Source organism: Pseudomonas sp. NPDC089758, assembly GCF_044748705.1.
Lineage (GTDB): Bacteria > Pseudomonadota > Gammaproteobacteria > Pseudomonadales > Pseudomonadaceae > Aquipseudomonas > Aquipseudomonas putida_X.
Map to the genome: position 1 here is coordinate 1 of NZ_JBIVGN010000019.1, position 56,473 is coordinate 56,473.

53 protein-coding genes and 1 pseudogene (1 of these 54 cut by a window edge) are annotated in these 56,473 nt (G+C 62.8%); 21 read left to right on the forward strand and 33 right to left on the reverse strand.

Annotated elements, in window-relative coordinates; all coding sequences use genetic code 11:
• From ACIPZH_RS21840 to rpsB, 9 genes and pseudogenes are all read right to left on the reverse strand, one after another.
• Positions 1-182: pseudogene (locus ACIPZH_RS21840) on the reverse strand (outer membrane assembly protein); the annotation flags it as partial.
• A gap of 70 nt (positions 183-252) precedes the next feature.
• Positions 253-1,605, reverse strand: a complete 1,353-nt coding sequence (gene rseP / locus ACIPZH_RS21845) for an RIP metalloprotease RseP (protein ID WP_400637811.1) — start codon at positions 1,603-1,605, stop codon at positions 253-255.
• Positions 1,606-1,666: 61 nt separating this feature from the next.
• Complete coding sequence (ispC, locus tag ACIPZH_RS21850; protein ID WP_400637813.1) at positions 1,667-2,857, reverse strand: 1-deoxy-D-xylulose-5-phosphate reductoisomerase; 1,191 nt, start codon at positions 2,855-2,857, stop codon at positions 1,667-1,669.
• The gene (locus tag ACIPZH_RS21855) at positions 2,854-3,669 is read right to left on the reverse strand and encodes a phosphatidate cytidylyltransferase (protein ID WP_400626349.1); all 816 of its coding nucleotides are present in this window, start codon (positions 3,667-3,669) and stop codon (positions 2,854-2,856) included. Before ACIPZH_RS21855 ends, ispC begins: the two co-directional genes overlap by 4 nt.
• A complete protein-coding gene (gene uppS, locus ACIPZH_RS21860; protein ID WP_241804412.1) occupies positions 3,669-4,424 on the reverse strand; it encodes a polyprenyl diphosphate synthase in 756 nt (251 codons plus the stop codon). Before uppS ends, ACIPZH_RS21855 begins: the two co-directional genes overlap by 1 nt.
• Before the next feature lie 15 nt (positions 4,425-4,439).
• Positions 4,440-4,997 carry a ribosome recycling factor gene (frr, locus tag ACIPZH_RS21865; protein ID WP_241804411.1) on the reverse strand — a complete coding sequence of 186 codons (558 nt, stop codon included), beginning with the start codon at positions 4,995-4,997 and terminating at the stop codon, positions 4,440-4,442.
• Complete coding sequence (gene pyrH / locus ACIPZH_RS21870; RefSeq protein WP_400637815.1) at positions 4,994-5,737, reverse strand: UMP kinase; 744 nt, start codon at positions 5,735-5,737, stop codon at positions 4,994-4,996. Before pyrH ends, frr begins: the two co-directional genes overlap by 4 nt.
• 183 nt (positions 5,738-5,920) lie before the next feature.
• Entirely contained in the window at positions 5,921-6,784 is an 864-nt protein-coding gene (tsf, locus tag ACIPZH_RS21875; protein WP_008094914.1) for a translation elongation factor Ts, read from the reverse strand.
• 185 nt (positions 6,785-6,969) lie between these two features.
• Positions 6,970-7,707 (reverse strand): 30S ribosomal protein S2, encoded by a 738-nt coding sequence (rpsB, locus tag ACIPZH_RS21880; protein ID WP_012315900.1) that lies wholly within the window; start codon positions 7,705-7,707, stop codon positions 6,970-6,972.
• Positions 7,708-8,117: 410 nt separating this feature from the next.
• On the opposite strand from rpsB, the gene map reads away from it, so the two are divergent.
• The 3 genes from map to dapC are packed head-to-tail and all read left to right on the forward strand — an operon-like array spanning position 8,118 to position 12,866.
• Positions 8,118-8,900, forward strand: a complete 783-nt coding sequence (gene map, locus ACIPZH_RS21885) for a type I methionyl aminopeptidase (protein ID WP_004375406.1) — start codon at positions 8,118-8,120, stop codon at positions 8,898-8,900.
• A gap of 36 nt (positions 8,901-8,936) precedes the next feature.
• Positions 8,937-11,639 carry a [protein-PII] uridylyltransferase gene (locus ACIPZH_RS21890; RefSeq protein WP_267818232.1) on the forward strand — a complete coding sequence of 901 codons (2,703 nt, stop codon included), beginning with the start codon at positions 8,937-8,939 and terminating at the stop codon, positions 11,637-11,639.
• A 30-nt stretch (positions 11,640-11,669) separates the two neighbouring features.
• The gene (gene dapC, locus ACIPZH_RS21895) at positions 11,670-12,866 is read left to right on the forward strand and encodes a succinyldiaminopimelate transaminase (RefSeq protein ID WP_400637816.1); all 1,197 of its coding nucleotides are present in this window, start codon (positions 11,670-11,672) and stop codon (positions 12,864-12,866) included.
• 60 nt (positions 12,867-12,926) lie between these two features.
• Here dapC and ACIPZH_RS21900 read toward each other — a convergent pair whose 3' ends face one another.
• Complete coding sequence (locus ACIPZH_RS21900) at positions 12,927-14,573, reverse strand: Na+/H+ antiporter (RefSeq protein WP_400637817.1); 1,647 nt, start codon at positions 14,571-14,573, stop codon at positions 12,927-12,929.
• A 435-nt stretch (positions 14,574-15,008) separates the two neighbouring features.
• Between ACIPZH_RS21900 and ACIPZH_RS21905 the strand changes: the two genes are divergently transcribed.
• The 4 genes from ACIPZH_RS21905 to ACIPZH_RS21920 all read left to right on the forward strand — a co-directional run bounded on the left by ACIPZH_RS21905 (position 15,009) and on the right by ACIPZH_RS21920 (position 18,128).
• Complete coding sequence (locus tag ACIPZH_RS21905; RefSeq protein ID WP_241804440.1) at positions 15,009-15,356, forward strand: ArsC family reductase; 348 nt, start codon at positions 15,009-15,011, stop codon at positions 15,354-15,356.
• Positions 15,357-15,398: 42 nt separating this feature from the next.
• Positions 15,399-16,433 carry a 2,3,4,5-tetrahydropyridine-2,6-dicarboxylate N-succinyltransferase gene (gene dapD / locus ACIPZH_RS21910; RefSeq protein WP_241804406.1) on the forward strand — a complete coding sequence of 345 codons (1,035 nt, stop codon included), beginning with the start codon at positions 15,399-15,401 and terminating at the stop codon, positions 16,431-16,433.
• Positions 16,434-16,515: 82 nt separating this feature from the next.
• Complete coding sequence (locus tag ACIPZH_RS21915) at positions 16,516-17,721, forward strand: cysteine desulfurase (protein ID WP_241804405.1); 1,206 nt, start codon at positions 16,516-16,518, stop codon at positions 17,719-17,721.
• Positions 17,718-18,128: a SufE family protein gene (locus ACIPZH_RS21920; RefSeq protein WP_400637819.1), complete on the forward strand. Its 411-nt coding sequence runs from the start codon at positions 17,718-17,720 to the stop codon at positions 18,126-18,128. Before ACIPZH_RS21915 ends, ACIPZH_RS21920 begins: the two co-directional genes overlap by 4 nt.
• 20 nt (positions 18,129-18,148) lie before the next feature.
• On the opposite strand, the gene tcdA is transcribed toward ACIPZH_RS21920, so the two are convergent.
• On the reverse strand, positions 18,149-18,958 hold the full coding sequence (gene tcdA / locus ACIPZH_RS21925) for a tRNA cyclic N6-threonylcarbamoyladenosine(37) synthase TcdA (protein ID WP_241804403.1): 810 nt from the start codon (positions 18,956-18,958) through the stop codon (positions 18,149-18,151).
• Between the two features lie 132 nt (positions 18,959-19,090).
• On the opposite strand from tcdA, the gene ACIPZH_RS21930 reads away from it, so the two are divergent.
• From ACIPZH_RS21930 to ACIPZH_RS21945, 4 genes are all read left to right on the forward strand, one after another.
• Positions 19,091-21,682, forward strand: coding sequence for a glycosyltransferase (locus ACIPZH_RS21930; protein ID WP_400637821.1), 2,592 nt, complete (start codon positions 19,091-19,093; stop codon positions 21,680-21,682).
• 105 nt (positions 21,683-21,787) lie between these two features.
• Positions 21,788-22,939: a succinyl-diaminopimelate desuccinylase gene (gene dapE, locus ACIPZH_RS21935; protein WP_400637822.1), complete on the forward strand. Its 1,152-nt coding sequence runs from the start codon at positions 21,788-21,790 to the stop codon at positions 22,937-22,939.
• The gene (locus tag ACIPZH_RS21940) at positions 22,939-23,751 is read left to right on the forward strand and encodes a putative RNA methyltransferase (protein ID WP_400626330.1); all 813 of its coding nucleotides are present in this window, start codon (positions 22,939-22,941) and stop codon (positions 23,749-23,751) included. The genes dapE and ACIPZH_RS21940 overlap by 1 nt, the downstream gene beginning before the upstream one ends.
• Positions 23,752-23,768: 17 nt before the next feature.
• Positions 23,769-24,146 carry a hypothetical protein gene (locus ACIPZH_RS21945; RefSeq protein WP_241804399.1) on the forward strand — a complete coding sequence of 126 codons (378 nt, stop codon included), beginning with the start codon at positions 23,769-23,771 and terminating at the stop codon, positions 24,144-24,146.
• Between the two features lie 92 nt (positions 24,147-24,238).
• Here the strand turns inward: ACIPZH_RS21945 and ACIPZH_RS21950 are convergent, their stop codons facing one another.
• Complete coding sequence (locus ACIPZH_RS21950; protein WP_012315914.1) at positions 24,239-24,448, reverse strand: cold-shock protein; 210 nt, start codon at positions 24,446-24,448, stop codon at positions 24,239-24,241.
• Between the two features lie 231 nt (positions 24,449-24,679).
• Between ACIPZH_RS21950 and plsB the strand changes: the two genes are divergently transcribed.
• From plsB to ACIPZH_RS21970, 4 genes are all read left to right on the forward strand, one after another.
• The gene (gene plsB / locus ACIPZH_RS21955) at positions 24,680-27,166 is read left to right on the forward strand and encodes a glycerol-3-phosphate 1-O-acyltransferase PlsB (protein ID WP_400637823.1); all 2,487 of its coding nucleotides are present in this window, start codon (positions 24,680-24,682) and stop codon (positions 27,164-27,166) included.
• Positions 27,167-27,245: 79 nt separating this feature from the next.
• Positions 27,246-27,614 carry a YbaY family lipoprotein gene (locus ACIPZH_RS21960; RefSeq protein WP_400637825.1) on the forward strand — a complete coding sequence of 123 codons (369 nt, stop codon included), beginning with the start codon at positions 27,246-27,248 and terminating at the stop codon, positions 27,612-27,614.
• A gap of 73 nt (positions 27,615-27,687) precedes the next feature.
• The gene (locus ACIPZH_RS21965; protein ID WP_400637826.1) at positions 27,688-28,086 is read left to right on the forward strand and encodes a YbaY family lipoprotein; all 399 of its coding nucleotides are present in this window, start codon (positions 27,688-27,690) and stop codon (positions 28,084-28,086) included.
• Positions 28,087-28,119: 33 nt separating this feature from the next.
• Entirely contained in the window at positions 28,120-28,809 is a 690-nt protein-coding gene (locus ACIPZH_RS21970) for a DUF4197 domain-containing protein (RefSeq protein ID WP_267818257.1), read from the forward strand.
• Positions 28,810-28,845: 36 nt separating this feature from the next.
• On the opposite strand, the gene ACIPZH_RS21975 is transcribed toward ACIPZH_RS21970, so the two are convergent.
• Together ACIPZH_RS21975 and ACIPZH_RS21980 are read right to left on the reverse strand one after the other, a co-directional pair.
• Positions 28,846-31,911: an efflux RND transporter permease subunit gene (locus ACIPZH_RS21975; RefSeq protein ID WP_400637827.1), complete on the reverse strand. Its 3,066-nt coding sequence runs from the start codon at positions 31,909-31,911 to the stop codon at positions 28,846-28,848.
• Positions 31,912-31,917: 6 nt separating this feature from the next.
• Positions 31,918-33,018 carry an efflux RND transporter periplasmic adaptor subunit gene (locus ACIPZH_RS21980; protein WP_400637828.1) on the reverse strand — a complete coding sequence of 367 codons (1,101 nt, stop codon included), beginning with the start codon at positions 33,016-33,018 and terminating at the stop codon, positions 31,918-31,920.
• A gap of 181 nt (positions 33,019-33,199) precedes the next feature.
• Here ACIPZH_RS21980 and ACIPZH_RS21985 point away from each other — a divergent pair, with 181 nt between their 5' ends.
• On the forward strand, positions 33,200-33,829 hold the full coding sequence (locus tag ACIPZH_RS21985) for a TetR/AcrR family transcriptional regulator (protein ID WP_400637829.1): 630 nt from the start codon (positions 33,200-33,202) through the stop codon (positions 33,827-33,829).
• Positions 33,830-33,957: 128 nt separating this feature from the next.
• Here the strand turns inward: ACIPZH_RS21985 and ACIPZH_RS21990 are convergent, their stop codons facing one another.
• Entirely contained in the window at positions 33,958-34,896 is a 939-nt protein-coding gene (locus ACIPZH_RS21990) for an RHS repeat-associated core domain-containing protein (protein WP_400637831.1), read from the reverse strand.
• 147 nt (positions 34,897-35,043) lie between these two features.
• Positions 35,044-35,820, reverse strand: a complete 777-nt coding sequence (locus ACIPZH_RS21995) for a class I SAM-dependent methyltransferase (protein ID WP_400637833.1) — start codon at positions 35,818-35,820, stop codon at positions 35,044-35,046.
• Between the two features lie 104 nt (positions 35,821-35,924).
• On the opposite strand from ACIPZH_RS21995, the gene ACIPZH_RS22000 reads away from it, so the two are divergent.
• Positions 35,925-36,545 carry an energy transducer TonB gene (locus ACIPZH_RS22000; protein WP_400637834.1) on the forward strand — a complete coding sequence of 207 codons (621 nt, stop codon included), beginning with the start codon at positions 35,925-35,927 and terminating at the stop codon, positions 36,543-36,545.
• A 2-nt stretch (positions 36,546-36,547) separates the two neighbouring features.
• Here ACIPZH_RS22000 and ACIPZH_RS22005 read toward each other — a convergent pair whose 3' ends face one another.
• The 7 genes from ACIPZH_RS22005 to ppc all read right to left on the reverse strand — a co-directional run bounded on the left by ACIPZH_RS22005 (position 36,548) and on the right by ppc (position 43,688).
• The gene (locus tag ACIPZH_RS22005; RefSeq protein WP_400637835.1) at positions 36,548-37,234 is read right to left on the reverse strand and encodes an extensin family protein; all 687 of its coding nucleotides are present in this window, start codon (positions 37,232-37,234) and stop codon (positions 36,548-36,550) included.
• 6 nt (positions 37,235-37,240) lie between these two features.
• On the reverse strand, positions 37,241-38,071 hold the full coding sequence (locus ACIPZH_RS22010; RefSeq protein WP_400637837.1) for an oxaloacetate decarboxylase: 831 nt from the start codon (positions 38,069-38,071) through the stop codon (positions 37,241-37,243).
• A gap of 29 nt (positions 38,072-38,100) precedes the next feature.
• A complete protein-coding gene (locus ACIPZH_RS22015) occupies positions 38,101-38,970 on the reverse strand; it encodes a DUF72 domain-containing protein (protein ID WP_267818272.1) in 870 nt (289 codons plus the stop codon).
• A 3-nt stretch (positions 38,971-38,973) separates the two neighbouring features.
• Positions 38,974-39,261 carry a hypothetical protein gene (locus tag ACIPZH_RS22020; RefSeq protein ID WP_400637839.1) on the reverse strand — a complete coding sequence of 96 codons (288 nt, stop codon included), beginning with the start codon at positions 39,259-39,261 and terminating at the stop codon, positions 38,974-38,976.
• A 129-nt stretch (positions 39,262-39,390) separates the two neighbouring features.
• Positions 39,391-40,065, reverse strand: coding sequence for a tRNA (adenosine(37)-N6)-threonylcarbamoyltransferase complex dimerization subunit type 1 TsaB (gene tsaB / locus ACIPZH_RS22025; protein WP_400637840.1), 675 nt, complete (start codon positions 40,063-40,065; stop codon positions 39,391-39,393).
• A gap of 87 nt (positions 40,066-40,152) precedes the next feature.
• Positions 40,153-40,803 (reverse strand): adenylate kinase, encoded by a 651-nt coding sequence (gene adk / locus ACIPZH_RS22030; protein WP_400637842.1) that lies wholly within the window; start codon positions 40,801-40,803, stop codon positions 40,153-40,155.
• A gap of 257 nt (positions 40,804-41,060) precedes the next feature.
• Positions 41,061-43,688 carry a phosphoenolpyruvate carboxylase gene (gene ppc, locus ACIPZH_RS22035; RefSeq protein ID WP_400637844.1) on the reverse strand — a complete coding sequence of 876 codons (2,628 nt, stop codon included), beginning with the start codon at positions 43,686-43,688 and terminating at the stop codon, positions 41,061-41,063.
• Between the two features lie 170 nt (positions 43,689-43,858).
• Here ppc and ACIPZH_RS22040 point away from each other — a divergent pair, with 170 nt between their 5' ends.
• From ACIPZH_RS22040 to ACIPZH_RS22050, 3 genes are all read left to right on the forward strand, one after another.
• A complete protein-coding gene (locus ACIPZH_RS22040) occupies positions 43,859-44,203 on the forward strand; it encodes a pilin assembly protein (protein WP_400637845.1) in 345 nt (114 codons plus the stop codon).
• A 270-nt stretch (positions 44,204-44,473) separates the two neighbouring features.
• A complete protein-coding gene (locus tag ACIPZH_RS22045; protein WP_400626297.1) occupies positions 44,474-44,887 on the forward strand; it encodes a DUF4398 domain-containing protein in 414 nt (137 codons plus the stop codon).
• Between the two features lie 50 nt (positions 44,888-44,937).
• Positions 44,938-45,726: an OmpA family protein gene (locus ACIPZH_RS22050; protein ID WP_400637847.1), complete on the forward strand. Its 789-nt coding sequence runs from the start codon at positions 44,938-44,940 to the stop codon at positions 45,724-45,726.
• Between the two features lie 73 nt (positions 45,727-45,799).
• Here the strand turns inward: ACIPZH_RS22050 and ACIPZH_RS22055 are convergent, their stop codons facing one another.
• The 7 genes from ACIPZH_RS22055 to prfB form a co-directional block, all read right to left on the reverse strand.
• The gene (locus ACIPZH_RS22055; RefSeq protein WP_267818286.1) at positions 45,800-46,126 is read right to left on the reverse strand and encodes a hypothetical protein; all 327 of its coding nucleotides are present in this window, start codon (positions 46,124-46,126) and stop codon (positions 45,800-45,802) included.
• The gene (locus ACIPZH_RS22060) at positions 46,123-47,046 is read right to left on the reverse strand and encodes an alpha/beta hydrolase (RefSeq protein WP_400637848.1); all 924 of its coding nucleotides are present in this window, start codon (positions 47,044-47,046) and stop codon (positions 46,123-46,125) included. The genes ACIPZH_RS22055 and ACIPZH_RS22060 overlap by 4 nt, the downstream gene beginning before the upstream one ends.
• On the reverse strand, positions 47,018-48,295 hold the full coding sequence (locus tag ACIPZH_RS22065; protein ID WP_241804367.1) for a flavohemoglobin expression-modulating QEGLA motif protein: 1,278 nt from the start codon (positions 48,293-48,295) through the stop codon (positions 47,018-47,020). Before ACIPZH_RS22065 ends, ACIPZH_RS22060 begins: the two co-directional genes overlap by 29 nt.
• A 74-nt stretch (positions 48,296-48,369) precedes the next feature.
• Positions 48,370-48,918 carry a hypothetical protein gene (locus ACIPZH_RS22070; RefSeq protein WP_267818291.1) on the reverse strand — a complete coding sequence of 183 codons (549 nt, stop codon included), beginning with the start codon at positions 48,916-48,918 and terminating at the stop codon, positions 48,370-48,372.
• 29 nt (positions 48,919-48,947) lie between these two features.
• Complete coding sequence (locus ACIPZH_RS22075) at positions 48,948-49,652, reverse strand: TetR/AcrR family transcriptional regulator (protein WP_241804437.1); 705 nt, start codon at positions 49,650-49,652, stop codon at positions 48,948-48,950.
• A 259-nt stretch (positions 49,653-49,911) separates the two neighbouring features.
• A complete protein-coding gene (gene lysS, locus ACIPZH_RS22080; protein WP_267818293.1) occupies positions 49,912-51,414 on the reverse strand; it encodes a lysine--tRNA ligase in 1,503 nt (500 codons plus the stop codon).
• Between the two features lie 89 nt (positions 51,415-51,503).
• Positions 51,504-52,599 (reverse strand): peptide chain release factor 2 gene (gene prfB, locus ACIPZH_RS22085; protein ID WP_241804364.1). Its coding sequence is split into 2 segments (ribosomal slippage): positions 51,504-52,526 and positions 52,528-52,599, totalling 1,095 coding nucleotides; the frame shifts between segments, so codons are not numbered across the junction.
• Between the two features lie 211 nt (positions 52,600-52,810).
• Here prfB and ACIPZH_RS22090 point away from each other — a divergent pair.
• Positions 52,811-53,206, forward strand: a complete 396-nt coding sequence (locus ACIPZH_RS22090; RefSeq protein ID WP_400637849.1) for a hypothetical protein — start codon at positions 52,811-52,813, stop codon at positions 53,204-53,206.
• Positions 53,207-53,245: 39 nt separating this feature from the next.
• Here the strand turns inward: ACIPZH_RS22090 and wspR are convergent, their stop codons facing one another.
• The 3 genes in view from wspR to ACIPZH_RS22105 are tightly spaced (at most 51 nt apart) and all read right to left on the reverse strand, a layout consistent with a single transcriptional unit that may run on beyond the window.
• The gene (gene wspR, locus ACIPZH_RS22095) at positions 53,246-54,250 is read right to left on the reverse strand and encodes a Wsp signal transduction system regulator diguanylate cyclase WspR (RefSeq protein WP_241804362.1); all 1,005 of its coding nucleotides are present in this window, start codon (positions 54,248-54,250) and stop codon (positions 53,246-53,248) included.
• A 51-nt stretch (positions 54,251-54,301) separates the two neighbouring features.
• Positions 54,302-55,315 (reverse strand): chemotaxis response regulator protein-glutamate methylesterase, encoded by a 1,014-nt coding sequence (locus tag ACIPZH_RS22100; RefSeq protein ID WP_241804361.1) that lies wholly within the window; start codon positions 55,313-55,315, stop codon positions 54,302-54,304.
• On the reverse strand, positions 55,312-56,473 hold the 3' portion of the coding sequence (locus ACIPZH_RS22105) for a hybrid sensor histidine kinase/response regulator (protein WP_267818301.1). Its footprint extends 1,106 nt past the window's final position; only the last 1,162 of its 2,268 coding nucleotides appear in the window; the start codon falls outside the window, past its right edge; it ends in the stop codon at positions 55,312-55,314. Before ACIPZH_RS22105 ends, ACIPZH_RS22100 begins: the two co-directional genes overlap by 4 nt.

A 56,473-nucleotide genomic window follows, 5' to 3' on the forward strand; every position in this document is an offset into this window, starting at 1 on the left:
GACTCCACCAGGCGCCGGTCATCGGCCTGATCGCCCACGTTCAGGGGCAAGGCACCGAAAACGCTGCCGGCGGATACCCGCTGCAGGCCGTTGACACGAATATCAGAGATGGTGAAGGACTCGGCGTGAACTTCAGCGATCATCAATGCGGAGAGGACCGCAGTTAGCAGCAGACGTTTCATGAAGTCCTTTTATTCCAACTGGCAATAAACAACCTGCCGCAATTGGCGGCAGGTTTGCAATGCGAAGCTTTTATAGTCGACCCAGATCGTTGATCAGGGCGAGCAACATCACCCCTATGACCAAACTGATACCGATCTGGACCCCCCAACCTTGAACCCGATCCGACAATGGACGACCGCGCGCCCACTCGACCAGGTAAAACAGCAAATGCCCCCCATCCAGCACTGGAATGGGCAGCAGGTTAAGAACCCCCAGGCTAATGCTCAGGTAGGCGAGGAAATTCAAGAAATCCCCCACGCCGGACTGGGCTGAAGCGCCCGCCACTTTAGCAATGGTTATCGGTCCGCTCAAGTTTTTTACCGAGAGCTCACCGAACAGCATTTTCTTCAGGGATTCGAGGGTCAGGACGCTCATGTTCCACGTCCGGGAAAGGCCCTCGCCTACCGCGTCCAGCGGACCGTAGCTGACCTCACGAAGCATGCCGGCTGGCCATTCGCCGCCTTTCACCCCGGCGCCCAGGTACCCTGCGGCAGCGGCGCCCTCACCTTTTCGAGCCAAGGTTACCGGCACATCCAGCGCCGCACCGTCGCGCTCGACACGCACCACGACCTTGGCTTCAGGGCGGGCGCGTACGCTATCGACAACCTGCTGCCAGTCACTCAAGGCCACCCCATCGAGACTCAGCAGCCTGTCGCCGGTTTTCAGCCCGGCAGCTGCCGCTGGCCCTTTTGGATCGATCTCGGCCAGCACGGGCGCCACGACCGGCCGCCAAGGCCGCAGCCCGAGCGACTGAATCGGGTCAGGCTCGTCTGCACCCTTGAGCCAGCTATCGAGCTTGACCTGCAACTGACGCTCGGCGCTGGAACCCTCATCGCGTACGCCAACATGCAATGTTCCGCTTTCGCCCAGGCGACGCACCAGCTGCAGGTTGACGGCCGACCAGCCACTGGTCGCCTTGCCATCGATGGAAACAATTTCCTGGCCGGCAACCAGGCCAGCCGATGCAGCCAGGCTGCCAGGCTCTACCGCACCGATGACCGGGCGGATCTGCTGGGTGCCGAGCATCGCCAGCAACCAGAAGAAAACGATGGCCAGCAGGAAGTTGGCAATGGGGCCTGCGGCAACGATGGCGATGCGCTGGCGAACCGATTTGCGATTGAAGGACTGGTCGGCCAGCGCTGGCGGCACTTCGCCTTCACGCTCGTCGAGCATCTTGACGTAACCGCCCAAAGGAATGGCCGCCACCACGAACTCGGTACCGTGGCGGTCATGCCAGCGCAATAGCCCGGGGCCGAAGCCCACGGAAAAGCGCAGCACCTTGACCCCGCAACGCCGAGCCACCCAGAAGTGGCCGAATTCGTGGAAAGTGACCAGTACACCCAAGGCCACCAGGGTGCCGATAATCATGTACAGCGCAGTCATGTCTTTCTCCGAATGACGTTCAGCGGAACGACTTCTCGCACATCCTCTGGGCCGGGCAGCATCAGCGACCGTGGCGCCTCAACCACTCGCGGGACAACTCTCGGGCGCGCTGATCGGCTGCAAACACCGCCTCCAGCGAAGGCACAGGCACCACGGGTTCCTGGGCCAGCACCTGTTCGATCATACTCGCGATCTCCGGGAAGCGGATACGCCGCTCAAGAAATGCATCCACGGCAACTTCGTTGGCCGCATTGAGCACCGCGGGCGCGCTATTGCCCGCCTCCGCAGCCTGCCTTGCCAGGCGCAGGCAGGGAAAGCGCAGCTCGTCGGGAGCCTGGAAATCAAGGCGAGCGATGGCGAACAGGTCCAGCGGGGCCACACCAGAATCGATCCGCTCTGGCCAGGCCAGGGCATTGGCAATGGGCGTGCGCATGTCCGGGTTACCCAACTGGGCCAGCACCGAACCGTCTACGTAGTCCACCAGGGAATGGATCACGCTCTGCGGGTGCACCACCACTTCGACCTTGCTTGGCGCCGCATCGAACAGCCAGCAGGCCTCGATCAGCTCCAGGCCCTTGTTCATCATGCTCGCCGAGTCCACGGAAATCTTGCGCCCCATGGACCAGTTCGGGTGGGCACAAGCCTGCTCTGGCGTGACATCGGCCAGCTCGGCCTGAGGGGTCTGGCGAAACGGCCCGCCCGAGGCAGTCAGTAGGATTCGGCGCACCCCCACCTGGCTCAGACCCCGGTCATAGTCACCCGGCAGGCACTGGAAGATGGCATTGTGCTCGCTGTCGATCGGCAGCAGCACTGCACCACTGCGCCGCACAGCTTCCATGAACAGCGCGCCGGACATCACCAGCGCCTCTTTGTTGGCCAACAGCACCTTCTTGCCCGCCTCGACCGCGGCCAGCGTCGGGCGCAGGCCCGCAGCGCCGACGATGGCGGCCATCACCGCATCGACTTCCGGGGCGGCAGCGACCTCGCACAGGCCCGCCTCCCCTTCCAGCACCTCGGTGGCGCAGCCCGCAGCTGCCAGGCCTTCGCGCAAGCGCACAGCGGCTTCGCCGTTCGGCACCACGGCATAGGCCGGGCGATGCAGCACGCACAGGGCCAGCAGTTGATCGATGCGCGAATAGCCGCTCAATGCAAATATCTGGTAGCGCTCGGGATGGCGGGCGATCACATCCAGGGTACTGAGGCCGATGGAGCCGGTGGCGCCCAGCACGGTAATACGCTGTAGCGCTGTCACATCACACCCCATTCGGCAGCCCACAGCAACACTGCGAACAACGGGATGGCTGCAGTCAGGCTGTCGATGCGGTCTAGCACCCCGCCATGGCCGGGCAGCAGGTTGCTGCTGTCCTTGATACCCGCGCGGCGCTTGAACATGCTCTCGGTCAGGTCACCAATCACCGATGCCATGACCACCAGCGCAGCCCCCAGGAGCCCCAGCAGAATCTGGCCGACACCCCAATCGCGAGTTATGCCGACCGCCAGCGTAATCACCAGGCTGACCGCCAGGCCGCCATAGACGCCTTCCCAGCTTTTGCCCGGGCTGACTTGCGCGGCCAGCTTGCGCTTGCCGAAAGCACGGCCCGAGAAGTAAGCGCCGATATCGGCCGCCCACACCAGCACCATGACCGAGAGAATAAGCCAGTTACCCAGCGGCCAATGCTTGAGCAACACCAGCCCTTGCCAGGCAGGTAGCAGGATCAGCAGACCGATCAGCAGACGACAGGCAGCACTGACCCACAGCTCACTGCTTCGCGGATAGGTCAGTACCAACCAGGTGGCCATGCCCCACCAGATGACCGACGCACCCAGCACCCAGGGCGCCAGGTCAGGCATCAGGTAGAGCAGCATCAGTGCACCAGCGACGACAGCGGCATAGGCAATGCGCAGGGGCTGGGCCATCAACCCGGCCAGGCGCGCCCATTCCCAGGCCGCCAGGGTCACCACGAAGCCGATGAACAGAGCGAAATCCCCGCCGTTGAGCAGGAAGAAACCACCCAGCGCGACCGGCAGCAGGATCAGCGCGGTAATGATGCGTTGTTTAAGCATTAAGCACGAGCTCCAGCCTCGACCTGCTCGCTGGTCTTACCGAAGCGGCGCTGGCGCGAAGCGAAATCGGCCAGGGCATTGCGCATGGCCTCGTGTTTGAAGTCCGGCCAGTACAGGTCGGAGAAATACAGTTCGGCGTAAGCCAACTGCCACAGCAGGAAGTTGCTGATGCGGTGCTCGCCACCCGTGCGGATGCACAGGTCCGGCAACGGCAAGTCGCCCGTCGCCAGGCAGGTTTGCAAAAGCCCGGGCGTAATGTCATCCGGACGCAGATGGCCAGCCTGAACCTCACGCGCCAGCCGCTGGGCGGCCTGGGCGATATCCCACTGCCCGCCGTAGTTGGCGGCGATCTGCAGGATGAAACGGTTATTGCCGGCGGTCTGCGCCTCGGCCTCGCGCATGGCAGCCTGCAGCTCTGGATGGAACCGCGAACGGTCGCCGATGATGCGCAGGCTGATATTGTTCTCGTTCAGGCGTTTGGCCTCGCGGCGCAGCGCCGAGAAGAACAGCTCCATCAACGCCCCCACTTCCTCGGCAGGGCGCTGCCAGTTCTCACTGGAGAAGGCGAACAGCGTCAGCACCTCGACACCGGACTTGGCGCAGACCTCGATAACCGCACGTACGGCATCGACGCCGGCCTTGTGCCCGGCTACGCCGGGCAACAGGCGCTTCTTCGCCCAGCGATTATTGCCATCCATGATGATCGCGACGTGTCGCGGCACCGAAGACGGTGCCGCCAGCTTGGTCTTTTCCATTAAAAAACCTCGGCCTTAGACGGCCAACAGGTCCTTTTCCTTGGCTTTGAACGCAGCGTCGATTTCGGCGACGAACTTGTCGGTCAGCTTCTGGATCTCGTCAGCGGCACGACGCTCTTCGTCTTCGCTGATTTCCTTGTCCTTGGTCAGCTTCTTCAGGTCGGCCAGGGCATCACGACGCACGTTGCGCACCGCAACCTTGGCATCTTCGGCAACGGCGCTGGCCTGCTTGGTGTAACCCTTGCGGGTTTCCTCGGTCAGGGCCGGCATCGGTACACGGATGGTGGTGCCGGCGCTGGACGGGTTCAGGCCCAGGTCGGAAGTCAGGATGGCCTTCTCGATGGCAGCGCTGAGGTTTTTGTCGTGGGCGACGATTTTCAGGGTGCGCGCATCTTCAACAGTGATTGCAGCGACCTGGTTCAGCGGCATTTCGCTGCCCCACGCCGTGACCTTGACGCTGTCCAGGATGCTTGGGTGGGCGCGACCGGTGCGGATGGACGCCAGGTGGCGGCCCAAGGCCTCGATAGACTTGCCCATGCGGTCCTGAGCGTCTTTCTTGATGTCGTTGATCATTTTTGAACTTCCTCGATCAGAGTTCCTTCCGCGCCGCCATGCACGATGTTCAGCAAGGCGCCGGGTTTGTTCATGTTGAAGACGCGCAGCGGCATCTTGTAGTCGCGGCAAAGGCAGATTGCCGTGAGATCCATTACACCCAGCTTGCGATCCAGCACTTCATCGTAGGTCAGATGATCGAACTTCTCGGCATGCGGGTCCTTGAATGGATCTGCAGTGTATACACCATCGACCTTGGTTGCCTTCAATACCACGTCGGCATCGATTTCGATGGCACGCAGGCACGCGGCGGAGTCGGTGGTGAAGAACGGGTTGCCGGTACCGGCAGCGAAGATTACGACTTCTTTGGCGTTCAGGTGGCGCATGGCTTTGCGGCGGTCATAGTGATCGGTCACACCCACCATGGAAATGGCCGACATGACGATAGCGGTAATGTTCGCCCGCTCCAGCGCGTCGCGCATGGCCAGGCCGTTCATTACCGTAGCCAGCATACCCATGTGGTCACCGGTAACACGGTCCATGCCGGCTGCACTGAGCGCCGCACCACGGAACAGGTTGCCACCGCCGATCACCAGGCCGACCTGGACACCGATGCCGACCAACTGGCCGACTTCCAGGGCCATACGATCCAGGACCTTGGGGTCGATCCCGAACTCTTCCGAGCCCATCAGGGCCTCGCCGCTAAGTTTGAGTAGAATGCGTTTATAGCGAGCCTGATAACCACTGCCCTGCTGAGCCATTGCGAATCTCTCCTGCGGCGTTTGTAAAATTCTGGCGGGCTGCTTGCGCTTGAGCCTGCCTGTAACTCTAACGTGACGCAGCGACTGCGTCAGCGAGCAACGGCCTTGAAAACCGCTCCCGCTTTGACAAAGAGGCTGCGCGCGTGAGCGGGCAGCCTCTTTGGGGCGACAGACGAGCCTGTCTTACTGCTTGGCGGCAGCTACCTGAGCGGCAACTTCAGCAGCGAAGTCGTCGACCGGCTTCTCGATGCCTTCGCCTACTTTGAAGTAGGTGAAGGAAACGATTTCAGCACCGGCCTTCTTGGCCAGCTCGCCGACTTTGACTTCCGGGTTCATGACGAAGGCTTGCTCTTTCAGCGAGGCTTCTGCCTTGAACTTGGTGATACGGCCGTTGATCATGTTCTCAACGATGTTTTCCGGCTTGCCAGCGATCTTGTCAGCGTTCAGCTGCAGGAAGACGTTCTTCTCGCGCTCGATGGCCTCGGCGGAGATTTCCGACGCATCCAGGAACTCTGGGTTCGAAGCTGCAACGTGCATGGCAATGTTCTTGGCCAGCTCGACGTCGCCGCCTTTGAGGACGACAACAGCACCGATCTTGTTACCGTGCAGGTAAGCACCGACAACGTCACCCTCAACGCGCACCAGGCGACGGATGTTGACGTTCTCGCCGCACTTGGCGACCAGGGCTTCACGAGCGGCTTCGCGCGAGGCGATCAGCGGAGCGGCGTCGGTCAGCTTCTGGGCGAAAGCTTCTTCAAGGCTTTCAGCGACGAAGTTCTTGAAGTCATCTTGCAGGGCCAGGAAGTCGGTCTGCGAGTTGACTTCCAGCAGGACGGCGGATTTACCGTCGGTCTTGACGGCGATCGCGCCTTCAGCAGCGACGTTGCCAGCCTTTTTGGCGGCCTTGATGGCGCCCGAGGCACGCATGTCGTCAATGGCTTTTTCGATGTCGCCGCCGGCCTTTTCCAGGGCCTTTTTGCAATCCATCATGCCTTCGCCGGTACGCTCGCGCAGTTCTTTGACCAGCGCTGCAGTAATTGCTGCCATTTCAAAATCCTCTTGGAAAGTTTTTCAACCATTCCACCCGCTCATCACGGGCGTTCAATTCTGCAAATCCGCTGTTTCAACCTCAGCCGGCCCATAATGCGGGGCGCTTGCTGACAGCAGGATTTCAAGGTGGCAAAAAGGGGGCAAAGCCCCCTTTTTGCGTGCCAAGCAGACGCTAGCGTCTATTACTCGGCAGCAGGTGCAGCCGCTTCTTCAGCGTAGACTTCGGTGCCGCCAGCAACGTTGTTGCGGCCGCGGATGACGGCGTCAGCCATCGAAGTCATGTACAGCTCGATAGCGCGAATGGCGTCATCGTTACCTGGGATGATGTAGTCAACACCTTCCGGGCTGCTGTTGGTATCGACAACGCCGATAACCGGGATGCCCAGCTTGTTGGCTTCGGTGATAGCAATGCGCTCGTGGTCAACGTCGATCACGAACAGGGCATCAGGCAGGCCGCCCATGTCCTTGATACCACCCAGGCTGCGGTCCAGCTTTTCCAGATCGCGCGAACGCATCAGGGCTTCTTTCTTGGTCAGCTTGGCAAAGGTGCCGTCTTCGGCCTGGGTTTCCAGGTCGCGCAGACGCTTGATCGAAGCGCGGATGGTTTTGTAGTTGGTCAGCATGCCGCCCAACCAGCGGTGGTCAACGTATGGCGAACCGCAACGAGCAGCTTGCTCGGCGACGATCTTGCCGGCGGAACGCTTGGTGCCGACGAACATGATCTTGTTCTTGCCCTGGGCCAGGCGCTCTACGAACGACAGAGCGTCGTTGAACATTGGCAGGGTTTTTTCCAGGTTGATGATGTGGATCTTGTTACGCGCGCCGAAAATGTACTTGCCCATTTTCGGGTTCCAGTAACGGGTCTGGTGGCCGAAGTGCACACCGGCCTTCAGCATATCGCGCATGTTGACTTGGGACATGATAGTTCCTTGATAAGTCGGGTTGGGCCTCCACGTATCCCAATGACCAACCCACGCAGCTGAACGAGAAGTTCGAGAATGCGGGGCACCCAGGTCATCGTGTCGACACGTGTGTGGGTTTGAGCTGACGGGGTCGTCCCCGAAAGCGGCGCATGTTATACCACAGACCGCCAACGAACGGAACCCGCAGCTTTAAGCTTCAAGCTGCAAGCTCCAAGCTGCAAGAGAAAGCCGACCGCAGCCCCCCCCCAAGCCACGCCGCTCAGCTTGCAGCTTGCAGCTTGCAGCTTGCAGCTTGAGGCTTGCAGCTTGAAGCTCGAAGCTTGATGCTGGGTTCACAGCCGCCCTCTGATAGAATGAGGGCCTTTTCCGTTTGTTCGCGCCACCTGCGGCGCCGTAGAGAGCCTGTAATGACCGTTACCATCAAGACCGCAGAAGACATCGAGAAGATGCGCATCGCCGGCCGCCTGGCCGCCGAAGTGCTGGAAATGATCGAAGAACACGTCAAGCCCGGTGTCACCACCGAAGAGCTCGACCGCCTGTGCCACGACTACATCGTCAACGTGCAGCAGGCCATTCCGGCACCGCTCAACTACAAGGGCTACCCGAAGTCGATCTGCACCTCGATCAACCACGTGGTCTGCCACGGCATCCCCAACGACAAGCCACTCAAGGACGGCGACACGCTGAACATCGATGTCACCGTGATCAAGGATGGCTACCACGGCGACACCAGCCGCATGTTCCACGTCGGCACCGTGCCGGTCTGGGCCGAACGCCTGTCCAAGGTCACCCAGGAATGCATGTACAAGGCCATCGAACTGGTCAAGCCAGGCTGCCGCCTGGGCGATATCGGTGAAGTGATCCAGAAGCACGCCGAAAAGAACGGTTTTTCGGTGGTGCGTGAATTCTGCGGCCACGGCATCGGCAAGGTGTTCCACGAAGAGCCGCAGATCCTCCACTACGGCCGTGCCGGCACCGGCATGGAGCTCAAAGAGGGCATGACCTTCACCATCGAACCGATGATCAACCAGGGCAAGGCCGACACCAAGGTACTGGGCGACGGCTGGACTGCCATCACCAAGGACCGCAAGCTCTCGGCGCAGTGGGAACACACCCTGGTGGTGACTGCCACCGGCTACGAGATCTTCACCCTGCGCAAGGACGACACCATCCCGCGCACTTCGGCCTGAATTCACGCCAAAGCCCCTACGACAGGAACGCGATGCATGCCCCAGGTGGATCCCGAGCTGTTCGACCGCGGCCAGTTCCAGGCGGAACTGGCCCTCAAGGCGAGCCCCATCGCCGCTTTCAAGAAGGCCATCCGCCAGGCTGGCGAGGTGCTCGACAAGCGTTTCCGTGACGGCCGTGAAATCCGTCAGCTGATCGAGGACCGTGCCTGGCTCGTCGACAACATCCTGCAACAGGCCTGGAAGCAGTTCGACTGGGGCGACGCTGACGGCATCGCGCTGGTTGCTGTAGGGGGCTATGGGCGCGGTGAACTGCACCCGCACTCGGACATCGACCTGCTGATCCTGCTGCGCGACGTCGAACACGAGCAGTACCGCGATGCCATCGAACGCTTCCTTACGCTGCTGTGGGACATCGGCCTGGAAGTGGGCCAAAGCGTGCGCACCATCGACGAGTGTGCCGAACAGGCCCGTGCCGACCTGACGGTCATCACCAACATGATGGAAAGCCGTACCATCGCCGGCCCCGAAGCCCTGCGCCAGCGCATGCTCGAGGTCACCAGCACCGCGCACATGTGGCCGAGCAAGGAGTTCTTCCTGGCCAAGCGCGCAGAGCTCAAGGCCCGCCACCATAAGTACAACGACACCGAGTACAACCTCGAGCCCAATGTAAAAGGCTCGCCCGGTGGCCTTCGCGACATCCAGACAGTCCTTTGGGTAGCCCGTCGCCAGTACGGCACCCTGAACCTGCACGCCCTCGCTGGCGAAGGCTTCCTGCTGGAAAGCGAAAACGAACTGCTGGCCTCCTCCCAGGACTTCTTGTGGAAGGTGCGCTACGCCCTGCACATGCTCGCCGGCCGCGCCGAAGACCGCCTGCTGTTCGACCACCAGCGCAGCATCGCCGCACTGCTGGGTTACAGCGACGAAAACCCCAAGCGCGCCATCGAACAGTTCATGCAGCAGTACTACCGGGTGGTGATGAGCATCAGCCAGTTGTGCGACCTGATCATCCAGCACTTCGAGGAAGTCATCCTCGCCGACGATGACAGTGGCACCACCCAGCCGCTCAATACACGCTTCCGCCTGCACGACGGCTATATCGAAGCGGTCAACGCCAACGTGTTCAAGCGCACGCCGTTCGCCATGATGGAAATCTTCGTGCTGATGGCGCAGCACCCGGAAATCAAGGGTGTGCGCGCTGACACCGTGCGCCTGCTGCGTGAGCACCGCCACCTGATCGACGACACCTTCCGCAACGATATCCGCAACACCAGCCTGTTCATCGAGCTGTTCAAGTGCGAAATCGGCATCCATCGCAACCTGCGGCGGATGAACCGCTACGGCATCCTCGGCCGCTACCTGCCAGAGTTCGGCCTGATCGTCGGGCAGATGCAGCACGACCTGTTCCACATCTATACGGTCGACGCGCACACCCTCAACCTCATCAAGCACCTGCGCAAGCTGCAATACACGCCCGTATCCGAAAAATTCCCGCTGGCCAGCAAGCTCATGGGCCGCCTGCCCAAACCTGAGCTCATCTACCTGGCCGGGCTGTACCACGACATCGGCAAAGGGCGCCAGGGCGACCACTCCGAGCTGGGCGCTGTGGATGCGAAGAAATTTTGTGAGCGCCATCAGTTGCCCGCCTGGGACAGCCGGCTGATCGTCTGGCTGGTGCAGAACCACCTGGTGATGTCCACCACCGCGCAACGCAAGGACCTGTCCGACCCGCAGGTGATCAACGACTTCGCCCTGCATGTCGGCGACGAGACGCGCCTGGACTACCTGTATGTGCTAACCGTGGCCGACATCAATGCCACCAACCCCAGCCTGTGGAACTCCTGGCGCGCCAGCCTGCTGCGCCAGCTGTACAGCGAGACCAAACGGGCCCTGCGTCGCGGCCTGGAAAACCCGCTGGACCGCGAGGAGCAGATCCGCCAGACACAAAGCGCTGCGCTGGACATCCTCGTCAGAGAGGGCACCGACCCAGACGACGTCGAGCAACTCTGGTCGCAACTGGGTGACGACTATTTCCTCAAGCACAACGCCGCTGATGTGGCCTGGCACAGTGATGCGATCCTGCAGCAGCCTGCCGACGGCGGGCCGCTGGTACTGATCAAGGAAACCACCCAGCGTGAGTTCGAGGGCGGTACGCAGATTTTCATCTATGCCCCCGACCAGCACGACTTCTTTGCCGTGACCGTAGCGGCCATGTCGCAGCTCAACCTGAACATCCATGACGCGCGCATCATCACCTCGAGCAGCCAGTTCACGCTCGACACCTACATCGTGCTCGACAATGACGGCGGCTCCATCGGTGACAACCCGCAACGGGTCAAGCAGATCCGCGACGGCCTGACCGAGGCGCTGCGCAACCCCGAGGATTACCCGACCATCATCCAGCGTCGGGTACCCCGCCAGCTCAAGCATTTCAACTTCCCGCCGCAGGTGACCATCCTCAACGATGCCCAGCGGGCGGTGACCATCCTCGAGATCACCGCGCCGGACCGCCCCGGGCTGCTGGCGCGGATCGGGCGGATCTTCCTGGAGTTCGACCTGTCACTGCAGAACGCCAAGATCGCCACCCTCGGCGAACGCGTGGAAGACGTATTCTTCATTACCGACGCCGACAACCAGCCGCTGTCCGACCCGCAGTTGTGCAGCCGCCTGCAGGAAGCGATCGTGCAACAGCTGCAGGCCGGCCAGGCCAGCGATGCCAGCCCGGCCCGCGTGACCTTTTAACGATTAGACGATTGACGAGACCTTGCGCCGATGAACCATGCCTTGACCCAGCTTCAGCCCTACCCGTTCGAGAAACTCCGCGCCCTGCTGGGCAGCGTGAAGCCTGCGGTGGACAAGCGCGCCATCGCCCTGTCGATCGGTGAGCCGAAGCACGAATCGCCGGCGTTCGTAGCCCAGGCCATGGCCGACAACCTCGACAAGCTGGCGGTCTACCCCAGCACCATCGGCCTGCCAGCGCTGCGCCAAGCCATTGGCCAGTGGTGCGAGCGCCGCTTCGGCGTACCAGCCGGCTGGCTGGACGCAGACCGCCATGTGCTGCCGGTCAACGGCACCCGTGAAGCGCTGTTCGCCTTCACCCAGGCTGTGGTCAACCGCGCCGATGATGGCCTGGTGGTCAGCCCCAACCCGTTCTACCAGATCTACGAAGGCGCGGCCCTGCTCGCCGGCGCCACGCCGCATTACCTGCCGTGCCTGGAAAACAACGGTTTCAACCCGGACTTCGATGCAGTGCCCGCCGAGGTCTGGAAGCGCTGCCAGATCCTGTTCCTGTGCTCACCGGGAAACCCCACCGGCGCACTGGTACCGATGGACACCCTGAAGAAGCTGATTGCACTGGCCGACGAGCACGATTTCGTCATCGCCGCCGACGAGTGCTACAGCGAGCTCTACTTTGACGAAGACGCCCCACCACCGGGCCTTCTCAGTGCCTGTGCCGAACTGGGCCGCAGTGATTTCAAGCGTTGCGTGGTATTCCACAGCCTGTCCAAGCGCTCCAACCTGCCGGGCCTGCGTTCGGGCTTCGTTGCCGGCGATGCGGAAATCATCAAGCCGTTCCTGCTCTACCGCACCTACCATGGCTGCGCCATGCCAGTGCAGACCCAACTGGCCAGCATCGCCGCCTGGCAGGATGAAGCGCATGTGCGCGAGAATCGCGACCAGTACCGCGCCAAATACGATGCCGTGCTGGATATCCTGCAGCCCGTGCTGGACGTACAGCGGCCCGATGGCAGCTTCTACCTGTGGGCCAAGGTGCCGGGGTGCGATGCTGACTTCACCCGCGACCTGTTCGAAGCCCAGCATGTGACGGTGGTGCCTGGTTCGTACCTGTCGCGCGAAGTGGACGGCGTCAATCCCGGGGCCGGGCGGGTACGCATGGCACTGGTCGCACCGTTGGCCGAGTGCATCGAAGCGGCTGAGCGGATTCGTGCGTTCGTGCAAAACCGTTGATCGAATGAGTACCGCACTGTAGCTCGAACGCCGGCTTACCGGCGCTTGAGCTACAGCGGTCTATTTGACTGCCCCCAGGTTCGCCTCGCTCAAGTCCAGCTCACCCAACACCTGCCGTACCACCTCGTCGCCTACCAGGTGCTGGCGATGCAGGTTATACAACTCCAGGCGCTGCGCCCTGAGCGCCCGCAGGCGCAGGCGGCGCTCCAGCAAGTCCATCTGCTCTGCCAAGGCCCTCGCCTCGGCCGTGTCGTTGTAACTGTCCAGTTCGTCGCGGTACTCGGCCATCAATCGTGCCTTGAGCTCCGTGGCCAGGGTCGCCTGCGCCGCATCCTGAGGCGCGCTGGCATCAATCACTTCCTCGGCCTCCAGGGCATGAATGGCAGCCTCGGCCGTGCGCCGCCAGGCTTCCTGCACCTCCTGATGCAGCCGCTCGTCCGGGCTGCGGGTGACGCCTTTCAAGAGAAACGGCAGCGCCACGCAGGCGCTGACCAGCGAAAGCAAGATGACGCCAGCCGCGATGAAAATCAGCAGGTCGCGCTCTGGGAAATCCTGGCCAGGCCCAATCAGCAGCGGTATCGACATCACACCCGCCAGGGTCACGGCCCCGCGCACCCCACCTAGGGTCAGCAGCCAGCATGAGCGCGCGGTGGGCATCAGTACCAGTGCCGGTTTGCCACGCCAGCGACGCACGACCCCAACCGCCCGCCAGATGCTTTGCACCCAGATGAAACGCAGCAGGATCAGCGCCGCGAAGATCGCCAGCACATCCAGGCAACGCCAGGCCAGTGTCGGCCAGAGGGTAGGCTCATGGCTGACCACTGCCTTGATGATGTCCGGCAATTGCAGGCCCAAGAGGAGGAAGATCAGGCCATTGAAGGCGAATTCCAGCAGCGACCAGACACTACGGTTGAGCAGGCGGGTGCTGGTCTGGCGCGGCAGCAGATCGAGCCAGCTCTGCATCATGCCGGCGGCGACCGCCGAGAGGATGCCCGATACCCCAAGGCGCTCGGCCAATACATAGGCGGCAAACGGCAGCAGCAGCATGAATACCACGTGAGTGGCCGGGTCATCCCAGCCACGGGCGATCATCCAGGCGCGCAGCCTGCCAATCAGCCAGCTCAGGGCCACACCCACCGCCAGCCCGCCGATGGCGACCAAGACAAAACTGAAACTGGCATCGGCCAGTGAAAATACGCCGGTGATCGCCGCTGCCAGCGCAAACTTGAAGGTCACCAGGCCAGAGGCGTCATTCATCAGCGCCTCCCCCTGAAGCATGTGCATCAGGGGAGTGGGGAGGCGGTCCTGGGTGATGGCAGAGACGGCCACGGCGTCGGTCGGCGACAAGACGGCCGCCAGGGCAAAGGCGACCGCCAGCGGGATACTCGGCAGCAGCCAATGGATGAAGTAGCCGGCACCGACCACGGTGAACAGCACCAGCCCTACAGCCAGCGCCACCACCGGCCCGCGGATGCGCCACAGTTCGCGTTTGGGGATGCGCCAGCCGTCGGCAAACAGCAACGGCGGCAGGAACAGGAAGAGGAACAGTTCAGGGTCCAGGGCCACATGCAGCCCCAGGCTCGGCCAGGCCAACAGCGCACCGGCAGCGATCTGCACCAGCGGCAGCGGCAACGGGATCACCCGCCCGACCAGTTTCGACACGCTTACCAGCGTCAGCAGGATGAGGACGGTATAGGCGGACTGCATCCGTTAAAGCTTCCTTTGTGAACCGAAATCAATCCAGGCGAAAGACCGCCATGGAAACAACATGTTAGCGCTGTGTGGCAACCCTGGGCCGCTGCACGAAAGTCGGAGGCGGCGCATGAATATGTAACATGATGATACCCGCCTAACGTGCAGATGCTGACGTTTGCCTCCACAGGTGCAATGAAATCCTGCACTTGCATACGCCCACCCCCGAGTGCTGGCTCAACTTGCAGAGCACCTACCCGCTGCGCACAGCCAGGCAGCAACAGGGCAATGAAACCATCCAGGCGGTTCACCGTTTGGTCGCTCAAGACACATCCTGACCAGTCAACAGGGCGCCTCGGGCGTGGCGCACCGAGGATCGTTCCCGCATAATCGCGTGACTGACATTCGGAAATGGAGAGATTGGGGCGGCCTGTGACCCCAATGCACACAATGACCTACACGCTCTACGGCATCAAAGCCTGCGATACCATGAAAAAAGCGCGCACCTGGCTCGAAGATCAAGCCATCGCCTACGAATTCCATGACTACAAGACTCAAGGCATCGACCGTGACAGCCTGAACCGCTGGTGCGACGAGCACGGCTGGGAAGTGATCCTCAACCGTGCCGGCACCACGTTCCGCAAGCTCGACGATACCAGCAAGGCCGACCTCGACCAGGCCAAGGCCGTCGAGCTGATGCTGGCCCAGCCGTCGATGATCAAGCGGCCGGTGCTCGACCTTGGCGCGCGCACCCTGGTCGGTTTCAAACCTGACCTGTACGCCGCTGCGCTGGCCTGAGTCCATCTACGCATCGCCCCCTATTTCGCACGAGGTAATCATATGTCCACTACCCTGTTCAGCCTGGCCTTCGGTGTCGGCTCCCAGAACCGCCAGGGCACCTGGCTGGAAGTCTTCTACGCACAGCCGCTGCTCAAGCCGAGCGCCGAGCTGGTCGCCGCTGTTGCGCCGATCCTCGGCTATGAAGGCGGCAACCACGCCATCACCTTCAGCAATGCCCAGGCCGCGCAACTGGCCGAAGCCGTCAAAGGCATCGATGCCGCCCAGGCAGCCCTGCTGACCCGCCTGGCCGAAAGCCACAAGCCGCTGGTCGCCACCCTGCTGGCCGAAGACGCTGCCCTGGCGTCGACCCCAGAGGCCTACCTGAAGCTGCACCTGCTGTCGCACCGCCTGGTCAAGCCGCACGGCGTGAGCCTGGCAGGCATCTTCCCGCTGCTGCCGAACGTCGCCTGGACCAACCAGGGCGCCGTCGACCTGGCAGAGCTGGCCGAACTGCAACTGGAGGCGCGCCTCAAAGGCGAGCTGCTGGAAGTGTTCTCGGTGGACAAGTTCCCGAAGATGACCGACTACGTGGTCCCGGCCGGCGTGCGTATCGCCGACACCGCCCGTGTGCGCCTGGGCGCCTACATCGGCGAAGGCACCACGATCATGCACGAAGGCTTCGTCAACTTTAATGCCGGCACCGAAGGCCCGGGCATGATCGAAGGCCGTGTATCGGCCGGTGTATTCGTCGGCAAGGGTTCGGACCTGGGCGGCGGCTGCTCGACCATGGGCACCCTGTCCGGTGGTGGCAATATCGTCATCAAGGTCGGTGAAGGTTGCCTGATCGGCGCCAACGCCGGCATCGGCATCCCGCTGGGCGACCGCAACACCGTCGAAGCTGGCCTGTACATCACAGCCGGCACCAAGGTAAACCTGCTCGACGAAAACAATGAGCTGGTCAAAGTGGTCAAGGCGCGCGACCTGGCTGGCCAGACCGACCTGCTGTTCCGCCGCAACTCGCTCAACGGCGCCGTCGAGTGCAAGACGCACAAATCGGCGATCGAGCTGAACGAGGCGCTGCACGCCCACAACTGAGAACTCCCCAAGGGTTCGAAGTGTTAAGATCGGGTCTGGCGCACTCACGCCAGACCCGATTTTCATTCCAGGCCCCGTGATCATGTTCCAGCCCTCCCCCTGGCGTGCCGATTTCCCCGCCATCGACGCCCTGCAACGCCAGCACCAGACCTACCTGGACAGCGCTGCCACCACCCAGAAGCCCCAGGCCCTGCTCGATGCCCTTAGCCACTATTACGGCCACGGCGCAGCCAATGTGCACCGTGCCCAGCACCTGCCGGGCGCACTGGCGACCCAGGCGTTCGAAACCAGCCGCGACAAGGTCGCCGCCTGGCTCAACGCTGCCCAATCGCGGCAGGTCATCTTCACCCACGGCGCCACGTCGGCCCTGAACCTGTTGGCCTATGGCCTGGAACACCGTTTCGAGGCAGGCGACGAAATCGCGGTGAGCGCGCTGGAGCACCATGCCAACCTGCTGCCCTGGCAGCAACTGGCGCGGCGGCGCAACCTGCGCCTGGTGGTGCTGCCACTGGATGAGCATGGCCGCATCGACCTTGAGCAGGCGCTGCAGTTGATTGGCCCGCGTACTCGCGTGCTTGCGGTCAGCCAGTTGTCCAACGTGCTCGGCACTTGGCAGCCGCTGCCAGCGTTACTCGCCCATGCCCGGGCCCAAGGGGCGCTGACGGTGGTCGATGGCGCCCAGGGTGTGGTGCATGGCCGCCACGATGTTCAGCAACTGGGCTGTGATTTCTACGTATTCTCCAGCCACAAACTGTATGGCCCGGAAGGGGTCGGCGTACTTTATGGCCGTGCGCAGGCGCTGGAACTGCTGCGCCACTGGCAGTTCGGCGGTGAAATGGTACAGCTGGCTGACTACCAGAGTGCCAGCTTCCGCCCCGCACCGCTGGGCTTCGAGGCTGGCACCCCGCCGATCGCCGGGGTGATCGGCCTGGGGGCGACGCTCGATTACCTGGCCAGCCTCGATGGCCAGGCCGTCGAGAACCACGAGACCCACCTTCATCATCACCTGCTGCGCGGGCTGGCCGACCGTGACGGGGTGCGGGTGTTGGGCGCGCCACAGGCTGCCTTGGCCAGCTTTGTCATCGAAGGCGTGCACAATGCCGACATCGCCCACCTGCTGACAGAGCAAGGCATTGCCGTACGTGCCGGCCATCACTGCGCCATGCCACTGCTCAAGGGGCTGGGGCTCGAAGGCGCGATTCGGGTATCGCTGGGCATGTACAACGACAGCGATGACCTGCAACGTTTCTTCGATGCCCTCGATCAAGGCCTGGAGCTGTTGCGATGAGCCTGCCAGTACGCGCCCAAGCAGTATTGGAGCGTTTCGAGCAGGCCCGCGGCTGGGAGCAGCGTGCCCGGCTTCTGATGCAGATGGGTGAGCAACTGGAACCGCTGAGCGATACGCAAAAAGCCGAGGACAACCGCGTGCACGGCTGTGAAAGCCTGGTATGGCTGGTAGCTGAACAGCACGACGGCCAGTGGCAGTTCAAGGCGAGCAGCGATGCGCGACTGTTACGTGGCCTGCTGGCAGTGCTGCTGGTGCGGGTGCAAGGGCTGGACAGCCGCGAACTGGCGGCGCTTGATCTGCGCGAGTGGTTTACCCAGTTGGGGTTGGAGCGGCAGTTGTCGCCATCGCGCAGCAATGGCCTGCATGCAGTGTTGCTGCGCATGGCCGAGCTGGTTTCAGACCACTGAACCCAGCTCGGCCGTGCGCCTCACTCGGCCTTGACCCGCTCTGACGGGCGCCGGGCGCCAGCCACCAGCTTTTCCACGGCCTTGCTCGCCGCCACCATGCCAAAGGTCGCCGTCACCATCATCACCGCGCCAAAGCCCCCGGCGCAGTCAAGGCGCACACCCTCGCCCACGAAGCTCTTCTGCAGGCACACGCTGCCATCGCCCTTGGGGTAGCGCAGCTGTTCGCTGGAGAACACACACGGCACCCCGTAATTGCGGCTGACGTTGCGCGAAAAGTTGTAGTCACGCCGCAGGGTCGAACGTACCCGCGATGCCAGCGGGTCGTTGAAGGTCTTGTTGAGGTCGCCGATCTGAATCTGTGTGGGGTCGATCTGCCCCCCTGCGCCGCCGGTGGTGACGATCGCGATCTTGCGCCGCCGGCACCAGGCAATGAGCGCGGCCTTGGCCATCACGCTGTCAATGCAGTCGACGACGCAATCGAGCTGCTCGGTGATGTACTCAGCCATGGTGTCGCGGGTGACGAAGTCAGCCACCGCATGCACCGTGCAGGCCGGGTTGATCGCACGCAGACGCTCGGCCATCACCTCGACCTTGGGGCGCCCCACCTGCCCTTCCAGGGCATGGGCCTGGCGGTTGGTGTTGCTGACACAGACATCATCCAGATCGAACAAGGTGATCTCACCCACGCCACTGCGCGCCAGCGCCTCGGCCACCCAGGAGCCCACCCCGCCGATACCGACGACCGCCACGTGGGCCTGGTTCAGGCGTTGCAGCCCCTCGTCGCCGTACAGCCGGCCAACGCCGGCAAAGCGTGGATCTTCTGTGCTCATGTTCGTACCCCGAAGCTCATACCGCCAAAACGGCGCGCATTATAGGCCAGCAGCGCCGATGACCTCCATCGTTAGGAAAACACCTACTGATCCTGCTTTAATGTCCTACTACCTCGACAGATATGGACGACAATGTCATCTCGCAAATTCGGCTTGAACCTGGTGATTGTCCTGGCCATCGCCGCACTGTTCACCGGGTTCTGGGCGCTGGTCAATCGGCCGGTTTCTGCGCCGGCCTGGCCTGAGCAGATATCAGGTTTCTCGTACTCGCCATTTCGTCTGGGGGAAAGCCCGCAAAAAGGCCAATACCCAACCGACGCCGAGCTGCGCCAAGACCTGGAGCAGATGAGCAAGCTGACCGACAGCATCCGTATCTATACCGTCGAAGGCACCCAGGCCGATATCCCGCGCCTGGCTGAGGAGCTTGGGCTGCGCGTCACCCTGGGCATCTGGATCAGCCCGGACCTGGAGCGCAACGAGCGTGAGATCGCCACCGCCATCGAACTGGCCAACACCTCGCGCAGTGTGGTTCGCGTGGTGGTCGGCAACGAAGCGCTGTTTCGCGAAGAAGTCACGCCCGAAGCCTTGATCCAGTACCTCGACCGGGTGCGAGCCGCAGTCAAGGTGCCGGTAACCACCAGTGAACAGTGGCACATCTGGAAGGAACACCCGGAACTGGCCAAGCATGTCGACCTGATCGCCGCGCACATCCTGCCCTACTGGGAATTCGTGCCCATGAAGGATTCCGTGGAGTTCGTCCTGGATCGGGCCCGTGAGCTGAAACAACAGTTTCCGCGCAAGCCATTGCTGCTCTCGGAAGTCGGCTGGCCGAGCAACGGCCGCATGCGCGGCGGCGCCGACGCGACCCAGGCCGACCAAGCCATCTACCTGCGCACGCTGGTCAACACCCTCAACCGCCGCGGCTACAACTATTTCGTCATCGAAGCCTACGACCAACCCTGGAAAGCCAGTGACGAGGGCTCGGTGGGCGCCTACTGGGGCGTATTCAATGCCCAACGCCAGCAAAAATTCAATTTTGAAGGGCCGGTGGTGGCGATACCGCAATGGCGTGCGCTGGCGGTCGCCTCGGTGGTGTTGGCGATGATCGCCCTGACCGTATTGCTGATCGACGGCTCGGCCTTGCGCCAACGCGGGCGAACGTTCCTCACCTTCATCACCTTCCTCTGTGGGTCAGTGCTGGTGTGGATCGGTTACGACTACAGCCAGCAGTACAGCACCTGGTTCAGCCTGACTGTCGGCGTGCTGCTGGCGCTCGGCGCGCTCGGCGTATTCATCGTGCTATTGACCGAGGCGCACGAGTTGGCCGAGGCGGTGTGGATTCACAAACGCCGCCGGGAGTTTCTGCCGGTGCAGGGCGACAGCGCCTACCGGCCCAAGGTCTCGGTACATGTACCGTGCTACAACGAACCGCCCGAGATGGTCAAACAGACACTCGACGCCCTGGCCGCCCTGGATTACCCGGACTACGAAGTGCTGGTGATCGATAACAACACCAAGGATCCAGCCGTTTGGGAGCCGCTCAAGGCCCATTGCGAAAAGCTCGGCGAGCGCTTCAAGTTCTTCCACGTCGCGCCGTTGGCCGGGTTCAAGGGCGGTGCGCTGAACTACCTGCTGCCGCACACCGCCAAGGATGCCGAAGTGATCGCAGTGATCGACTCGGACTACTGCGTGGACCGCAACTGGCTCAAGCACATGGTGCCGCATTTCGCCGACCCGAAGATCGCCGTAGTGCAGTCGCCCCAGGACTACCGCGACCAGCATGAGAGCGCCTTCAAGAAGCTTTGCTACAGCGAGTACAAAGGCTTCTTCCACATCGGCATGGTCACCCGGAACGACCGTGACGCGATCATTCAGCACGGCACCATGACCATGACCCGGCGCACCGTGCTGGAAGAACTGGGCTGGGCCGAATGGTGCATCTGCGAAGACGCCGAACTGGGCCTGCGGGTGTTCGAGAAAGGCCTGTCGGCTGCCTACGCCCACAACAGCTATGGCAAGGGCCTGATGCCCGACACCTTCATCGACTTCAAGAAGCAGCGTTTCCGCTGGGCCTATGGCGCCATCCAGATCATCAAGCACCACGCCGCCGCCCTGCTGCGCGGCAAGGGCAGCGAGCTGACCCGTGGCCAGCGCTATCATTTCCTGGCCGGCTGGCTACCCTGGGTCGCCGATGGCATGAACATCTTCTTCACGGTCGGTGCCCTGCTCTGGTCGGCGGCGATGATCATCGTGCCGCACCGGGTCGATCCCCCCCTGATGATCTTCGCCATCCCGCCACTGGCGCTGTTCTTCTTCAAGGTCGCCAAAATCATCTTCCTTTACCGCCGGGCGGTCGGGGTCAACCTCAAGGACGCATTCGCAGCGGCCCTGGCGGGGCTGGCACTGTCGCACACCATCGCCAAGGCGGTGCTGTACGGGTTCTTCACCAGCAGCATGCCGTTCTTCCGCACGCCGAAAAATGCCGACAGCCATGGGCTGCTGGTCGCGATTTCCGAAGCGCGCGAAGAACTGTTCATCATGCTGCTGCTGTGGGGAGCGGCAGCCGGGATCTACCTGGTGCAAGGGTTGCCGAGCTCGGACATGCGCTTCTGGGTCGCGATGCTGCTGGTGCAGTCACTGCCTTACCTGGCGGCGCTGGTAATGGCACTGCTGTCGTCGCTGCCCAAGCCCGAGCACAAAATGGCCGAGCCTCAGGAGGCTTGAGCATCGCGGGGCCGCGCAGCGGCCCAAAGCACCGTGCCGACAAACCTTGTTTGATATAAGATAACGCCCCTCGTTTTTCCGCCTTGCCTTGCCCCGGAGTTCCCCATGACGGCCCCAGCCGAGCTCTCGCCCACCCTCCAACTGGCCTGCGACCTGATCCGTCGCCCCTCGGTCACCCCTGTCGACGCCGACTGCCAGGCGCAGATGATGAACCGCTTGGGCGCCGTGGGCTTCCAGCTCGAACCGATGCGCATCGAAGACGTCGACAACTTCTGGGCCACCCATGGTAACCAGGACGGGCCGGTGCTGTGCTTCGCCGGCCACACCGATGTGGTCCCTACCGGCCCGGTACAGCAGTGGCAGCATGAGCCGTTCGAGGCACTGATCGATGCCGATGGCATGCTCTGCGGGCGTGGCGCTGCCGACATGAAGGGCAGCCTGGCCTCCATGGTGGTCGCCAGCGAGCGGTTCGTGCAGGACTACCCGAACCACCGCGGCAGGGTCGCGTTCCTGATCACCAGCGATGAAGAGGGCCCGGCACACCATGGCACCAAGGCTGTGGTCGAGCGCCTGATCGCGCGCAACGAGCGTCTGGACTGGTGCATCGTCGGCGAGCCGTCGAGCACCAGCCTGCTCGGTGACGTGGTCAAGAACGGCCGCCGTGGCTCGCTTGGCGCCAAACTGACCGTGCGCGGCAAACAAGGCCATGTGGCCTACCCGCACCTGGCACGCAACCCGATCCACCTGGCCGCACCAGCACTGGCGGAGCTGGCCGCCGAACACTGGGATGAAGGCAACGCGTTCTTCCCACCGACCAGTTTCCAGATCTCCAACCTCAATTCCGGTACCGGCGCCACCAATGTGGTGCCGGGTGATCTGACCGCGCTGTTCAATTTCCGCTTCTCCACCGAGTCGACGGTCGAAGGCCTGCAGGCGCGAGTCTCGGCAATCCTCGACAAGCATGAACTGGACTGGTCGATCGACTGGGCGCTTTCGGGCCTGCCATTCCTCACCGAGCCCGGTGAACTGCTCGATGCCGTTTCGGCCAGCATCAAGGGGGTCACCGGCCGTGATACTCAGCCGTCCACCAGCGGGGGCACGTCCGATGGCCGGTTCATCGCCACCATGGGCACCCAGGTCGTCGAACTGGGCCCGGTCAATGCAACCATCCACCAGGTCGACGAACGCATCCTGGCCAGCGACCTCGACCTGCTGACCGAGATCTACTACCAGACCCTGGTGCGGTTGCTCGCCTGATGCTCGCCTGCCCTATTTGCCAGGCGTCACTGACGCGGCTCGACAACGGTGTGGTGTGCCCGGCCGGCCACCGCTTCGACCGTGCCCGCCAGGGTTACCTGAACCTGCTGCCTGTGCAGCACAAGAACAGCCGTGACCCTGGCGACAATCAGGCCATGGTCGAAGCGCGCCGGGACTTCCTCGATGCCGGCCATTACGCGCCCGTGGCCCGTCGCCTGGCTGAACTGGCCGCCGAGCGCCAGCCTGGCGCCTGGCTGGACATTGGCTGCGGCGAAGGCTATTACACCGCGCAACTCGCCCAGGCCCTGCCACAGGCCGACGGCTACGCCCTGGACATCTCGCGGGAGGCCGTCAAACGTGCCTGCCGCCGCGACCCTTCGGTCACCTGGATGGTCGCCAGCATGGCCCGCGTACCCATGGCCGATGCCAGTTGCCAGTTCATCGCCAGCGTGTTCAGCCCGCTGGACTGGGCCGAGGCCCAGCGCCTGCTGAGCCCGGGTGGCGGCCTGATGCGGGTGGGCCCGACCAGCGGCCACCTGATGGAATTGCGCGAAGTGCTCTACGATGAAGTACGCCCTTATGCCGACGACAAACACCTGGCCCTGGCCCCCCAGGGCATGGCCCATACCCACAGCGAAACCCTTGAGTTCCGGCTGAGCCTGGCGGCCCCCAAAGCCCGTGCCGACCTGCTGGCCATGACCCCACACGGCTGGCGCGCCAGTGCCGAGAAACGTGCGCGGGTGATAGACCAGCCCGAGCCCTTCGACGTCACGGTTTCGATGCGTTATGACTATTTCGTGCGCCAAGACTGAGCACACCTGGAGCCCTTATGCGCCAACCTGATATCGAGATCTACCTGAAGGACGCTGACGTCGACCACAAGCAGATTGCCCAATGGCTCGGCGAAGCCATTGGCCCCTGCAGCGAATGGCAGCAGAAAGGCCAGACCTTCAAATGCAAGGCCGGTAACATTCCGGTCACCTGGTTACCCAAGGCTGTAGGGAAATGGAACAGCCTGTACCTGGAAAGCGACCAGACGCCATGGGACGATGACGTCGCCTGCGCCCGCGCCGCATTCGCCGCACTGGGCGTGGAAGTGCGCTGCGCGCCAGGTGGCTGGGTCGAGGAAGATGGCGAGGAAGATGCCGATCGCTGGATCCGCATCAGCGCTGACGGTGAAGAGGAGATCACCTGGCGTACCTCGTGAGCAGCACGCTACAAAAGAGTTCGCATCAGGCTGCAAGTTACACGGTCAACTTGCAGCTTGAAGCTTGAAGCTTGAGGCTCGAAGCGCAGGACTCAGAGCCCTACGACGTCCTCGGCTTGCAGGCCTTTCTGGCCCTGCACGCAGGAGTACTCGACCCGCTGCCCTTCGACCAGGGTACGATGCCCCTCACCGCGGATCGCCCGATAATGGACGAATACATCCGCACCACCTTCGCGCTGAATGAAGCCAAAGCCCTTGGCATCGTTGAACCACTTTACATTCCCAGTCTCACGAGACGACATCTGAACTACTCCGGATTTTTATTGTGAAGATCGCCTTGTAGACACAGGGTTTCCTCCCCGTGCCGACGCCGCTTGCCGAAATATCCTGCAAGTGGCAGGCCGAGTATATGCCACAGAACAAATAATTTTCATGACCGCCGCGCCCTTTGCAGGATTTTGCTGAACTTACGCAGATACGGCAGACTAACCGTTTGCACATTCACTGAACATCACACCCAGGGCACACACCCCATGACCCGTTCTCCCCTGCGCCGCCTGATCTTCGGCGCTCTGCGTCGCCTGTTGTACCTGTGGGTGCGCTCCGAGACCATCAACCAGTCCGCCATGAGCCTGCAGCTCGACCGCAGCCGCCCGGTGTTCTATGCCCTGCCCTCGCCATCGCTCACCGACCTGGCCGTACTCGACCATGAGTGCACCAAGGCGGGGCTGCCGCGCCCGGTACTGCCGGTAGCGGTGGGCACGCTGCACGAGCCGGCCGGGTTCTTCTACCTCACGCCCGACCCGGACTGGCTCGGCCGCCACGACAAGCGCGGCGCGCCCCCCACCCTTGAGCGGGTGATTGCAGCAGTCAGCCAGCATGCCGAAGAAGACGCACAGATCATCCCGGTCAGTGTGTTCTGGGGCCAGACGCCTGCCAGCGAATCGAGCCCGTGGAAATTGCTCTTCGCTGACAGTTGGGCGGTAACCGGGCGCCTGCGCCGGCTGCTGACCATCCTGATACTGGGGCGCAAGACCCGCGTGCAGTTCTCGGCGCCTATCCAGGTGCGTGAACTGGTGCAGCACAACAAAGGCCATGAACGCACCGTGCGCATGGCCCAACGCCTGATGCGCGTGCACTTTCGCAACCTCAAGACCGCAGTGATCGGCCCGGACATCTCGCACCGGCGCAATCTGGTCAAAGGCCTGGTCCACGCGCCACTGGTACGCCAGGCCATCAGCGAACAAGCCCAACGGGAAAACATTCCCCAGGCCAAGGCTGAAGCTCAGGCCCTGCGCTACGGCAACGAGATCGCCTCGGACTACACCTACACCGCGATCCGCTTTCTGGAAGTGGTGCTCAGCTGGTTCTGGAACAAGATCTACGACGGTATCAAGGTCAACCACATCGAGCAGGTGCAGGGCATCGCACCGGGCCACGAAGTCATCTATGTACCGTGCCATCGCAGCCACATCGACTACCTGCTGCTGTCGTACCTGCTGTTTCGCAACGGCCTGACGCCACCGCACATCGCGGCCGGCATCAACCTCAACATGCCAGTGATCGGCGGCCTGCTGCGCCGCGGCGGCGCCTTCTTCATGCGCCGCACCTTCAAGGGCAACCCGCTGTACACCGCAGTGTTCAACGAATACCTGCACACCCTGTTCACCAAGGGGTTCCCGGTCGAGTACTTCGTCGAGGGCGGGCGCTCGCGCACCGGGCGCATGCTGCAACCACGCACGGGGATGCTGGCGATCACCTTACGCAGCTTCCTGCGCTCATCGCGCACACCGATCGTCTTCGTGCCGGTGTACATCGGCTACGAACGGGTCCTGGAAGGCCGCACCTACCTGGGTGAGCTGCGTGGCGCCAGCAAGAAGAAGGAGTCGATCTTCGACATCTTCAAGGTCATCGGCGCGCTGAAGCAGCGTTTCGGTCAGGTCTACGTCAACTTCGGCGAACCCATTCGCCTGGCAGGCTTTCTCGACCAACAGCAACCCGGCTGGCGTGAGCAGGCACTTGGCCCGCAGTTCCGTCCCGCCTGGCTGAACGAGACCACCACCCGCCTGGGTGAAACCGTGGCCCGCCACCTCAACGAGGCTGCAGCGGTCAACCCGGTCAACCTGGTGGCCCTGGCGTTGCTCTCCACCAGCCGCCTGGCACTGGACGAAAGTGCCCTGACCCGGGTGCTGGACCTGTACCTGGCCCTGTTGCGCAAGGTCCCCTATTCGCAGCACACCACCCTGCCCGAGGGTGACGGCCAGGCGCTGATCGAGCACGTCAGGGGCATGAACCTGCTGGCGGAGCAGAAAGACGCCCTGGGCCGCATCCTCTACCTGGATGAGGCCAATGCGGTGCTGATGACTTATTACCGCAACAACGTCCTGCACATCTTTGCCTTGCCGGCGTTACTGGCAAGCTTCTTCCACAGCAGCTCACGGATGAACCGTGACCTGCTCGGGCAGTATGTACACGCGTTGTATCCGTACCTGCAGGCCGAGCTGTTCCTGCGCTGGTCACCCGAGCAACTGGACGAGGTGATCGACCAGTGGCTAGCCGCGTTGGTCGAACAGGGGCTGCTACGCCAGGAGCAAGACAGCTACATTCGCCCTGCTCCGAGTTCGCGCCAATTCGTCCTGCTGACCCTGCTGGCCCGCTCCATCACCCAGACCTTGCAACGTTTCTACATGGCCACTTCGCTGCTGCTCAACAGTGGGCAGAACACCCTCAGCGCGGAAGAACTCGAAGACCTGTGCGTGATGATGGCTCAACGCCTGTCGATCCTGCACGGTCTCAATGCCCCGGAGTTCTTCGACAAGACCCTGTTCCGCCACTTCATCCAGACCCTGGTCGAGCAGGGCGTGTTGCGCCCGGACGGCAATGGCAAGCTGGGCTATCACGACAAGCTGGGAGAGCTGGCCGAGGGCGTGGCCAAGCGCGTGCTGTCAGCCGAGCTGCGCCTGTCGATCCGCCAGGTGGCGCTGCACCGTGATGAGCCGGCGGACATCGTGCAGGGGTAGATTTTCAGCCTGCGCCCGGTCCTTGAAAGGGATCAACATCGATTCGCTGCACCCCACATCCCTTTCAAGGACTATCAATATGCCTCAGATCAAATCGGTGACCGTCGAAATCACCTGCTCGGACTCCACCACCCCGCCGGCGGCAGCCCTCGTCAGATTGAGCTTGGCTGATGTTTCGCTAGCCGATGCCCCGTCCACCCCTGTTACCGAACTCGCTCTGCGCTGGGGAAGCGGCTTTCCGATCACCCTGCCGCTGCCCTTTGACTGGAGCCAGATCAACCAGAAACACGAATATGCCATCGGTGCGCGCATCGAGAATGATGGGCAACTGGTGTACATCAACACCACGAACTACACGCTGAAACCAGGCGTAGGCACCTATCAGGTTGAGGTCGAGAAGGTCCATTCGGTCACTGAAGGTCTCCACGGCGGCAACCTCATGGGTTGACCACCTGCCCTGGAAAATCCGTTAAAGTCCTTGGGGCTGGCCACAAGCCAACCCCAAGGACTACGGAGATTCCATGAAAAAGCTCGTAATGCTGTGGTGCGCATCCCTGCTCGCAGCCTGTTCCACCCACACCCCGCCGCCCCAGGCCAGCCTGGATGGCGAAGTCTTCTACCTTCAGCGCATCGCCCTGCCGCCCGCGGCCACCTTGAGCGTGGAACTGCAGGACGTATCGCTGATGGACGCCCCCGCCGTCACCCTGGCGCGCCAGGCCGGCCCGGTCAAAGGCAACGTGCCGCTGCCGTTCCACCTCACCTACGACCCCGCCCAAGTCAAGCCCGGCCACCGCTACGCGATCAGCGCGCGCATCGAACTGGGCGGCAAGCTGCTGTTCATCAACACCGAACACCACGGCGTCGAGCTCGATGGCAGCGACGCCCAGCCGGTACGGATCAAAGTCGATCCCGTACGCTGACATCCGCCTACTTCTGTTGAAAGGAACCCTTTCATGATTCGCTCCTCCCTGCGCTTCACCGCCCTGTGCGCCGGCCTGCTGCTGTCCGCCAGCGCCCTGGCCCTGTCACTGGGCGACCTGACCCAGAAGGACGCCACCGGCGGCCTGAAAGATGCGCTCACCCAAGGTGCACAGGTCGCCGTCAAGCAATTGAGTACCCCCGGTGGTTTCAGCAACAACCCGGATGTACGCATCGAACTGCCAGGCAACCTCGGCAAGGCCGCCAAGGCCATGAAGATGTTCGGCAAAGGTGACCAGGTCACGGCCCTGGAAGACAGCATGAACAAGGCCGCGGAAGCGGCGGTGCCGCAAGCCCAGGCGATCCTGGTCGATGCGGTGAAGAACATGAGCGTGACCGATGCCAAGGGCATCCTCAGCGGGGGCGATGATTCGGCCACCCAGTATCTGAACAAGAGCAGCCGCGAGAAGATCCGCGCCAAGTTCCTGCCCATCGTCAAGGCGGCGACCGACAAGGTGGGCGTGGTTCAACAGTACAACGCCTTTGCCGGCCAGGCGTCAGCCCTGGGCCTGGGCGATGCCAAGAGTGCCAATGTCGAGAGCTATGTGACCGAAAAAGCCCTAGACGGCCTGTTCGAAATGATCGCTAAACAAGAACAGAGCATTCGCCAGAACCCCGCACAGGCAGCTACCAGCCTGGCCAAGAAGGTATTTGGCGCCCTGTGACCCGCGAAGGGAGGGCTATGCCCTCCCCCGCAGCCTTCAGCCCTTCTTCACCCTGAACCACGCCGCATACAGGGCCGGCAGGAACAACAGGGTCAGCACCGTGGCAACGATCAACCCGCCCATGATCGCCACCGCCATCGGCCCGTAGAACACGCTGCGCGACAGCGGGATCATCGCCAGCACTGCCGCCAGCGCCGTCAGCACGATCGGCCGGAAGCGCCGCACCGTGGCCTCGATGATGGCCTGCCAACGGTCCAGCCCCGAAGCGATGTCCTGTTCGATCTGGTCAACCAGGATCACCGAGTTGCGCATGATCATGCCCGCCAGGGCAATGGTGCCAAGCATGGCGACGAAGCCGAACGGCTGGCGGAACACCAGCAGGAACAAGGTCACGCCGATCAGCCCCAGTGGCGCCGTGAGGAACACCATCACCGTGCGCGAGAAGCTGCGCAGCTGGATCATCAACAAGCTGAGCACCACGACGATGAACAGCGGCATGCCGGCGTTCACCGACTTCTGCCCGCGCTCGGAGTCCTCGACGGTGCCGCCCACTTCCAGCAGGTAGCCATCCGGCAGCTTGTCTTTGATTGCCTGCAAGGTCGGGGCAATCTGCTTGACCAGGGTCGCCGGCTGCTCCTTGTCATAGATGTCGCCGCGTACCGTCACCGTCGGCAAGCGGTTACGGTGCCAGATGATGCCTTCCTCGAAGCCATAGTCCAGGGTCGCTACCTGCGACAGCGCCACGCTCTGGCCGTTGTCGGTGGGCAACGCCAGGCTGCCGAGGTTGCCCAGTTCGCCACGCTCCTTCTGCGTGCCACGCAGGAGAATTTCGATCAGCTCGTTGTCCTCCCGGTACTGGCTCACCGTGGTGCCGGTGAGCGAGCTGCGCAGGAAGCTCGACAGGTGCGCGGTACTTACGCCAAGTGCACGCGCACGGTCCTGGTCGATCGCCAGGAACACCGCCTTGCTTGGCTCTTCCCAGTCCAGGTGCACGTTCACCACATGGGGGTTTTCACGCACCTTGTCCGCCACCTCACGGGCCAGGGCGCGCACCTTCTCGATATGCTCGCCCGTGACCCTGAACTGCACCGGGTAGCCCACGGGCGGGCCGTTTTCCAGGCGGGTGACGCGGGCGCGCAGGTCGGGGAACTGCTGGTCCACCGTGTCGATCAGCCAACTGCGCAAGCGCTCGCGCTCCTCCAGGGACGTGGCCAGCACGACGAACTGGGCAAAGCTGGCGGCGGGCAGTTGCTGGTCCAATGGCAGATAAAAACGCGGCGACCCGGTGCCTACGTAGGCCACATAGTTGTCGATACCATCCTGCTGTTTGAGCAGGGCCTCAAGCTGCTTGACCCGCTCGGCGGTATTGCCCAGCGACGCGCCCTCGGCCAGTTTGAGGTCGACCATCAGTTCTGGGCGACCGGACGCCGGGAAGAACTGCTGCGGCACGAAGCGGAACAACGCAATGCTGCCGACAAAGGCTGCGATGGTCAGCAGGATCACCGTCTTGCGCCGCCGCACGCACCACTCCACTACACGTCGCACACGCTGGTAGAACGCTGTGGCATAGGGGTCCGGCGCTTGCCCGTTACCGTCATGACGGGCGGCATGCAGCTTGGCCAGGTCCGGCAGCAACCGCTCGCCCAGGTAAGGCACGAACACCACGGCCACCACCCACGAGGTGAGCAGCGCAATGGTCACCACCTGGAAGATAGAGCGGGTGTACTCACCCGTACTGGACGCTGCGGTGGCAATCGGCAGAAAGCCGGCAGCGGTAATCAGCGTACCGGTCAGCATCGGAAAAGCCGTGCTGGTCCAGGCATAACTGGCAGCCTTGAACCGGTCGAAGCCCTGCTCCATCTTGATCGCCATCATTTCCACGGCAATGATCGCGTCGTCCACCAGCAGGCCCAGGGCCAGCACCAGCGCCCCCAGCGAGATCTTGTGCAGGCCGATACCGAAATAGTGCATGGCGGCAAACGTCATCGCCAGCACCAGGGGTATAGCCAGGGCCACCACCAAGCCGGTACGCAGCCCAAGCGAGAAGAAGCTCACCAACAGCACGATGACCAGCGCCTCGACCAGCACCTGGACGAACTCGCCCACGCCCGCCTTGACCGCAGCCGGCTGATCGGAGACTTTGCGCAGCTGCATCCCGGCCGGCAGGTTGCGCGCCAAGCGTTCGAACTCACCTTCCAGTGCCTTGCCCAGCACCAGGATGTCGCCGCCATCCTTCATCGACACGGCCAGGCCGATCGCGTCTTCACCCATGAAGCGCATGCGCGGCGCGGGAGGGTCATTGAAGCCCCGGTACACCTCGGCGACATCGCCGATACGGAAGGTACGATCCCCTACCCGGATGGGGAACTGGCGAATCAGCTCGACGCTGTCGAACTGGCCACTGACGCGCAGTTGCAGACGCTCGCTGGGGGTTTCGAAAAAGCCCGCGGTGCTCACCGCGTTCTGCTCTCGCAGCGCTTGCTGCACGGCCTCCAGCGGCACGCCCAGGGTGGCCAGCTTGAGGTTGGACAGCTCGATCCAGATTTTCTCGTCCTGCAGGCCGATCAGTTCGACCTTGCCCACGTCCTTGACACGTTGCAACTGGATCTGGATGCGATCTGCATAGTCCTTGAGCACGGCGTAGTCAATGCCGCTACCGGTGAGCGCATAAATATTGCCGAAGGTGGTACCGAACTCGTCATTGAAGAACGGCCCCTGGATTTCCGGGGGCAGGGTGTGGCGGATATCCGCGACCTTCTTGCGGATCTGGTACCACAGCTCGGGAATGTCCTTGGAATGCAGCGAGTCCCGGGCCATGAAGGTCACCTGCGATTCGCCGGGGCGCGAGAACGAGACGATCCTCTCGTACTCGCCGGTTTCCATCAGCTTCTTCTCGATGCGCTCGGTCACCTGGCGCGACACTTCCTCGGCCGTTGCCCCCGGCCACAGGGTACGGATGACCATGGCCTTGAACGTAAAGGGCGGATCCTCGCTCTGCCCCAGCTTGGTGTAAGACATGGCGCCAATGGCAGCCAGCAGGATCATCAGGAACAGTACGATCTGGCGATTGCGCAGCGCCCAGGCGGAAAGGTTGAAACCCATCGGGACTTACTCCTTGGCCGTCAGGTTCACCACACGGTTGGTACGGTCCACCGGCCGCACCTCCTGCCCCTCGCGCAGCACGTGGCCGCCGGCGGCCACCACCCAGTCGCCAGGGTTCAGGCCTTCGAGTACGGGAACAGTGTCACTGCCATAAGGCCCCAGGCGCACGGCGGCACGCTCCAGGCGACGGTCCTGGTTGACCCGCCAGACGTATGCCTGACCGTTTTCCGCGGTGACCGCCGAGAGAGGTACAGCCAGTGGGATCAGCCCGTCATGGGCAATGTATACCCGTGCGCTCTGCCCAAGGTCGGCAGGCACCTTGGCCGAGTTGAAGGCGATGCGTGCGGCGAAGGTACGTGAACGGGGGTCGGCTGCAGGCGACAACTCCCGGATACGGCCCTCAAAGCGCTCATTGCCCCGCGACCACAGCTCGACACTGACCTGCTGGCCAACGGCGAAGCGGGCGAACTGCTGCTCCGGCACGCCGATGACGACTTCGCGCTCACCGTCGGCCGCCAGTGTGAATACCGTCTGCCCGGCAGCCACCACCTGGCCGACCTCGACCTGACGCTTGGCGATCACGCCGGCCTGGGGCGCCCGCAACACGGCGTAGCCGGCCTGGTTGCCAGCCACGTCGAATTCGGCTTTGGCCTGCTTGAGGCGCGCGAGCCCGGCCCGGTAGAGGTTCTCGGCGTTGTCGTACAGGGAATGGCTGACCATCTGCCGGTCCAGCAACTTGCGGTAGCGGTCACGCTCGGCGCGGACCAGCGCCAGGTTTGCCTCGGCGGCCGCCAACTGGGCACGGTTGGCCTCAAGTTGCAGGCGCACATCCTGGGGGTCGAGCTCTGCCAGTGGCTGATCGGCCTTTACCCGCTGCCCCTCCTCGACCAGGCGTTTGCTGACCTTGCCAGCGATGCGGAACGCCAGCTCCGGCTCGAAACGCGCTCGCACCTCGCCAGGGTAGCTGTCGGCTGAGGCTTGGGCTGGCTGCGGCTGGACCACCAGCGCTGGGCGAGGGGCAGTGGGCGGGGCGGCTTGCTGCCCGCAGGCGGCCAGCAACAACGCGGCAGCGGCAGGCAGAGCGAGGCACAAGGCATGACGCAACATGATGAATCCTTTCGCGACGAGCGCATCGAATATTTATACTGTCGAGTATATTAAATCAGGGAACCGAAGCCGGGAAGCCAGCGTCGGAAAGAAAATCAGCGCTAAGGATGGGCCATTCCCTGAAGCCGGAAGGCAACCGAGCCGGTAAGATGGGGGCCCTTTCAACCAGACACGGACTCCAATGCCCAACGACGCACCCATCGGCCCAGGTCGCCCCAAGGACCTTGCCAAGCGCGAGGCGATCCTCGAAGCGGCCAAGACGCTGTTCCTCAGCCTCGGCTATGCCAACACCAGCATGGATGCGGTCGCTGCGGCGGCAGGTGTTTCAAAGCTCACCGTGTACAGCCACTTCACCGACAAGCAGACCCTGTTCTGCTCGGCGGTCATGGCCACCTGCCAGATCCAGTTGCCTGATCTGCTGTTCGAGTACCCCGATGGCGTCGCGCTGGAAGAAGTGCTACTGACCATTGCCCGCGGCTTCCAGGCGTTGATCAGCAGTGATGAAGCGGTAAAACTCAGCCGCCTGATCATGGCCCAGGGCAGCCAGGACCCCGGTTTTGGCGAGTACTTCTACGAAGCTGGCCCGAAACGGGTGCTGGCGGGCATGGAGGGGTTGCTGCGCGAGGTCGCCGAGCGCGACCTGTTGCGCATAGACAATCCGTTGCGCGCGGCCGAGCACTTCTTCTGCCTGGTCAAAGGTGCGCCCGATTACCGGCTGCTGCTGGGGTGTGCGGGACCATTGGAGGGAGGTGAGGCCGAGGCGCATGTGCGCGAGGTGGTGGGGGTGTTTATGCGGGCGTTTCGGCCCTGAGAAGCTCAACGCCTATACAGGCAGGTACGCCAGGAGGCCAGCGACTTTCGTAAACAGTCACGAAATTAGCCGACCTACTGGATACCTGAAAACTTCGACAATTCAATCGATTCTAACTTTTAGTGAGCTTAACCCACTAAAGATCTGATTTTATCCCGCAATCTGTCTGCCAAGCGCATATCCGTGGTTGAACCGCCGTGGGCCGTTTGCTCATGAAGCATATCCAATTCTCTGATAAGGACTTCAAGTGAGGCCTTTTGGCCAACGCTATTCTGCCCCGCCAAGCTCTGGGGCTGCACAGAGTCGTCTACCTTCGCGACGGTCGGGAAAGACACACGACTCCTTAAGTCCCGACCCTGGCTAGGCAAGACTCTGGCCGCTTCGAAATTGCGGCGCAACTTAGCCAACTGAGCAACATATTTGGCATCAACTACAACATCCCAGATTCGCTCCTCCGATTTAGGCGTAACACCTACGCGCTGGCCTTTTTCTATCGCACCACGGGCACTCGCCGCACCAGGTCTTATAACCGTTGGTACTTTCGGTTTAACGCCGAACACTCTCCTGAAGAACTTCCCGATCCCCCAAAAATGCCCAGTCGGATCAGAACGGTTAACGGGGTCTCCTGCACAATAGGCATATGCATTCAGCCCCCCGGCCCCAAACGGACTCCAACTGTCCGGACTACAGAACCGCATCATTCCGATGCTAAACTGCCTGTAGCCATTTCCCAGAAGATAATTGCCAGTCACGGGTTCCACACGCTCACCGTTAAAAGCGAGTAAAGAGGGTACACCAGCGCCTCGCCTGAGCTGCCCGTAGGGCGAGTAGGTCTGCTGCACCCGGCGACCCACTTCATGTAGTGAAAACACTGAGTGCTTTTGATCGCACATCACCAACGCGCTGGAGCCGCTGGAGCCGGTCGTATTCACGTTCTTTAACGCCAGTAAACGCCCCTCGGCCTGAGAGACACGCCAATGCCGCTGATTATTGATCTCGGTAGACAGGAGGTCTTTGCAGTAGAAAATCCTGGTGCCCTGCTGCCGGGAATTAGGTACTGAGATCATGAGCTTCAACCGTGGTCTGAAAGGCGTGTTGAATATGGTCAGCCCCGTGACGCTTCTTCACAACTGTTAGATCTGATAGGGCAGCTCTGGATCGGTGTCTGGTTTTCGGACAAACGTGCGAGGAGGGCCATATAAGCGATTAAGAACTCAGGCCTTCAACGCCTTCTTCGGATAAATGTCATACCGGCTCGACTTGCCTTCGAGGCTATGACTCGGCTTGGGCCCGTCGATGATCGGTGCCTTGCGCGGCCGCTTCACCACCACCCGGTGGCTGGCCAACGCCAGCGCGGCTTCGAGCAAAGCCGGGGCGTCCAGGTCATCGCCCACCAATGGCCGAAACACGCGCATTTCCTTTTTCACCAAGGCGCTCTTGTCCCGGTGCGGGAACATGGGGTCAAGGTAGATCACCTGCGGCGCCTCCCCTTCCCAGTCGCGCATACGCTCGATGGCGTTGCCCGTCAGCAAGCGCATGCGGCCGACGATGGGCCCCACCTCGTCATCCGACCGGGCTCGCGTCAGGCCGTCTTCCAGCAAGGCCGCGATCAGCGGCTGGCGCTCGATCAGGGTCATCTGGCAACCCAGGCTGGCCAGCACGAACGCGTCCTTGCCCAAACCTGCCGTGGCATCGAGCACTTGCGGCCGCACGCCCTGCGCGATGCCCACGGCCTTGGCGATCATCTGCCCGTTACCACCGCCGAACTGGCGCCGATGCGCTGCCTGGCCTTCGACGAAGTCCACCCGCACCGGCCCGGGCGCCTGCGGGCCCAACTGCTGGATCTGCAAGCCATCGGCGCCTACCTGCACAGCGAAACCGGCCGCATCGTCCTGCAGCGGCAGGCCCAGGCGCTCGGCCCATGCCGTCGCCTGGTGCGCATACTCAGCCGACATCGCTTCGACTCTGATACCCGTGCCTTGCTCTTCCATCATCCACACCTGAAAATTCAACCCAAGCCCTTAATGAATCGGCACCCTCGGCCGATACAGGCAATATCCCGCTATTCTGCCAGAGCACAACGCGCACGACTGCCATGACAGATACTCTTCCCATCGGCTTGACCTACCTGTCGCCCGTCGGCAACTACGGTCGGCAGAATACCCAGGCACTGGGAGGCGTCAGCCACCTGTGGCAGGATTTCTTTGCCCGCGCCATGGCCGAACAGCAAGGGGATGAGGCAGACAGCAGCCATCAGGCGCTGGTGCAGTATGACACCGTCAGCGGCGAGCCGATTGGCGGAGCCAGGGCCCTGGCCCTGATCGATGCCCAACGCGCCTGCCCCGTGCACGACACCATCGTTGCGCCACCCGAGCCCCTGTTCCTGCCCAAGGCCGAACTCGAAGCCAGCCTGCTGGAGCCAGCGCCGGAGCCATTCAGCGCCGCCGAGATGATTCAGCAGCAGCGCCAACTGGACATCACCAACAGCTGGCTACGCCCGGTCGTCATCAGCCAGGGGCAGCCGCTTGCCGAGCCAGGCCCTGCACCCTCCCCGCGCCCGCTGCACTTGCCTATCGCCGAGTTCGAGACTGCCCTGCTCGACCCCGCGCCGGAGCCTTTCGACGCCGCGACCATGGCCAAGCAGCAGAACGACCTGGAGTTCGACATCCATTGGGCACGGCCGGTCGTGCTGAACAACGTTCGCGTTCACGCCTGATGTCAACGGCAGACCTGCCACACGCCCATGTCCAGGTGAAAGTGATTGCGGTGAGCGGCATTGTATTCCGGCCCCAGCACCGTGCTGAAACTCTTGCAGGCCGCTTGCTGTACCTGCCGCAGGAAGGCCGCCTTTTGTCCACCTGCCTGCCAGTCCCGCGCCAGCACGATCCGCTGCCCATCTTGTAGACGAAAGCCGCTGATATCCAGCGCATTGGCCGTGGCGTGCTGACTGAGCCGGCCTTGCTTGCGGTGATAGACATTGCGGCAGGCAAAGCTGCCCAGATGATCGACCTGCGCCACCGGCTGGCCGAACACCTGCTGCGCGGCAGGTTGCAAGCCATGCTTCTCGAACAGCGCATAGGCCACCGCCAACGGGCAACTGGCCAGAAAACTGCTGCTCAACCGCGCCTGGCCTCTTTCTATCCGCCAGACGTTTTGCAATGGGCAATTGGCCGATGCCGGGCTATCGGCCTGCGCCCGATAGCGCAGGCTGGTGGTGGCCAACGCTTGGCGGCACAGCTGAGGGTCATCGCGCAGACGCGAAAGCTTGTAAGGCGTCAGCAAGTTCGGCGGCTGACCAACGTCCAGTGCTGCCCACGGATCCCAAGCCTGGGGCAGGCGCCAACCCAGCTGCCATAAAACGCCAGCTACCAGCAGCAGCCCGCACAGCAGCACCAATGCGCGCACCGCGCTTCAGCGCCGGAACAGGTCGTTGAGCTGGGCGAACGGCAGCGCCTGCTCACCGTAGCTGAACGTGCCCTGGTCACGAATTTCCAATGCCGCGCGGTGGACCGCACCGAGCGCTGCACGCGCCAGTGAAGAGCCCACGCTGATGCGGCGTACGCCCAAGTCCTGCAGCTGATTGACGCTCAATGGCACACCCGCCAGCCCCATCAGCACATTGACAGGTTTCGGCGCTACGGCCTGCACCACCGCGCGAATTTCTTCGGCAGTGCGCAAACCCGGCGCATAGAGCACGTCGGCGCCCGCTTCGGCGTAAGCCTGCAGGCGCAGGATGGTGTCATCCAGATCCATACGCCCGTGCAGCAGGTTTTCCGCGCGAGCGCAAAGCATGAAGGGGAATGGCAGGCTGCGCGCCGCCTGCACTGCAGCCCTCACCCGCTCCACCGCCAGGCCCAGGTCATAGATCGGCGCGTCGCGGCGCCCACTGGCATCCTCGATCGAGCCGCCGACCAACCCTGCTTCGGCGGCTCGCAAGATGGCGTGGGCACAGTCGTCCGGCAGGTCACCAAAACCATTTTCCAGGTCGGCGGCAACTGGCAAGGCAGTGGCATCGACGATCATCCCGGCGTTGCCAAGGGTTTCCTCCAGGCTCAGCGCCGCCTCGGCATCCGCTCGGCCAAGGCTGAAGGCAAGGCCTGCACTGGTGGTAGCCAGGGCCTCGAAACCGAGGTCTGCCAGTAGCTTGGCGGAGCCGGCATCCCAAGGGTTGGGGATGACGAACGCCCCATCGCGCTCGTGCAGGGCTTTGAAGGCTTCGGCACGCAGGGTTTGTACATCCATGGTCACAACCTCCTACTGGTCGGTGAGGGTCAAAGTAGCCCCAGTTGTTCGACCTCCGGGGCCCGTGGCAATTCCCACAACGCCGCCAGCCCCGGCAGCCGCGCCATCAGCCGCTGATGAAAACGCTGGGCCAGCGCGGCGGCCAGGCGGTTGTCTGAGGTGTGCAGGAAGATGTAAGGGCTACGGCCTTCCTCGATCCAGCTGGCGACCTTTTCAACCCATGGCGAAAGGAACGCTTCATTGGCCTCGAGCACAGGGTGACCGATAAAACGGACCTGTGGGTGCTGGCTGAACGCGGCGGGGCGCGGCGGAACCTTGGGCTTCTTGGCTTGCGCATCGAGCACGGCGGCTTCACGCGAGGTACAGCTGAACAATGCACGCGGGTCCAGGCAGATACGCTCAACACCGCGCTCGTTAAGCAAACGGTTGAGCAGGCGCTCCTCTTCACCCTTGGCGAAAAAAGCCTGATTACGCACTTCCACCGCCACAGGCACACCGATCTGATCGAGAAACTGCCCCAGCTCAGCCAGCCGGGCCGGGCCGAACTGCGCCGGCAATTGCAACCAGTACGGTGACACCCGCTGGCCGAGGGGCGCCAGCAGCCGGGTGAAGTCCAATGCTGCTTCCAGTCGCTCGCGCAGGTCGCCTTCATGGCTGACATCGCGGGGGAATTTGGCAGTGAAACGAAAGTGCGCGGGCATGACCTGCGCCCAACGCTCGACAGTGCTCGGCGCTGGGCGGGCATAGAACGTGGTGTTGCCCTCGACCGCATTGAGCACCTGGCTGTAAAGGCCAAGAAACTCGCCGGTGCGGGCGTCAGCGGGATACAGGTAGTCGCGCCAGGCGCTTTCGCTCCAAGACGGGCAACCCAGGAAATAAGGCAGGTGGGATGAACTCATCCCTCAAATGTACAGGTCCAGCCCCAGCACTTCCATGTCCCAATCGGTATAGCCGGCAGTACTGAGGTAGCTGGCCAGCGCGGTCGCCGTGCGGCGGTCCCGCGCCCGTGGGAACACCATGTCCTGCTGGCGGGCCGGCAGGCCAGCGGGGCGACGGCGCGGCGCCGCTTCCTGAGCGGCATCGCCCTCTTCGATGAGTTCGGCATCGTCGATGCTCTCATCGCGCACCGGCGCTTTACGCGGCGCGCGTTTTACCGGATAGGACTGCGATGAGAAACCGTCGATACGCATGATGAGCACTCAGGACCAATGATGGCAATTTAGCAGCATCAGTGTTCCGTCGCTAATGCCCTAGTGATAACTGGACCACAGTTTGCACCAAAGGTTTTATCGACAAGCGCGATAACCGACGGACAGCTTTCAGCGGGCTTTGGGCGTAGCGACATTATCGCGCAGGTAAACCGGTTGCGCCTGATCGGCGACGATTGCCTCGCCCCGTGCCCAGGCGAAGCTGGCCAGGCTGAGGATGTCCAGCGCATTGGGCAATGCCGCCGGGTTGCTGGCACTGGCCTGCACGGCCAGACGCTCGGCATAGCCCCAGCCGGTACCGGCACCGTACCAATCGCCGCTGCTGCCCTCTGGCAACGCCACACGCTCCGGTGGCAGCACCGCTTCCAGGCCTTGCAGGCGCATCTCGCCACCCACCGCCTGATAGCAACCCCAGTACACCTCATCCATGCGCGCATCGATGGCCGCCGCTACCTGCTGCGCGCCATGCTCGCGCAAGGCCCCCTGAGCCAGCGCGGCCAGGTTGGACACTGGCAGGACTGGGCGCTCCAGCGCGAAAGCCAGGCCTTGCACCACGCCGATGGCGATCCGCACGCCGGTGAAGGCGCCGGGGCCACGGCCGAAGGCAATGGCATCGAGGGCATTGAGCGCCACGCCGGAATCATTCAGCAGCTGCTTGATCATCGGCAGGAGCTTCTGCGCGTGCATGCGCGGGATCACCTCGTAATGGCTGGTTACCTTGCCGTCATGCAGCAGCGCGACGGAACAGGCTTCAGTGGCGGTATCCAGGGCCAGCAGGGTGGTCATCGAACGGGTATCCAGGAGCAAGTGAAAAGAGCGGCAGTATAGACGACAACGGCCCGCAAGCGGGCCGTCGTGACGCACGGTGATGGATCAGCTCAGGGCTGCCAGCACTTTGGCGGTAATGTCCTCTACCGAACCCACGCCTTCGATGTGGATGTACTTGGGCTTGCCAGCGTTGGCGGCCGACAGCTTCTGGTAGAAGTCCACCAGCGGTTTGGTCTGGTTGTGGTAGACCGACAGGCGATGACGCACGGTTTCTTCCTTGTCATCGGCGCGCTGAATCAAGTCTTCGCCGGTGTCGTCGTCCTTGCCTTCCACTTTCGGCGGGTTGTACCGAACGTGGTAGGTACGGCCCGAGGCCAGGTGCACGCGGCGGCCCGCCATGCGGCCGACGATCTCTTCGTCGTCGACGGCGATCTCGACCACTGCATCGATGTCGACACCGGCAGCGACCATGGCTTCAGCCTGTGGAATGGTGCGTGGGAAACCGTCGAACAGGCAGCCGTTGGCGCAGTCTGGCTGGGCGATGCGCTCCTTGACCAGGCTGATGATCAGCTCGTCGGAGACCAGCTGGCCGGCGTCCATGACTTTCTTGAGCTCCAGACCCAGCGGGGTACCGGCCTTGACGGCAGCACGCAGCATGTCACCGGTGGAGATCTGTGGGATATCGAACTTTTTGGTGATGAACTTTGCCTGAGTACCTTTACCGGCCCCGGGAGCTCCCAGCAGAATTACGCGCATCTCGTGCTCCTCAAATTTTTTTATGAAATTCAATGGATTCGGCAACCAGGGCCAAGTCCGGAAAATCGGGTATGACCATAAATCGGTCAGAAGGCTGCTCAAGATACACAGCGCCCGTCAGCCAGACAAGCGTGCAAAAGTTGCAGGAATGGGTCCTCTGTAGCCAAGGCGGCGGATGGTTGCGCCAAGCGCAACCACCTGCCCTGCCCTGGCCTGGTCCCCACCAAGGCCCTGTGGGCGAGCCCCCAGGCAGGGCCTCAGCCCGTGTTGCGCAGGCCTGCGGCGATCCCTGCAACGGTCACCAGCAGGGCCTGCTCCAACGGGCTGTCCAGAGCGGCTTCGCGGCTGCGCGAGCGCGCCAGCAGCTCGGCCTGGAGCCGGTGCAGCGGGTCCAGGTAGGTGTTGCGCAGGCTGATGAATTCCAGGGTTTCCGGGCTGTGCGCCAGTAGCACCTGTTGGCCGGTGAGGGCCAGTACCACCTGACAGGACTGCGACAATAGGTCGCGCAGGTGTGCACCTAAAGGAAGCAATTCCGGTTGCACCAGACGTTCGTCGTAGGCCTCGGCAATTTGTGCATCCGCTTTGGCCAGGACCATCTCCAGCATGTCGATGCGGGTACGAAAGAACGGCCACTGTTCACGCATCTGCGCCAGCAACTCACCCTGCCCCCGTGCCAGTGCATTGCCCAATGCGGTCTCCCAGCCCAACCAGGCCGGCAGCATCAGACGCGTCTGCGTCCAGCCGAAGATCCATGGAATGGCCCGCAGGCTTTCGATTCCACCGGCACGGCGCTTGGCCGGGCGGCTGCCCAGCGGCAGACGCCCCAGTTCCTGTTCGGGTGTGGACTGGCGGAAATACTCGACGAAGTCCGGGTTCTCCCGCACCACACCGCGGTAAGCCTTGACCCCATCGGCAGCCAGTTGGCCCATCAAGGCGCGCCAGGCCGGCTCCGGGGGTGGCGGCGGCAGCAAGGTGGCTTCCAGCACCGCCGCCAGGTACAGGTTTAGGTTCTGCTCGGCGATGCCTGGCAAACCAAACTTGAAGCGGATCATCTCGCCTTGCTCGGTAGTGCGGAACCGCCCCGCCACCGACCCCGGTGGTTGCGACAGGATCGCCGCATGCGCCGGGCCACCGCCGCGGCCGACTGTGCCACCGCGGCCATGGAACAGCAGCAGTTCGACCTGATGCTCACGGCAGATGCGCACCAGGTTTTCCTGCGCCCGGTATTGGGCCCAGGCCGCGGCAGTGGTCCCGGCGTCCTTGGCCGAATCGGAGTAGCCGATCATCACTTCCTGCGGCCCGCGCAAGCCCGCGCGGTAGCCCGGCAGGCCGAGCAGCCGCTCCATCACAGGGCCCGCGTTGTCCAGGTCGGCGAGGGTTTCGAACAGCGGCACGACCCGCATCGGCCGGGTCAGGCCCGCTTCCTTGAGCAGCAATTGCACCGCCAGCACGTCCGATGCCGCGCCGGCCATGGAGATCACATAAGAACCGAGCGACGCACCCGGCGCCGCAGCGATTTCGCGACAGGTGGCAAGCACTTCGGCAGTGTCCGCCTGGGGCATGAAGTGGGCCGGCAGCAAAGGCCGGCGGTTTTTCAGTTCGGCCTGCAGGAAGGCGATACGCTTGTCTTCATCCCAGTCCGCATAGCTGCCCATGCCCAGATAGTCGGTGATCTCCGACAGTGCGTCGCGGTGTCGGGCGGCATCCTGGCGCACGTCCAGCCGCCCCAGGAACAGGCCGAATGTCACGGCACGTCGCAGGCTGTCGAGCAATGGCCCATCGGCGATCACGCCCATGCCGCATTCGTGCAGGGACTGGTAGCACAGCTCCAGCGGCGCGATCAGGTCACGGTTGTCCACCAGCACCTCGGCACTGGCCGGCTGGGTTGCGGTGAGCGACGCATGGGCCCAGGCGCGCGTCGCCCGCAAGCGGTCACGCAAGCGCTTGAGAACGGCGCGGTACGGTTCAGGGGTGTCCCCTACCCGCTCGCGCACAGCGCTGCTGGCTTGCTGCATGGACAGCTCCGCGGCCAGCGCGTCGACATCGCGCAGGAACAGGTCGGCCGCCATCCAGCGCGCCAGCAGCAACACTTCGCGGGTCACGGCGGCGGTCACATTGGGGTTGCCATCACGGTCGCCACCCATCCAGGAGGCAAAGCGCACAGGGGCCGCTTCCAGTGGCAGGCGCAGGCCAGTGGCGTCGAACAGCGCCTTGTCCACCTTGCGCAAGTGGCTGGGAATGGCATGCCACAGGGAGTGTTCGATCACCGCGAAGCCCCATTTGGCTTCGTCTACCGGCGTTGGCCGGGTGCGGCGGATTTCTTCAGTGTGCCAGGCCTCAGCGATCAACCGGCGCAGGCGCTCGCGTACCTGCTGGCGCTCGACCGGGGTCAGGTCGCGATGGTCCTGCGCGGCCAGCTGGCCGGCAATGGCATCGTACTTCTGGATCAGCGTGCGGCGTGCCACTTCGGTCGGGTGCGCGGTGAGCACCAACTGGATGTCGAGCTTGGCCAACTGCCTGGCCAGGGCATCGTCCTTGTGCCCGGCCTGCTTGAGACGCGTCAGCAGCTCAGGCAGCACCCGCGCCTCGAAAGGTTCTGGCTGCTCGGCGTCGCGGCGGCGGATCAACTGGTACTGCTCAGCCATGTTGGCCAGGTTGAGAAACTGGTTGAAGGCACGCGCCACCGGCAGCAAGTCGTCCTCGCCCAGGTTCGCCAACGTAGAGCTCAGCTGTTCGCCGGCGCTACGCCGGTCCGCCTTGGCGCTATGACGAATGTCCTCGATCTTCTGCACGAACGCGTCACCGTGCTGCTGGCGTATGGTTTCGCCCAGCAAATCCCCCAACACATGGACATCTTCACGCAAGCGCACATCGATATCAGTCATTGGCCCTCTCTTCGGCACGGCTCGCCCGCGCTCTGCTCCGGAAACAGCACTGGCCCAAGAGTGCCCATAGCAGGGCAGCCATGGCAAGCCATGACCGGTAAAGCAAACTAAAGTAAACACGTAGCAGTCCGATGCAGTGCAGCCTTTTCAAGGCGTTGACAGAGGTCATCATGAAAATCCGCGAACTCGCCCAGCACTGGGAACAGAATGCCGCCGGCGCCCTGAGCCCGACCGGCCATACCTTGCACCTTGACCTGGAATCGGAGGCGCGCCTGGCGGCGCTCATCGACATGTACCCCAAGCGCACCGCCGAGGAGTTGCTCGGTGAACTGGTCGCAGCGGCGCTTGAGGAGCTTGAGGCCAGCTTCCCCTACGTGCAGGGCAACAAGGTCATTTCCACCGACGAAGAAGGCGACCCGTTGTACGAGGACATAGGCTCCACCCCGCGCTTTCTGGCGCTTTCACGGCGCCATCTGCACACGCTCAGCCACCCCGGCGAGAACAGCGGAAACTGACGTGCCAGCCCCCGTTCCGGGCTGCCCTCCAGCCCGGAATACCGCTTCTGACAGTGGAAGTTCCGCCCCCATACCACTGACCGATCAGTCAGAAATAGTTGGCATTTTTTTCTGAACTATTCAAAAAACGACTCAGTCACAGCCAATAGCCATCACGCTAAAACCCTGCACACAGTCGTTGTGCACCCTTGAGCTGACACACACGGCGATGCCAGGGATTGAGCGATGGGATGGACTGCTACGGACATCGTCGTTATCAGGAGTGATCCAATGGAGCTGACCACCATGAAGACCCGCACTTCGAAACTCTCCTCAACTCATGTGCGCGGGCTCAAGCTGGCCGCGCTGGCCCTGGGCAGTAGCCTGGTCCTGGCCGGCTGTGCAGGTAACCCGCCCACCGAGCAATATGCCGTCACCGAATCCGCCGTGAACTCCGCCGTCAGCGCTGGCGGTACCGAGTTTGCCGCCGTTGAAATGAAAGCGGCGCAGGACAAGTTCAAGCAGGCCGAAATCGCCATGCACGACAAGAACTACGAGCAAGCCAAGCGTCTGGCCGAGCAGGCCGAATGGGATGCTCGCCTCGCCGAACGCAAAGCCCAGGCAGCCAAAGCCCAGAAGGCCGTGCAGGACGCCCGCCAAGGCGTTCAAGACGTACGTCAGGAAGGCCTGCGTAGCGTTCAGTGAACGCTGCCCAACCTGCCTTAGCCTTCGCACTCGATCAAAGGATGAACACTATGCGCAAACACGTCATGATTCCCGCCCTGCTGGCCCTGAGCGTCGGTCTCGCTGCCTGCTCGCACGACCCGAATGCCAACCTGGAGTCGGCCCGCACCAACTTCTCCTCGCTGCAGAGCGACCCGCAGGCGAGCAAGGTCGCAGCCCTTGAAACCAAGGACGCACAGGACTGGCTGAACAAGGCCGACAAGGCCTACATGGAGCGGGAAGACAGCGAGAAAGTCGACCAGCTGGCCTACCTGACCAACCAGCGCGTTGAAGTGGCCAAGCAGACCATTGCCCTGCGCACGGCCGAAAACGAGCTGAAAAACGCGGCGGCCCAACGTGCCCAAGCCAAGCTCGATGCCCGCGACGCGCAGATCGCCAAGCTTCAGGACAGCCTGAACGCCAAACAGACCGACCGCGGTACGCTGGTGACCTTCGGCGATGTTCTGTTCGACTTCAACAAAGCCGAACTCAAGAGCAGCGCCTACCCTAACGTGACCAAGCTGGCCCAGTTCCTTCAGCAAAACCCTGAGCGCAAGGTCATCGTAGAGGGCTACACCGACAGCGTCGGTTCGGCCAGCTACAACCAGTCCCTGTCCGAACGTCGCGCCGGTGCTGTACGCATGGCGCTGGTACGTGCAGGCGTGGACCCTGCGCGCATCGTCGCCCAGGGCTACGGCAAGGAGTACCCGGTTGCTGACAACTCCAGCAACTCGGGCCGTGCGCAGAACCGCCGGGTGGAGGTGACCATCTCCAACGACAACCAGCCGGTAGCGCCGCGCTCGGTGAGCCAAGTGCAGTAACGCTCACAGGCCGCTAAAAAGAACCCCGCCTTCATGGCGGGGTTCTTCATTTTTGATCATTGGCTGGAACGGGTCATTGCACGCGTTGCGGGGTTTGTTCACCCATGCAGCGCACCGCACGCTTGCGGTTGTCGACCAGTACCCCGGTAAGGCCCTTCTGCGCTGTGTCGAACAGTACCAGCACACCATCTACACACTGCGCCACCTGCGGCGCAGGGTCGAGGGACACCTTGTAATCCTCGCCGGGAACGGTCTTGAGCATGGTGAAATCCTGCAGCAACAGCGCGTCTTCCGGCTTGGCGAAATGCAGGTAGCCGTAGTACCACAGAGCCCCCACCGTCACGATGATGCTGCCGACACCGGTCAGGATCAGCGGGATGGCGTTGCGTTCTTCACTCATTGCTTACTCTTCTCGTCGGGGTAGTTGGGCACTTCGGCCAGCCGCCGCAGGCCGTTGAAATGGCTGGGATCATCAAGAAAACGCAGCATCACCTGGCGCCAGACCGGGTCGGCAAAGGTCTGCACGTGGCCGCCACGGGTCAACTGCAGCACCCTTGGAGGCGGTGCGTGCTGGTAGAGGCGGATGCCGTTGTCCATGGGTACCAGGTTGTCGTCGATGCTATGGAAGAACAGTTTGGGTGGGCTGCTCAGGCGCTCGACGGAACGGATCGCGCTGTCGCCATCGGGTACCAGCCAGGACAACGGCACCTGCAAGGGCCAGGTCAACCATGATGTGCTCAGCGCAAAGCGCCCGACGTCACGGTAACTGGCCGGTACGCCATCGAACACCAGTGCGCTGAAGCGCTGGCGCTGCTCGGGGTGGGCTGCCAGATAATGGATGGCCATTGCCCCACCGAGGCTCTGCCCCAGCAGTACCAGGGGTTTACCCTTGACCTCGGGGGCCTGGTCGAGCCATGCCATGGCCGCTGCGATGTCGTTGTAGACCTGCGGCAAACCGGGCTTACCCTCAGACAGGCCATAGCCCCGGTAATCGATCATCAGCACCTGATAACCCTGCTCCGGCAGCCAGTAGCTACCGCCCAGGTGCCCCGCCAGGTTGCCGCCATTGCCGTGCAAGTGCAGCACCGTGCCCTTGACCTCGACACCGGCCTTGGCCGGCAGCCACCAGCCATGCAGGCGAACGCCGTCGGCGGTGGTCAGGGTGACATCGCGGTACTGCAGCTTGGCACGCTCGGGCGTGAACGGCTGGCCCGGCTCCGGGTAGAACAACAGGCTGCTGCAGCCGCCCAGGCCCAGCAGCGCCAAGCCCAGGACCAGGCAGCGGCAGCGCTCAAAGAATGTTCGCGTAGTCGGCTTCAATGCGATCCAGGCTCAGGTGGTTGAGGAAGTTGGAGAAGCACATCCAGGCCGACAGGGCATTGAGGTCGCGGAACTGCTCCGGCAGGTACTTGGGCGGTTCCACCAGGCCTTCTTCGACCAATTGACGCAAGGTGCGCATGTCCTCGAGGGTAGTCTTGCCGCAGAACAGCAGCGGAATCTGCTCTAGCTTGCCCTTTCTCACGGCCAACTGAATGTAGTTGTAAACCATGATGAAACCCTTGAGGTAGGACAAGTCCTTGGTAAATGGCAGACCATCGGGCACCGACCCGCGGAATACCCGGCTTGCATTGCTGTAGCTTTGCGCCATTTCGAAACCCTGGGCGCGGAAGAACTCGAAGACCTGAAGAAAATCGGCGCCCTCTTCGACCATGTGGATGGCGCGCGTGCGGTTGGTGAGTTTGCGCAGGCGGCTGGGGTACGAGGCGAAGGCGATCACCTCCATGAGAATCGCCAAGCCCTCCTGCGTCACCGTCGATGAAGGCGGGCCCTTGGCCAGGAAGGTGCAGATCGGCTGGTTCAGGCCGTTGAGCGTGGTGCCCACATGCACCAGCCCCTCGTGCACTTCCAGCGCGCGCACATCACGGCTGTTGAACATGGCGTCGGCGCGCACCTTGATATAGTCGGCACCGGCCGCTGCATCGGCGACGATTCCGTCCGACTCAAACACCCGGATGGTCTCTTCAGCCTCGCCGAACACCTTGTTCAGGCGATGCTGGAGGATATCCACGGTCTCTTTGGCAGTGATGTTCTTCGGCTCGTCCTTGAGGTCACCACGGCCGTCGATGTTGTTCAGGTAATCGGAAAGCATCAGGCCGAGGTCGGCCAGGGTCGGGTCGCCAGCGTGGAAGGCATCGGACGCCGCGCCATAGAGTTCCTGGGAGATCAGGCCGAAATCCTCGGTGCCGCGTGCCTCGAGCATGCGCACCACCATGCGGTACTCCTTGCACATGCGCCGCATGATCTGCCCCACCGGGTTGAACTGCCCCAATTGCCGGGTGATGTCGCGCTCGATGCTCTGGAACTCGGCCTTGACCGCACTTGAATCGAACGACAGCGGCCGCGACTGGTAATAGGCGCGGTCCACGGCCGGGGGCTCTTTGCCCTTGGCCTTCAGAAAGCCTTGGCGGATGCTGTCGTCCCATTTGACCGCGTCGAGCACTCGGATCGGGGTCTGCGCGGTGACGATGCGATCGGACAGTGCGCGAATGGTCTGCTGGTACTCGTCCAACGGGGAACTCCTTTCTAGAACAAGGCACCTGTACTGGCCCTAGCCTCGGCACGCCGGCGCTAGGGCCTGCACGGTCATTTGCCGACTCGCTGGAAGCGTGCCACCTCGACGAACAGGTCGGAGTTGGCCGGGTCATCCAGGTAGGCCAGCACCCGCGCTGAAGGGCTGTCGATCAACACGCCCTCGCCATTGTCCTCCGGCACCTCGGTACTACGCCCGCTCAGCTCTTTTTTCTCCAGCGCCTGCTGCACCTGTTCTACATCAAGGTTGTAGATGACCAGCTCCTTGCCATCGACGATATCGAAACCGCCAATCAGGAAATGGCCGCCCAGGCGTTTGGGGACACCAGCAGACAGGTACCAGCGGTTGCCGTGGCGTGACACGGTGAATACGTACTCTTCGGGCTTCTTGCCTTTGGCAGTGGCCACGGCCTTGTAGGCATCGGCGCCACTGCGGCTGATGACCATCTTGAGTGGCTCGCCCCAGGCGTCCTTGCTGCTCCACGTGCCGAGCAGGGTTTTGGGCGCCGCCTGATTGCTCGGCAATGGCTCATGGAAGGTCACCAGACAACCGCCCAGCACGAGGAATGACAACGTCAACAACACCACACGCCAGGCTTTCATCAAGTTCTCCTTGAAAGTTCGTTCTCGGCTCAGCCCGATGCCAGCACCAGGTGCAGGTAACGGGTAAGCATAGCGAGCATCTGCCCATCGGCTTGCGCATCGGCATCCTTGAGCAGGCCCTGATATTCCATCTGCTCGATGATCGCCGTCAACATCTGGGCATCCTGTTCCGGTTGCTGCGAACCGACCACCTGCAACAGCTGGCGCGTGCCATGCAGCAGGATCTGTTCGTGGGCACACACCAACTCGGCCAGGCGCGGGCACAGCAGCGCCTCCTGACGGAAGGCCTGCTCCGCCATCAGGAAGTCGCGGCGGGTGACCAACTGACGGGAAACGTAGTCGGCAGTCATCTGCGCCACTTCGTCAGCCAGGCGCGCCCTTGATTGCGCACTGCCATCCCCCTGGGCAAGCAGCTGGCGCAGCACCACTTCGGTATTGGCCCACAGCTTGGCCATGTAGGCGGCACTGCGTTCGACGTATTGGGCGAAGGTATCGGTGAGCAGGTCCTCGATATCCTTGAAATAGTAGGTGGTGGCCGACAGCGGCACACCGGCTTCGGCGGCAACGGCACGGTGGCGCACGCCACGCACACCATCACGCACGACAATGCGCATGGCGGCGTCGAGGATCAACTGGCGGCGCTGTTCGCTGCCTTGGCGGGCGGTCTTGCGACCCTGGTATTGCACGCTTTCGGCGACGGCGGTGGCAATGCCGGCGGCGCCTTGCTGGGCCATTGCGGGGGTCACGGGTGTACCTCATCGATCTTGGGGGTGACTGCACCGGCCCTATCGCCGGCAAGCCGGCTTCCACAACGTGCACTGCCCAACGACATTGGATGGGTGTCCAACGTCCGGGGGCCGCCCAAACACCCCGCGCTGTTCAAGCGCAGTGCGGTTTCTGTGGGAGCCGGCTTGCCAGCGAAGGGGCTCTGACAAACAAAATAAGGCTTCAGGCAATAAAAAGCCGCCCCGAAAGGCGGCTTGTTCAATCCACTCAGGCCTGTGGGCGCATGTGCGGGAACAGGATCACGTCGCGAATCGACGGCGAGTTGGTCAGCAGCATCACCAGGCGATCGATGCCGATACCTTCACCGGCAGTCGGTGGCATGCCGTACTCCAGGGCGCGAACGAAGTCGGCATCGTAGTGCATGGCTTCGTCATCACCGGCGTCCTTCTCGGCCACCTGGGCCAGGAAACGCTCTGCCTGGTCCTCGGCGTCATTGAGCTCGGAGTAGGCGTTGGCGATCTCGCGGCCACCGATGAACAGCTCGAAGCGGTCGGTCACGGCCGGGTTGTCGTCGTTGCGACGGGCCAGCGGCGACACTTCGAACGGGTATTCGGTGATGAAGTGCGGCTGCTCCAGCTTGTGCTCGACCAGCTCTTCGAAAATCATCACCTGCAGCTTGCCCAGGCCTTCGTGGCCCAGCACCTTGGCACCGGCTTTCTTGGCGATGTCGCGGGCCCGCTCGACATCCTGAAGGTCCGCTGCGGTCAGCTCCGGGTTGTACTTGAGGATCGAATCGAACACCGACAAGCGCACGAACGGCTCACCAAAGTGGAAGACCTTGTCGCCATACGGCACATCGGTGCTGCCCAACACCAGCTGGGCAAGCTCGCGGAACAGCTCCTCGGTGAGGTCCATGTTGTCGCGGTAGTCAGCGTAGGCCTGGTAGAACTCGAGCATGGTGAACTCGGGGTTGTGCCGGGTCGAAACGCCTTCGTTACGGAAGTTGCGGTTGATCTCGAACACCTTCTCGAAACCACCGACCACCAGGCGCTTGAGGTACAGCTCCGGCGCGATACGCAGGAACATGGCCATGTCCAGGGCGTTATGGTGGGTTTCGAACGGTTTGGCCGCGGCGCCTCCAGGGATGGTCTGCAGCATCGGCGTTTCGACTTCGAGGAAGTCGCGGTCGATGAGGAACTTGCGGATGTGCGAGATCACCTGCGAACGCACACGGAAGGTGTGGCGGGTTTCTTCGTTGACCATCAGGTCGACATAACGCTGGCGGTAGCGCTGCTCGGTGTCGGTCAGGCCGTGGTGCTTGTCCGGCAGTGGGCGCAGCGACTTGGTCAGCAGGCGTACGTTGGTCATCTCGACGTACAGGTCGCCCTTGCCGGAACGGGCCAAGGTGCCTTCGGCGGCGATGATGTCGCCCAGGTCCCAGGTCTTGACCGCGGCCAGGGTTTGCTCCGGCAGGGTCTTGCGGTTGACGTAGACCTGGATGCGCCCGGTCATGTCCTGGATGACCATGAACGAGCCACGGTTGAGCATGATGCGACCGGCAACCTTGACCGGGATCGCTGCCGCTTCCAGCTCTTCCTTGGTCTTGTCCGCGTACTGTTTCTGCAGGTCGTTGCAGTAGCTGTCGCGGCGGAAGTCGTTGGGGAAGGCCTGACCCTTCTCGCGCTCGGCAGCAAGCTTTTCCTTGCGCAGGGCGATCAGGGTGTTTTCTTCCTGTTGCAGGTCTTGCGATTCGGTCTTGAGGTCGCTCATGTCGTCATTCTTTCCATCAGGTATTCGTTGCCCTTTTCGGGCAGGGCACGCGATGCCGGCGTACAGGCATCGCGGCGGTGGTGTGCGGCTTACAGCCCCTGCTTGAGGCTCGCTTCCAGGTACTGGTCGATGTCGCCATCGAGCACCTTGTTGCAGTCGCTGCGCTCGACGCCGGTACGCAGGTCCTTGATGCGCGAGTCATCGAGCACGTAGGAGCGGATCTGGTGGCCCCAGCCGATGTCCGACTTGCTGTCTTCCAACGCCTGGGAAGCGGCGTTGCGCTTCTGCATTTCCAGCTCGTACAACTTGGCCCGCAGCATTTTCATGGCGGTGTCCTTGTTGGCATGCTGGGAGCGTTCGTTCTGGCACGCCACCACGGTGTTGGTCGGCACGTGGGTGATACGCACCGCAGAGTCGGTGGTGTTCACGTGCTGACCACCGGCACCGGAGGAGCGGTAGGTGTCGATACGCAGGTCGGACGGGTTGATATCGATCTCGACCTTGTCGTCGATCTCGGGCGACACGAACACCGCCGAGAACGAGGTGTGGCGACGGGCGCCGGAGTCGAACGGGCTCTTGCGCACCAGGCGGTGCACGCCGATTTCGGTGCGCAGCCAGCCGAAGGCGTACTCGCCCTTGATGTGCACGGTGGCGCCCTTGATGCCGGCGACTTCGCCTTCGGACAGCTCGATGATGGTGGCATCGAAGCCGCGCTTGTCGGCCCAGCGCAGGTACATGCGCAGCAGGATGTTGGCCCAGTCCTGCGCTTCGGTACCGCCGGAACCTGCCTGGATGTCCAGGTAGGCGTTGTTCATGTCCATCTCGCCGCTGAACATGCGACGGAACTCAAGCTGGGCCAGGTTTTCTTCCAGGCCTTCCAGCTCGGTCACGACATCGCTGACGGCGCCTTCGTCATTTTCCTCGACAGCCATGTCGAGCAGGTCCTTGCAGTCCCCCAGGCCACCGGACAGCTTGTCCAGGGTCTCGACGACCTGCGCCAGCATGGCGCGCTCGCGGCCCAGGGCCTGGGCGTACTCAGGCTTGTTCCAGACGTTGGGGTCTTCCAGCTCGCGGTTGACTTCGATCAGGCGGTCATGCTTTTGATCGTAGTCAAAGATACCCCCGAATGGACTGGGAGCGTTCGGTGAGGTCCTTGATGGTGTTCAGGATCGGTTGGATTTCCATGGGCGCGGGGCTCTCGTACGAATTCGGTGAAAAGCCCGCGAGTATAACCCATACAGCCAAGCACGGCAGCCCGTTGAGCAGCCCGCACAGCGCCGGATCATGACCGCGCGTGATTTCCTGGCAATTCTGCCAGTAGCCCCCAGGCGTCGAGCCACGCAAGACTTGCCCTCAGGCATGCGGATCGTCCGCCGCCTCAATGGGAGCAATGAAAATGAGTGATGACTTTGACCGCGCATTGAAAATGCTGGAGGGGTTCGAAATTCTGCCTCCAGAATTCACGAACGCCGTGAACGACACGCTAGAGTTCGACCCAGCGCCCGCCCGTAACCCTGTAAAAGTACATTACCCGGGGTTGAAGGAAGAGATTCCCGGGCTCGAAAGCGTCACCGTCGGGTGTTACGGCGATAATTGGGGAACGGGACGATCACCTGCAGACCCCCGACGCGAAGAGACCGTTGAAGGCTATGTACCCGGCGCCGTCCTGAAAGAGGCCGCGAGCTACAGAATTTGGGCGGTCGTCAGGTTCAAGATCACAGGCGAAGAAACGGAGCTCATCGTCCGCTCTGCGGACCGCACTTACAGCCTCAAGAGAAAAGCCGCCAAGTAAACTTGACTGGCGGCTACCCCGCTCGTGCCAGCCAAGCCCTTATGCGATACCCACTTTGTTCCGACCACTGTTCTTGGCCAGGTACAAGCCTTTGTCGGCAGCGGATATAAGCTGCCGGCAATGGCTGCCCACAGCCGGGGTCTGCGTCGCCAGGCCAATGCTCACGGTCAGGCGCGAATCGTCGTGCGGCGCGGTATGCGGGATATCCAGGCCATGTACGGTCTGACGCAGTTTCTCCGCGACCAGCCGCGCCCCGCCCGGGGAGGTGTTGGGCAATACCAGCGCGAACTCCTCTCCACCGTAGCGCGCCGGCAGGTCGGTAGGCCGTGAACACGAACCGCGAATGGCCTGTGCCACCTTGCGCAGCGCCTCATCGCCGGCCAGGTGCCCGAAGCTGTCGTTGTAGACCTTGAAATAGTCGACATCGATCATCAGCAGCGACAACTGCTGTTGCTCACGCATGGCCCGGCGCCACTCCAGCTCCAGGTACTCATCGAAATGGCGGCGGTTGGACAGCCCGGTGAGGCCATCGGAGTTCATCAGGCGCTGCAGCATCAGGTTGGTATCGAGCAATTGCTGCTGGCTCACGCGCAATGCCCGGTAGGCCTCGTCACGTTGCAGCAGGGTCAGGTACGAGCGCGAGTGGTAGCGGATGCGGGCCACCAGTTCGATGGTGTCCGGCAACTTGACCAGGTAGTCGTTGGCCCCGGCAGCGAAGGCGGCACTCTTGACCAGAGGGTCTTCCTTGGTCGACAGCACGATGATCGGGATGTCCCGGGTAGCCGGATTGTTGCGGTATTCGCGCACCAGGGTCAGGCCGTCGAGGCCCGGCATGATCAGGTCCTGGAGGATCACCGTGGGCTTGATGCGCATGGCCTGGGCCACGGCCTGATGGGGGTCGGCGCAGAAATGGAAATCGATGTTTTCCTCTTGGGCCAGGCCACGCCGCACCGCTTCACCGATCATCGCCTGATCGTCGACCAGCAACACCATCGCCGAATTTTCATTGGCGGTCGCAAACCCTTCGATCGGTAGATCAATCATCCCTTTTCACCTGATCACGGCCGCAGGAGCGGTGTGACTCAATACATATCGTCATTGTGCAAAGATTTCCATCAAGCGCCCGGCGATTCGTTCCAGCGGACGGATTTCCACCGCTGCATCGATTGCCGCGGCGGCTTTGGGCATACCGTAGACTGCGCTGCTTGACTGGTCCTGAGCAATGGTCAGGAAACCTTGCTGGCGCATCATTTTCAAGCCTTGGGCACCATCGCGCCCCATGCCGGTGAGCAGCACGCCCACCGCCTGCCCGCGCCAATAGCGCGCCACACTCTCGAAGAAGACATCGATCGAGGGCCGGTAGATCTCGTTGACAGGTTCGGCAGTGTAGGCCAACTGGCCGTTGTGCAGCAGGCGTATATGGTGGTTGGTGCCCGCCAGCAGGACCTGCCCGGGCTGCGGCGGTTCGCCTTCACGGGCCAGGCGCACCGGCATGCCACAGGCACTGCCAAGCCACTCGGCCATGCCGGCAGCGAACACTTGGTCAACATGCTGGACTAGCACGATGGATGCCGGAAACCCCTTGGGCAACCCTTTCAACAGTACCTCGAGGGCCGCAGGCCCCCCGGCCGAAGAGCCGATCGCCACCAGGCCGCGGCGCTGGGCGGCGTCGCGTAAAGGCGCGGCGACCGGTTTGGTCGCGCTGGGCCGCTGTTGGCCGATCAACCAGCTGATGTTGAGGATCTTGCGCAGCAACGGGGCCGCTGCCTCCCGCGCATCACCCGCGCCAAGCGCCGGGGTGTCGACCACATCCAGGGCCCCGTGGCCCATGGCCTCGAACACGCGGTGCACGTTCTGCTTGCGGTCGACGGTGACGATGACGATGGCACACGGCGTTTCGGCCATGATCTGCCGGGTCGCTTCCACCCCATCCATCACCGGCATGATGAGGTCCATGAGTATCAGGTCGGGGGTTGCCTGGGCACACTGGCGCACGGCCTCGGCGCCATTGCTGGCCACCCAGATCACCTCATGCGCAGGCTCCAGGGCCAGGGCCCGGCGCAACGCTTCTACCGCCAGGGGCATGTCGTTGACGATGGCGATCTTCATCCTTGAGCACCTCCGATCAGTTCGATCACAGCATCGATCAACGCATCGTCGTGGAAACTGGCTTTTGCCAAATAGTAGTCGGCGCCAGCGTCCAGGCCCCGCCGTCGATCTTCTTCGCGGTCCTTGTACGACACCACCATCACCGGCAGCGACTGCAGCCGCTGGTCACGGCGCACCAATGTGACCAGCTCGATACCGTCCATGCGCGGCATGTCGATGTCGGTGATCAGCAGGTCGAAATCCTCGCTACGCAGTGCGTTCCAACCGTCCATGCCGTCGACCGCCACGGCCACCTCGAAGCCGCGGTTACTCAGCAGCTTGCGTTGCAGCTCGCGTACGGTGAGCGAGTCGTCGACAACCAGAATGCGCTTGCGGCTGGCACCACGGCCGGCCTGCACGCCGCGCTCGATGCGCTCCAGGCGGCCGGTGCTGAGCAGCTTCTCGACCGAGCGCAGCACGTCTTCGACATCGACGATCAACACCACTGAACCATCGTCCAGCAGCGCCCCCGCAGAAATGTCCTGGACCTTGCCCAGCCGTGCATCGAGCGGCATCACTACCAGCACCCGCTCACCGATCAGCCGCTCCACGGCCACACCGTACAGCTGTTCACGTTCGCGGATCACCACCACCGGCAAACCGCTTTCATCACCTTGCACGGCGGGCCGGTTGAGCAACTGGCTGGCCGCCACCAGGCCGATATGCCGGCCCTCATGCCAAAAATGCTGCCGCCCCTCGATTTGCACGATCTGCTCGGCCGTCACTTCCACGGTGCGCTCGATATGCGCCAGCGGGAACGCATAAGCCTCACCGCCGACCTCCACCACGAGGCTGCGTACCACCGAAAGCGTCAACGGCACTTCAAGATGGAAACGGCAGCCCTGGCCGGCCTGCTGGGTCAGCTCGATCGAGCCGCGCAGGTCCCGCACAAGATGCTGCACCGCGTCCAGGCCGACGCCACGGCCGGAGACCTCGGTTACCTTGTCGCGCATGCTGAAGCCCGGCAGGAACAGGAAGGTCAGCAGCTCCGCCTCGCTCATCTGCGCCACGGTATCGGCCGGGGACAGGCCGCGCTGAACGATACTGCGCTGTAGCTGTTGCAGGTCGATACCGGCGCCGTCATCGCTCAGTTCAAGGACCAACAGGCCGGCATGATGG

Bases quoted from the DNA above. Each gene is read 5' to 3' on its own strand.
- rseP (WP_400637811.1), bottom strand. From the start codon at position 1,605: ATGACTGCGCTGTACATGATTATCGGCACCCTGGTGGCCTTGGGTGTA.
- ACIPZH_RS21855 (WP_400626349.1), bottom strand. From the start codon at position 3,669: ATGCTTAAACAACGCATCATTACCGCGCTGATCCTGCTGCCGGTCGCG.
- uppS (WP_241804412.1), bottom strand. From the start codon at position 4,424: ATGGAAAAGACCAAGCTGGCGGCACCGTCTTCGGTGCCGCGACACGTC.
- frr (WP_241804411.1), bottom strand. From the start codon at position 4,997: ATGATCAACGACATCAAGAAAGACGCTCAGGACCGCATGGGCAAGTCT.
- pyrH (WP_400637815.1), bottom strand. From the start codon at position 5,737: ATGGCTCAGCAGGGCAGTGGTTATCAGGCTCGCTATAAACGCATTCTA.
- tsf (WP_008094914.1), bottom strand. From the start codon at position 6,784: ATGGCAGCAATTACTGCAGCGCTGGTCAAAGAACTGCGCGAGCGTACC.
- rpsB (WP_012315900.1), bottom strand. From the start codon at position 7,707: ATGTCCCAAGTCAACATGCGCGATATGCTGAAGGCCGGTGTGCACTTC.
- map (WP_004375406.1), top strand. From the start codon at position 8,118: ATGACCGTTACCATCAAGACCGCAGAAGACATCGAGAAGATGCGCATC.
- ACIPZH_RS21890 (WP_267818232.1), top strand. From the start codon at position 8,937: ATGCCCCAGGTGGATCCCGAGCTGTTCGACCGCGGCCAGTTCCAGGCG.
- dapC (WP_400637816.1), top strand. From the start codon at position 11,670: ATGAACCATGCCTTGACCCAGCTTCAGCCCTACCCGTTCGAGAAACTC.
- ACIPZH_RS21900 (WP_400637817.1), bottom strand. From the start codon at position 14,573: ATGCAGTCCGCCTATACCGTCCTCATCCTGCTGACGCTGGTAAGCGTG.
- ACIPZH_RS21905 (WP_241804440.1), top strand. From the start codon at position 15,009: ATGACCTACACGCTCTACGGCATCAAAGCCTGCGATACCATGAAAAAA.
- dapD (WP_241804406.1), top strand. From the start codon at position 15,399: ATGTCCACTACCCTGTTCAGCCTGGCCTTCGGTGTCGGCTCCCAGAAC.
- ACIPZH_RS21915 (WP_241804405.1), top strand. From the start codon at position 16,516: ATGTTCCAGCCCTCCCCCTGGCGTGCCGATTTCCCCGCCATCGACGCC.
- ACIPZH_RS21920 (WP_400637819.1), top strand. From the start codon at position 17,718: ATGAGCCTGCCAGTACGCGCCCAAGCAGTATTGGAGCGTTTCGAGCAG.
- tcdA (WP_241804403.1), bottom strand. From the start codon at position 18,958: ATGAGCACAGAAGATCCACGCTTTGCCGGCGTTGGCCGGCTGTACGGC.
- ACIPZH_RS21930 (WP_400637821.1), top strand. From the start codon at position 19,091: ATGTCATCTCGCAAATTCGGCTTGAACCTGGTGATTGTCCTGGCCATC.
- dapE (WP_400637822.1), top strand. From the start codon at position 21,788: ATGACGGCCCCAGCCGAGCTCTCGCCCACCCTCCAACTGGCCTGCGAC.
- ACIPZH_RS21940 (WP_400626330.1), top strand. From the start codon at position 22,939: ATGCTCGCCTGCCCTATTTGCCAGGCGTCACTGACGCGGCTCGACAAC.
- ACIPZH_RS21945 (WP_241804399.1), top strand. From the start codon at position 23,769: ATGCGCCAACCTGATATCGAGATCTACCTGAAGGACGCTGACGTCGAC.
- ACIPZH_RS21950 (WP_012315914.1), bottom strand. From the start codon at position 24,448: ATGTCGTCTCGTGAGACTGGGAATGTAAAGTGGTTCAACGATGCCAAG.
- plsB (WP_400637823.1), top strand. From the start codon at position 24,680: ATGACCCGTTCTCCCCTGCGCCGCCTGATCTTCGGCGCTCTGCGTCGC.
- ACIPZH_RS21960 (WP_400637825.1), top strand. From the start codon at position 27,246: ATGCCTCAGATCAAATCGGTGACCGTCGAAATCACCTGCTCGGACTCC.
- ACIPZH_RS21965 (WP_400637826.1), top strand. From the start codon at position 27,688: ATGAAAAAGCTCGTAATGCTGTGGTGCGCATCCCTGCTCGCAGCCTGT.
- ACIPZH_RS21970 (WP_267818257.1), top strand. From the start codon at position 28,120: ATGATTCGCTCCTCCCTGCGCTTCACCGCCCTGTGCGCCGGCCTGCTG.
- ACIPZH_RS21975 (WP_400637827.1), bottom strand. From the start codon at position 31,911: ATGGGTTTCAACCTTTCCGCCTGGGCGCTGCGCAATCGCCAGATCGTA.
- ACIPZH_RS21980 (WP_400637828.1), bottom strand. From the start codon at position 33,018: ATGTTGCGTCATGCCTTGTGCCTCGCTCTGCCTGCCGCTGCCGCGTTG.
- ACIPZH_RS21985 (WP_400637829.1), top strand. From the start codon at position 33,200: ATGCCCAACGACGCACCCATCGGCCCAGGTCGCCCCAAGGACCTTGCC.
- ACIPZH_RS21990 (WP_400637831.1), bottom strand. From the start codon at position 34,896: ATGATCTCAGTACCTAATTCCCGGCAGCAGGGCACCAGGATTTTCTAC.
- ACIPZH_RS21995 (WP_400637833.1), bottom strand. From the start codon at position 35,820: ATGGAAGAGCAAGGCACGGGTATCAGAGTCGAAGCGATGTCGGCTGAG.
- ACIPZH_RS22000 (WP_400637834.1), top strand. From the start codon at position 35,925: ATGACAGATACTCTTCCCATCGGCTTGACCTACCTGTCGCCCGTCGGC.
- ACIPZH_RS22010 (WP_400637837.1), bottom strand. From the start codon at position 38,071: ATGGATGTACAAACCCTGCGTGCCGAAGCCTTCAAAGCCCTGCACGAG.
- ACIPZH_RS22015 (WP_267818272.1), bottom strand. From the start codon at position 38,970: ATGAGTTCATCCCACCTGCCTTATTTCCTGGGTTGCCCGTCTTGGAGC.
- ACIPZH_RS22020 (WP_400637839.1), bottom strand. From the start codon at position 39,261: ATGCGTATCGACGGTTTCTCATCGCAGTCCTATCCGGTAAAACGCGCG.
- tsaB (WP_400637840.1), bottom strand. From the start codon at position 40,065: ATGACCACCCTGCTGGCCCTGGATACCGCCACTGAAGCCTGTTCCGTC.
- adk (WP_400637842.1), bottom strand. From the start codon at position 40,803: ATGCGCGTAATTCTGCTGGGAGCTCCCGGGGCCGGTAAAGGTACTCAG.
- ppc (WP_400637844.1), bottom strand. From the start codon at position 43,688: ATGACTGATATCGATGTGCGCTTGCGTGAAGATGTCCATGTGTTGGGG.
- ACIPZH_RS22040 (WP_400637845.1), top strand. From the start codon at position 43,859: ATGAAAATCCGCGAACTCGCCCAGCACTGGGAACAGAATGCCGCCGGC.
- ACIPZH_RS22045 (WP_400626297.1), top strand. From the start codon at position 44,474: ATGGAGCTGACCACCATGAAGACCCGCACTTCGAAACTCTCCTCAACT.
- ACIPZH_RS22050 (WP_400637847.1), top strand. From the start codon at position 44,938: ATGCGCAAACACGTCATGATTCCCGCCCTGCTGGCCCTGAGCGTCGGT.
- ACIPZH_RS22055 (WP_267818286.1), bottom strand. From the start codon at position 46,126: ATGAGTGAAGAACGCAACGCCATCCCGCTGATCCTGACCGGTGTCGGC.
- ACIPZH_RS22070 (WP_267818291.1), bottom strand. From the start codon at position 48,918: ATGAAAGCCTGGCGTGTGGTGTTGTTGACGTTGTCATTCCTCGTGCTG.
- ACIPZH_RS22075 (WP_241804437.1), bottom strand. From the start codon at position 49,652: ATGGCCCAGCAAGGCGCCGCCGGCATTGCCACCGCCGTCGCCGAAAGC.
- lysS (WP_267818293.1), bottom strand. From the start codon at position 51,414: ATGAGCGACCTCAAGACCGAATCGCAAGACCTGCAACAGGAAGAAAAC.
- ACIPZH_RS22090 (WP_400637849.1), top strand. From the start codon at position 52,811: ATGAGTGATGACTTTGACCGCGCATTGAAAATGCTGGAGGGGTTCGAA.
- wspR (WP_241804362.1), bottom strand. From the start codon at position 54,250: ATGATTGATCTACCGATCGAAGGGTTTGCGACCGCCAATGAAAATTCG.
- ACIPZH_RS22100 (WP_241804361.1), bottom strand. From the start codon at position 55,315: ATGAAGATCGCCATCGTCAACGACATGCCCCTGGCGGTAGAAGCGTTG.